Annotated in this window: 56 protein-coding genes and 2 other annotated features (2 of these 58 running past the window's edge); of the genes, 11 read left to right on the top strand and 45 right to left on the bottom strand. The window is 37.7% G+C overall.

The genetic code is table 11. The features are described from left to right. The 3 genes from pheT to BLE01S_RS02545 form a co-directional block, all read right to left on the bottom strand. Positions 1 to 349, bottom strand: partial view of a phenylalanine--tRNA ligase subunit beta gene (gene pheT / locus BLE01S_RS02555; RefSeq protein ID WP_066136991.1) — the beginning only. The gene continues 2066 nt to the left of window position 1, outside the view; 349 of the gene's 2415 nt are visible here — the first part of the coding sequence; the start codon lies at positions 347 to 349; the stop codon falls past the left edge of the window. An 18-nt stretch (positions 350 to 367) separates the two neighbouring features. Continuing rightward, complete coding sequence (gene pheS / locus BLE01S_RS02550; protein ID WP_066140783.1) at positions 368 to 1405, bottom strand: phenylalanine--tRNA ligase subunit alpha; 1038 nt, start codon at positions 1403 to 1405, stop codon at positions 368 to 370. 49 nt (positions 1406 to 1454) lie between these two features. Further along, positions 1455 to 1674 (bottom strand) — a binding site (T-box leader). Positions 1675 to 1724: 50 nt separating this feature from the next. Next, positions 1725 to 2516 (bottom strand): TrmH family RNA methyltransferase, encoded by a 792-nt coding sequence (locus BLE01S_RS02545; RefSeq protein ID WP_174521713.1) that lies wholly within the window; start codon positions 2514 to 2516, stop codon positions 1725 to 1727. A 60-nt stretch (positions 2517 to 2576) separates the two neighbouring features. On the opposite strand from BLE01S_RS02545, the gene sspI reads away from it, so the two are divergent. After that, entirely contained in the window at positions 2577 to 2783 is a 207-nt protein-coding gene (gene sspI / locus BLE01S_RS02540; protein WP_066136987.1) for a small acid-soluble spore protein SspI, read from the top strand. Between the two features lie 58 nt (positions 2784 to 2841). Here the strand turns inward: sspI and BLE01S_RS02535 are convergent, their stop codons facing one another. Together BLE01S_RS02535 and BLE01S_RS02530 are read right to left on the bottom strand one after the other, a co-directional pair. Further along, positions 2842 to 3297, bottom strand: a complete 456-nt coding sequence (locus BLE01S_RS02535; protein ID WP_066136985.1) for a small multi-drug export protein — start codon at positions 3295 to 3297, stop codon at positions 2842 to 2844. A 132-nt stretch (positions 3298 to 3429) separates the two neighbouring features. Continuing rightward, on the bottom strand, positions 3430 to 4515 hold the full coding sequence (locus BLE01S_RS02530; RefSeq protein WP_066136983.1) for a M42 family metallopeptidase: 1086 nt from the start codon (positions 4513 to 4515) through the stop codon (positions 3430 to 3432). 189 nt (positions 4516 to 4704) lie between these two features. On the opposite strand from BLE01S_RS02530, the gene BLE01S_RS02525 reads away from it, so the two are divergent. Beyond that, positions 4705 to 5538, top strand: a complete 834-nt coding sequence (locus tag BLE01S_RS02525; protein ID WP_066136981.1) for an AraC family transcriptional regulator — start codon at positions 4705 to 4707, stop codon at positions 5536 to 5538. Between the two features lie 53 nt (positions 5539 to 5591). Here the strand turns inward: BLE01S_RS02525 and BLE01S_RS02520 are convergent, their stop codons facing one another. Continuing rightward, complete coding sequence (locus tag BLE01S_RS02520) at positions 5592 to 6989, bottom strand: HEAT repeat domain-containing protein (RefSeq protein WP_066136979.1); 1398 nt, start codon at positions 6987 to 6989, stop codon at positions 5592 to 5594. Positions 6990 to 7212: 223 nt separating this feature from the next. Beyond that, positions 7213 to 7704 carry a dUTP diphosphatase gene (locus BLE01S_RS02515; protein WP_066136977.1) on the bottom strand — a complete coding sequence of 164 codons (492 nt, stop codon included), beginning with the start codon at positions 7702 to 7704 and terminating at the stop codon, positions 7213 to 7215. A 101-nt stretch (positions 7705 to 7805) separates the two neighbouring features. Between BLE01S_RS02515 and BLE01S_RS02510 the strand changes: the two genes are divergently transcribed. Both BLE01S_RS02510 and BLE01S_RS02505 read left to right on the top strand, forming a co-directional pair. Continuing rightward, entirely contained in the window at positions 7806 to 8195 is a 390-nt protein-coding gene (locus BLE01S_RS02510; RefSeq protein WP_066136975.1) for a sigma-w pathway protein ysdB, read from the top strand. A 176-nt stretch (positions 8196 to 8371) separates the two neighbouring features. Continuing rightward, a complete protein-coding gene (locus tag BLE01S_RS02505) occupies positions 8372 to 9943 on the top strand; it encodes a catalase (protein WP_082788659.1) in 1572 nt (523 codons plus the stop codon). A gap of 313 nt (positions 9944 to 10256) precedes the next feature. Here BLE01S_RS02505 and BLE01S_RS02500 read toward each other — a convergent pair whose 3' ends face one another. From BLE01S_RS02500 to infC, 5 genes are all read right to left on the bottom strand, one after another. Beyond that, positions 10257 to 10850, bottom strand: coding sequence for a TVP38/TMEM64 family protein (locus tag BLE01S_RS02500; RefSeq protein WP_066136971.1), 594 nt, complete (start codon positions 10848 to 10850; stop codon positions 10257 to 10259). A gap of 105 nt (positions 10851 to 10955) precedes the next feature. Continuing rightward, on the bottom strand, positions 10956 to 11231 hold the full coding sequence (locus tag BLE01S_RS02495) for a DUF1294 domain-containing protein (protein WP_111703611.1): 276 nt from the start codon (positions 11229 to 11231) through the stop codon (positions 10956 to 10958). A gap of 442 nt (positions 11232 to 11673) precedes the next feature. Beyond that, the gene (gene rplT, locus BLE01S_RS02490) at positions 11674 to 12027 is read right to left on the bottom strand and encodes a 50S ribosomal protein L20 (protein ID WP_066136969.1); all 354 of its coding nucleotides are present in this window, start codon (positions 12025 to 12027) and stop codon (positions 11674 to 11676) included. Between the two features lie 33 nt (positions 12028 to 12060). After that, a complete protein-coding gene (gene rpmI, locus BLE01S_RS02485) occupies positions 12061 to 12261 on the bottom strand; it encodes a 50S ribosomal protein L35 (RefSeq protein WP_066136967.1) in 201 nt (66 codons plus the stop codon). A 21-nt stretch (positions 12262 to 12282) separates the two neighbouring features. After that, positions 12283 to 12786, bottom strand: coding sequence for a translation initiation factor IF-3 (gene infC, locus BLE01S_RS02480; RefSeq protein ID WP_066136965.1), 504 nt, complete (start codon positions 12784 to 12786; stop codon positions 12283 to 12285). A 422-nt stretch (positions 12787 to 13208) separates the two neighbouring features. On the opposite strand from infC, the gene BLE01S_RS02475 reads away from it, so the two are divergent. Then, the gene (locus tag BLE01S_RS02475) at positions 13209 to 13745 is read left to right on the top strand and encodes a YusW family protein (protein ID WP_066136964.1); all 537 of its coding nucleotides are present in this window, start codon (positions 13209 to 13211) and stop codon (positions 13743 to 13745) included. A gap of 43 nt (positions 13746 to 13788) precedes the next feature. Here the strand turns inward: BLE01S_RS02475 and thrS are convergent, their stop codons facing one another. From thrS to BLE01S_RS02395, 16 genes are all read right to left on the bottom strand, one after another. Further along, entirely contained in the window at positions 13789 to 15720 is a 1932-nt protein-coding gene (gene thrS, locus BLE01S_RS02470) for a threonine--tRNA ligase (protein ID WP_066136962.1), read from the bottom strand. Between the two features lie 48 nt (positions 15721 to 15768). Further along, positions 15769 to 15998, bottom strand: a binding site (T-box leader). 46 nt (positions 15999 to 16044) lie between these two features. Beyond that, complete coding sequence (locus BLE01S_RS02465) at positions 16045 to 16881, bottom strand: putative sporulation protein YtxC (RefSeq protein WP_066136960.1); 837 nt, start codon at positions 16879 to 16881, stop codon at positions 16045 to 16047. A gap of 567 nt (positions 16882 to 17448) precedes the next feature. Continuing rightward, positions 17449 to 18384, bottom strand: a complete 936-nt coding sequence (gene dnaI / locus BLE01S_RS02460) for a primosomal protein DnaI (RefSeq protein WP_066136959.1) — start codon at positions 18382 to 18384, stop codon at positions 17449 to 17451. Beyond that, positions 18371 to 19786: a replication initiation and membrane attachment family protein gene (locus BLE01S_RS02455; RefSeq protein WP_066136957.1), complete on the bottom strand. Its 1416-nt coding sequence runs from the start codon at positions 19784 to 19786 to the stop codon at positions 18371 to 18373. Before BLE01S_RS02455 ends, dnaI begins: the two co-directional genes overlap by 14 nt. 18 nt (positions 19787 to 19804) lie before the next feature. Next, a complete protein-coding gene (gene nrdR / locus BLE01S_RS02450) occupies positions 19805 to 20260 on the bottom strand; it encodes a transcriptional regulator NrdR (protein ID WP_066136955.1) in 456 nt (151 codons plus the stop codon). Positions 20261 to 20418: 158 nt separating this feature from the next. Beyond that, positions 20419 to 21021 carry a dephospho-CoA kinase gene (coaE, locus tag BLE01S_RS02445; protein ID WP_066136954.1) on the bottom strand — a complete coding sequence of 201 codons (603 nt, stop codon included), beginning with the start codon at positions 21019 to 21021 and terminating at the stop codon, positions 20419 to 20421. Positions 21022 to 21040: 19 nt separating this feature from the next. Continuing rightward, positions 21041 to 21673 carry a sporulation membrane protein YtaF gene (gene ytaF / locus BLE01S_RS02440; RefSeq protein WP_066136952.1) on the bottom strand — a complete coding sequence of 211 codons (633 nt, stop codon included), beginning with the start codon at positions 21671 to 21673 and terminating at the stop codon, positions 21041 to 21043. Between the two features lie 138 nt (positions 21674 to 21811). Next, on the bottom strand, positions 21812 to 22636 hold the full coding sequence (mutM, locus tag BLE01S_RS02435; RefSeq protein ID WP_066136950.1) for a DNA-formamidopyrimidine glycosylase: 825 nt from the start codon (positions 22634 to 22636) through the stop codon (positions 21812 to 21814). A gap of 39 nt (positions 22637 to 22675) precedes the next feature. Next, positions 22676 to 25309, bottom strand: coding sequence for a DNA polymerase I (polA, locus tag BLE01S_RS02430; protein ID WP_066136948.1), 2634 nt, complete (start codon positions 25307 to 25309; stop codon positions 22676 to 22678). A gap of 169 nt (positions 25310 to 25478) precedes the next feature. Then, positions 25479 to 26411, bottom strand: coding sequence for a protease modulator HflC (gene hflC, locus BLE01S_RS02425; RefSeq protein WP_174521701.1), 933 nt, complete (start codon positions 26409 to 26411; stop codon positions 25479 to 25481). Beyond that, positions 26411 to 27382 carry an FtsH protease activity modulator HflK gene (gene hflK, locus BLE01S_RS02420; RefSeq protein ID WP_066136945.1) on the bottom strand — a complete coding sequence of 324 codons (972 nt, stop codon included), beginning with the start codon at positions 27380 to 27382 and terminating at the stop codon, positions 26411 to 26413. Before hflK ends, hflC begins: the two co-directional genes overlap by 1 nt. Before the next feature lie 163 nt (positions 27383 to 27545). Beyond that, entirely contained in the window at positions 27546 to 27989 is a 444-nt protein-coding gene (locus tag BLE01S_RS02415) for a MaoC/PaaZ C-terminal domain-containing protein (RefSeq protein ID WP_066136942.1), read from the bottom strand. A 249-nt stretch (positions 27990 to 28238) separates the two neighbouring features. Further along, positions 28239 to 29177, bottom strand: coding sequence for a malate dehydrogenase (mdh, locus tag BLE01S_RS02410; protein ID WP_066136940.1), 939 nt, complete (start codon positions 29175 to 29177; stop codon positions 28239 to 28241). A 121-nt stretch (positions 29178 to 29298) separates the two neighbouring features. After that, on the bottom strand, positions 29299 to 30567 hold the full coding sequence (gene icd / locus BLE01S_RS02405; RefSeq protein ID WP_066136938.1) for an NADP-dependent isocitrate dehydrogenase: 1269 nt from the start codon (positions 30565 to 30567) through the stop codon (positions 29299 to 29301). A 73-nt stretch (positions 30568 to 30640) separates the two neighbouring features. Next, entirely contained in the window at positions 30641 to 31756 is a 1116-nt protein-coding gene (gene citZ, locus BLE01S_RS02400; RefSeq protein WP_066136936.1) for a citrate synthase, read from the bottom strand. Positions 31757 to 32023: 267 nt separating this feature from the next. Next, on the bottom strand, positions 32024 to 32503 hold the full coding sequence (locus tag BLE01S_RS02395; protein ID WP_066136934.1) for a DUF441 domain-containing protein: 480 nt from the start codon (positions 32501 to 32503) through the stop codon (positions 32024 to 32026). 82 nt (positions 32504 to 32585) lie between these two features. Between BLE01S_RS02395 and ytvI the strand changes: the two genes are divergently transcribed. After that, complete coding sequence (gene ytvI / locus BLE01S_RS02390) at positions 32586 to 33695, top strand: sporulation integral membrane protein YtvI (protein WP_066136931.1); 1110 nt, start codon at positions 32586 to 32588, stop codon at positions 33693 to 33695. Between the two features lie 150 nt (positions 33696 to 33845). On the opposite strand, the gene BLE01S_RS02385 is transcribed toward ytvI, so the two are convergent. From BLE01S_RS02385 to dnaE, 7 genes are all read right to left on the bottom strand, one after another. Further along, entirely contained in the window at positions 33846 to 34244 is a 399-nt protein-coding gene (locus BLE01S_RS02385) for an FxsA family protein (RefSeq protein WP_338034364.1), read from the bottom strand. Between the two features lie 287 nt (positions 34245 to 34531). Then, positions 34532 to 36292, bottom strand: a complete 1761-nt coding sequence (gene pyk, locus BLE01S_RS02380) for a pyruvate kinase (RefSeq protein ID WP_066136927.1) — start codon at positions 36290 to 36292, stop codon at positions 34532 to 34534. A 30-nt stretch (positions 36293 to 36322) separates the two neighbouring features. After that, positions 36323 to 37282 carry a 6-phosphofructokinase gene (gene pfkA / locus BLE01S_RS02375; RefSeq protein ID WP_066136925.1) on the bottom strand — a complete coding sequence of 320 codons (960 nt, stop codon included), beginning with the start codon at positions 37280 to 37282 and terminating at the stop codon, positions 36323 to 36325. Between the two features lie 452 nt (positions 37283 to 37734). Beyond that, positions 37735 to 38715, bottom strand: a complete 981-nt coding sequence (gene accA / locus BLE01S_RS02370; RefSeq protein ID WP_066136923.1) for an acetyl-CoA carboxylase carboxyl transferase subunit alpha — start codon at positions 38713 to 38715, stop codon at positions 37735 to 37737. Next, positions 38709 to 39578 (bottom strand): acetyl-CoA carboxylase, carboxyltransferase subunit beta, encoded by an 870-nt coding sequence (gene accD, locus BLE01S_RS02365; RefSeq protein WP_066136920.1) that lies wholly within the window; start codon positions 39576 to 39578, stop codon positions 38709 to 38711. Before accD ends, accA begins: the two co-directional genes overlap by 7 nt. 42 nt (positions 39579 to 39620) lie before the next feature. Beyond that, positions 39621 to 40859 (bottom strand): NADP-dependent malic enzyme, encoded by a 1239-nt coding sequence (gene ystJ, locus BLE01S_RS02360; protein WP_066136917.1) that lies wholly within the window; start codon positions 40857 to 40859, stop codon positions 39621 to 39623. A gap of 108 nt (positions 40860 to 40967) precedes the next feature. Beyond that, the gene (gene dnaE, locus BLE01S_RS02355) at positions 40968 to 44339 is read right to left on the bottom strand and encodes a DNA polymerase III subunit alpha (RefSeq protein WP_231955903.1); all 3372 of its coding nucleotides are present in this window, start codon (positions 44337 to 44339) and stop codon (positions 40968 to 40970) included. 196 nt (positions 44340 to 44535) lie between these two features. Between dnaE and ytrH the strand changes: the two genes are divergently transcribed. Both ytrH and ytrI read left to right on the top strand, forming a co-directional pair. Further along, positions 44536 to 44868 (top strand): sporulation membrane protein YtrH, encoded by a 333-nt coding sequence (ytrH, locus tag BLE01S_RS02350; protein WP_066136915.1) that lies wholly within the window; start codon positions 44536 to 44538, stop codon positions 44866 to 44868. Next, positions 44865 to 45371, top strand: a complete 507-nt coding sequence (gene ytrI / locus BLE01S_RS02345) for a sporulation membrane protein YtrI (protein ID WP_066136913.1) — start codon at positions 44865 to 44867, stop codon at positions 45369 to 45371. Before ytrH ends, ytrI begins: the two co-directional genes overlap by 4 nt. A gap of 107 nt (positions 45372 to 45478) precedes the next feature. Here the strand turns inward: ytrI and BLE01S_RS02340 are convergent, their stop codons facing one another. Beyond that, positions 45479 to 46411: a DHH family phosphoesterase gene (locus BLE01S_RS02340; protein ID WP_066136911.1), complete on the bottom strand. Its 933-nt coding sequence runs from the start codon at positions 46409 to 46411 to the stop codon at positions 45479 to 45481. 169 nt (positions 46412 to 46580) lie between these two features. Here BLE01S_RS02340 and BLE01S_RS02335 point away from each other — a divergent pair, with 169 nt between their 5' ends. Beyond that, entirely contained in the window at positions 46581 to 46886 is a 306-nt protein-coding gene (locus BLE01S_RS02335) for a YtpI family protein (protein WP_066136909.1), read from the top strand. 155 nt (positions 46887 to 47041) lie between these two features. Here BLE01S_RS02335 and BLE01S_RS02330 read toward each other — a convergent pair whose 3' ends face one another. From BLE01S_RS02330 to BLE01S_RS02320, 3 genes are all read right to left on the bottom strand, one after another. Beyond that, the gene (locus tag BLE01S_RS02330) at positions 47042 to 48352 is read right to left on the bottom strand and encodes a CBS domain-containing protein (protein ID WP_066136907.1); all 1311 of its coding nucleotides are present in this window, start codon (positions 48350 to 48352) and stop codon (positions 47042 to 47044) included. Between the two features lie 78 nt (positions 48353 to 48430). Beyond that, on the bottom strand, positions 48431 to 48673 hold the full coding sequence (locus BLE01S_RS02325) for a hypothetical protein (protein ID WP_066136905.1): 243 nt from the start codon (positions 48671 to 48673) through the stop codon (positions 48431 to 48433). A 145-nt stretch (positions 48674 to 48818) separates the two neighbouring features. Then, entirely contained in the window at positions 48819 to 49502 is a 684-nt protein-coding gene (locus tag BLE01S_RS02320; RefSeq protein ID WP_066136904.1) for a metal-dependent hydrolase, read from the bottom strand. A 134-nt stretch (positions 49503 to 49636) separates the two neighbouring features. Here BLE01S_RS02320 and BLE01S_RS02315 point away from each other — a divergent pair, with 134 nt between their 5' ends. Next, positions 49637 to 50731 carry a M24 family metallopeptidase gene (locus BLE01S_RS02315; protein ID WP_066136902.1) on the top strand — a complete coding sequence of 365 codons (1095 nt, stop codon included), beginning with the start codon at positions 49637 to 49639 and terminating at the stop codon, positions 50729 to 50731. Positions 50732 to 50947: 216 nt separating this feature from the next. Here BLE01S_RS02315 and ald read toward each other — a convergent pair whose 3' ends face one another. Both ald and BLE01S_RS20670 read right to left on the bottom strand, forming a co-directional pair. Next, positions 50948 to 52063, bottom strand: coding sequence for an alanine dehydrogenase (ald, locus tag BLE01S_RS02310; RefSeq protein ID WP_066136900.1), 1116 nt, complete (start codon positions 52061 to 52063; stop codon positions 50948 to 50950). Positions 52064 to 52205: 142 nt separating this feature from the next. Further along, positions 52206 to 52358 (bottom strand): hypothetical protein, encoded by a 153-nt coding sequence (locus BLE01S_RS20670; protein ID WP_157419479.1) that lies wholly within the window; start codon positions 52356 to 52358, stop codon positions 52206 to 52208. 97 nt (positions 52359 to 52455) lie between these two features. Here BLE01S_RS20670 and BLE01S_RS02305 point away from each other — a divergent pair, with 97 nt between their 5' ends. After that, positions 52456 to 52908, top strand: coding sequence for a universal stress protein (locus BLE01S_RS02305; RefSeq protein WP_066136898.1), 453 nt, complete (start codon positions 52456 to 52458; stop codon positions 52906 to 52908). 283 nt (positions 52909 to 53191) lie between these two features. Here the strand turns inward: BLE01S_RS02305 and argH are convergent, their stop codons facing one another. The 4 genes from argH to BLE01S_RS02285 all read right to left on the bottom strand — a co-directional run. Beyond that, positions 53192 to 54562: an argininosuccinate lyase gene (gene argH / locus BLE01S_RS02300; protein WP_066136896.1), complete on the bottom strand. Its 1371-nt coding sequence runs from the start codon at positions 54560 to 54562 to the stop codon at positions 53192 to 53194. Continuing rightward, a complete protein-coding gene (locus BLE01S_RS02295) occupies positions 54559 to 55764 on the bottom strand; it encodes an argininosuccinate synthase (protein ID WP_066136895.1) in 1206 nt (401 codons plus the stop codon). The genes argH and BLE01S_RS02295 overlap by 4 nt, the downstream gene beginning before the upstream one ends. Before the next feature lie 659 nt (positions 55765 to 56423). Further along, positions 56424 to 57266, bottom strand: a complete 843-nt coding sequence (locus tag BLE01S_RS02290; protein ID WP_066136893.1) for an EcsC family protein — start codon at positions 57264 to 57266, stop codon at positions 56424 to 56426. Between the two features lie 51 nt (positions 57267 to 57317). Next, positions 57318 to 57671, bottom strand: the 3' portion of a protein-coding gene (locus BLE01S_RS02285) for an acetate kinase (RefSeq protein WP_066136891.1). Its footprint extends 840 nt past the window's final position; only the last 354 of its 1194 coding nucleotides appear in the window; the start codon falls outside the window, past its right edge; the stop codon is at positions 57318 to 57320.

Below are 57671 nucleotides of genomic sequence, written 5' to 3'. Positions count from 1 at the left end.
TAGATTCCTCACCTCGCAGCTTCGCCTTTTTAATTTTAAAATTGCCAGGCAGCACAGCTCCAACTGTGGCAACGGCTACTTTTTGTCCTTGTGCAACGTTTGGCGCTCCGCAAATGATTTGCACAGGTTCTTCCGCACCGATATCAACAAGACATTTGTTCAACTTATCTGCCTCAGGATGTTTTTCACATTCCAATACATGACCAACAACAATGCCTTTAATATCTTTACTGAGTTGTTCAACACCATCGACTTCAATACCGCTTCTCGTAATTTTTTCTGCTAATTCTCTAGCCGTCACGCCAGTTAAATCGACGTAATCTTGTAGCCATTTATATGAAACAAGCATGTATGTTACCTCCCTTAATTATTCTTGAACCGCAAATTGTTGTAAGAATCGTAAATCATTCGTGTAGAAATGACGGATGTCATCGACCCCATATTTCAACATCGTAATTCGCTCAGGTCCCATTCCAAACGCAAAACCAGTATATTTCTGCGGGTCAAATCCTGACATCTCAAGTACACGTGGATGTACCATACCCGCACCTAGAATCTCAATCCAACCTGTTTGCTTACAAACACGGCAACCATCGCCACCACATATTTTACAAGAAATATCCATCTCTACAGATGGTTCTGTAAATGGGAAGAAGCTAGGGCGGAGGCGGATTTCGCGATCTTCGCCAAACATTTTTTTGGCAAACACATCTAGTGTTCCTTTCAAATCACCCATTGTAATATTTTCATCAATCACAAGTCCTTCGATCTGTGTAAACTGATGGGAATGCGTTGCATCATCATTATCACGACGATACACTTTTCCAGGGCAAATAATTTTTACAGGCCCCTTCCCTTCATGCTTTTCCATTGTCCGTGCTTGAACCGGCGATGTTTGTGTACGCAATAAAAGTTCTTCGGTGATATAGAATGTGTCTTGCATATCGCGTGCCGGATGACCTTTTGGCAAGTTCAGTGCTTCAAAATTATAATAATCTTGTTCTACTTCCGGGCCTTCGGCTACTTTATAACCCATCCCGATAAACAAGTCTTCAATTTCTTCGATTACTTTTGTTAATGGATGACGGCTTCCCGTTTTCACTGGGCGACCTGGGAGTGTAACATCAATCGTTTCAGATGCAAGTTGTTCATTAACCGCTTCCTCTTCCAAATCGTGATGCTTATTTTCGATTGCCTTCGTGATCGTTTCTCTAATTACATTAACAAGTGCTCCCATTTTTGGTCGCTCTTCAGCTGATAATTTCCCCATTCCACGTAATACTTCTGTGATCGGTCCTTTTTTTCCAAGATACGCAACCCGAACGTCATTTAGCGTTTTTAAATCAGTGGCATCATTGATTTTTGTTATAGCTTCTATTTCTAATTGCTTCAGTTTTTGTTCCACTATGTCTATTCCTCCTTCGTTTTTTTCAAACAAAAAAAGCCTGCCCCCAAAAAGGGACGAGGCTTTGGTCGTGGTACCACCCTTATAAACATTTGCATGTTCACTTCATTGTCATAACGGCATATGCCGGAGCATCTTTACGTTTTAAAACGGTCCCGATGCCGACTCAGGAGGTGAACTTCACCTAGATTCTGCTGAAAATGCTCACAGTCAAGGCATTTTCTTCCTGAAAACTTTCTCCGGTTACTTTTCTCCATCATAGTCATTTGCTTTATTCAGATAGTTATTATTATAGCCGTTTGCTTTCATGATTTCAAATTTATTTTCGTAAATAGTACAGAAGGATTCCAGCCGCAATTGCTACATTTAACGATTCACTCTTCCCATAGATTGGAATATAGAGGTTCTTATCTGTCTTTTCTAAGATTTCTTGACTAATCCCGGAACCTTCATTACCGACGATTAATGCGAATGATTTTACAGGATCAACCGCTTCGTATGACACTCCATTTTCAAGCGCTGTACCAAACACAGGGAGGTTAGCAGCTTTCAACTTATCGATCCATTCATGTAAATTACCAGATTCAACATGGATATGAAAATGACTACCTTGTGCAGAACGAATTACTTTAGAGTTATACAAATCACCGGAGCCTTCTCCTAGTATTACAGCATCCATACCAGCAGCTTCTGCCGTTCTAATCATCGTGCCTATATTACCTGGGTCTTGGACTCGATCGAGCAGAAGTAAGCGAGGATGACTGGATATATCTATCTCCAATTGTTTTTTATGGCAAACTGCAAATATCCCTTGAGTCGTTTCAGTCTCAGAGATCGTTTTACTTACTTCCGAAGTGATCGTGTTGATTCGAATGTTTTCTATTATTAGGTCGTCAGGTAGCTCACGATCTTCTTCGATCATGATTTCCTTGACCGCTTGATTTTTTAACGCTTCTTCCACAAGATGAAAACCTTCTATTATGTATAGGTCTGATTTGTCACGACCTTTTTTGGAAAATAACTTTTTCCATTCTTTCACTCGCGCATTTTTTGTTGATTGAATATGTTCCACACCATTCCATTCCTTTCCTATACATTCTTGTTTCATTATACATATTTCAGACGTTTTGCGAAAAGCTATCATAGAAACATTTGGAAAGGGGTTATTATGATGAATTTAAATTTAAGAAACGCAATCATTCACAACGTTTCAGGAAATAACCAATCGCAGTTGAAAGATACAATCGTCGATGCAATCGAACGTGGTGAAGAAAAAATGTTACCTGGTTTAGGCGTTCTTTTTGAAGTAATATGGCAGCATGCGGATGATCAGGAAAAAACCATGATGTTAGAAACTCTTGAAGATGGTTTAAAGTAGAAAAAGCGGCTAAGCCGCTTTTTTTGTATTTAACACCACTTTGTAATCAAACTAACGATTATCCCATTATTGTTTTTAAGGTTCCAATCCCATAAAAAGAACCTATTCCAAAAACAGTAGACCAAAACACAAGGCTAATGGTCATCCATAATAATGTCCATCTTTTTGTAGCCCCAAGGGACATACCTATAAATGCAGCAATATGTGTTCCAATTAAGATTGGTCCCAACATTGCCAAGCCTGGCAAACCATATTTATTCCATATTTTCTTAGCACGCTCTTGACGTTTACTATTTTCTTTTATGGCGCCTTTCTTCTTGACTAAGAACGCTTTAATTTTCTCAAATAAATATACAACTAGAATAATGGTTGATAAATTACCGATAAAAGCAAGGATAACAACCAATAATGGATGAAGATTACGCAATATTCCAAGCGGAATAACTGCGGCAATTTCAAACCATGGTGTAGCCGCAAGTAAAAAGACAACAATATACTCCCATAAAATCCCCATATGAGTCTCCCTTTAAAATAGTCTTCTTTGACAATACAGGAATTTGCCCCGGAAGAAAAGAATAAAACCGAAATTCAGTTGAATTTCGGTTTTATTCTATGTTAAACGGACATTAACATTTACATTTTCGTTTTATTCAAATGTAATTTTATTTACTGTATCTCTATCTAGACGTTTTACTACTTCTGTAATTAATTTAACAGCATTTTCATAATCGTCACGGTGAAGTATACCAGCATGTGTATGAATATAGCGCGTCGCAATTGTAATGGCAAGTGAAGGCACGCCTTCCCCAGTTAAATGAAGGGACCCGGCATCTGTTCCTCCACCTGGAATTGCTTCAAACTGATAAGGAATCCCTAATTCGTCAGCTGTGCTAGTGACGAGATCACGTAATCCTTTATGGGATACCATGGATGCATCGTATAAAATTATTTGTGGACCATCCCCCATTTTCCCTTGTGCTTCTTTATCGGAAACTCCAGGTGTGTCTCCAGCAATTCCCACATCTACCGCAATTGAAATATCTGGTTGTACTTTATTGGCAGCAGTCTTTGCTCCACGGAGCCCTACTTCCTCTTGGACAGTCCCGACACCATACACCACATTTGGATGTGCTTCATTTTTCAAGTTTTTCAATACATCAATAGCAATAGCACAGCCAATACGGTTATCCCATGCTTTTGCAAGTAACAACTTTTCATTATTCATAATCGTAAAGTCAAAGTATGGAACGACCATATCTCCGGGTCGCACTCCCCATTCTTTTACTTCTTCTCGACTGGATGCACCGATATCGATAAACATATCCTTTATATCAACAGGCTTCTTGCGTGCTTCAGGTGACAATATATGAGGTGGTTTCGAGCCAATCACACCTGTCACATCCCCTTTATCTGTAACAATCGTAACTCGTTGCGCTAGCATTACTTGTGACCACCAGCCACCAACAGTTTGAAAGCGTAAAAATCCTTTATCATCAATTTGGGTAATCATGAATCCCACTTCATCTAAATGCCCAGCAATCATTACTTTTGGACCGTTTGCTTCACCCGTTTTTTGAGCAATCAAACTACCAAGATTATCCGTATTTACTTCATCTGCAAATGGTGTTATGTATTTTTTCATTACTTCTCGAGGCCCAGATTCATTACCTGGAATTCCTTTTGCGTCCGTTAAATCCTTCAGCATCGTCAGTGTTTCATCAAGCTTTGTCATTTTATATCCTCCCATACGATTAAGATTTCATCATCTTACATTATAAAGATAATCTAAGGTGAAATACAAAGATAAGCAGGTTACGCAAGTTTATAATTATATTTTTCTAAAAAGAAAAGGGATTAACTAATATGTCACGAATGTTACTATACTTATATTATTTTTTAAAAAGACAGGATGAAGTAATAAATGAAAAAGACTGAAACCTTATTTTGGAGAAATTATATTGCTAACATACAGCTGCATGTATCGATTGCTCAAAGTACAAAAGTGCCGAATTCTTGGAAGGCAACGGATTATACTCCAGATTTCAACAAGTTTTACTTTATTCAATCCGGTACTGGATTTGTAAAAATGGAAGACAAAGTGTATTTTCCAAAGCCTGGTGATCTTTACTTACTTCCTGCCGATACAACACAATCATATGGTACGACGAGCAATGACACATTTAATAAGTATTGGTGCCATTTTACTGCTAAAGTAGGAGATTCTCCTCTATTTAACTTAATTGATGCCCCTCTTTTTATCAAAGTAAACGATCAAAAAAAGGTAAAAGAGCAATTTGAACAGCTTATTCATTTTTCTCAAGAAGACTCCCTATCTTCATTGTTTCATATGAATGCTATTCTGTTACAATTGATTGCTTCTATGTTAGATAAGAGTGGCAAAATGAAATCAAAGCCTTTTTCAAATCCTTCCTTTGAAAAAATGGATTATATTATTAATTATGTAGAGACACATTTATCCGAAAGTTTTTCGGTTGAGAAAATGGCTGCTATTGCTGGCTTTCATCCTAATTATTTTATTCAGTTATTCAAACAGTTTACCGGTACATCTCCAATTCGATTCTTGAATCAACGCCGGATGGAAAAAGCAAGACATCTCCTTGCTACTACAGATCAAAATATATGTGATATCGCAGACAGTGTAGGGATGGAAGTTTCCTACTTTTCACGAATGTTTCGCGAACAAATAGGCTTTTCACCTTCACAATTTCGTGAAGTGATATTAAATAGAACTTAATAAAAGTTCAAGCACCCTGCTTATTATGCATGGCAAGGTGCTCATTTTAATTATTAAAAAGTACTAGCCGGAGTAGTAGATGGACACCATCTTGATGCAAGGAGATAGTCAATTAGTATATCTTTTGCCGTATCTGTATGAATGTAATTTAATGCTTCCGCGGCGTGTCCCCTTACATATCGATCTTCATCTTTCAATGCTTTTGCAAGATGTGGTACTGCAGCATTTGCTTCTGCACCAAAACGGCAAAGTGCAAGTCCAGCCGTAAACCTTGTTTGTACATCATCATTCTTTAATGCAAGAACCAAACCTGCTATCACTTCTTCTGTAGGTTTTTGAATCATGCTAAGTGTATCAACAACCGTGTTACGTATATACGGAGAAGAGTGACCCACTAATTTAACTAGTTTCGGAACAGTAGACGAAGCTAGTTGACGCAGTTCTCCGAGAGCAAATATAGCATGTGCTACTGTATGATCTTGCTCGCTATCCAATGCTTTTTCCAATATCGGAATTGCCTTTTCACCAGCAACTGACAACCCATATGCAGCTAGCCGTGAATTTTTTAACTGTGTATCGTATAACGACTTTGCTAATACATTCAATCCATTATCTCCAGATGCCGCTAATTGATAAGCAGCATTGATTGCCTCCGGCTCATTGTCGCCAATTAATTTTTCCGAAAGTTGATCTATTCTCCTTTCTTTTCGCGTTTCTGCTATGCTCCCAACCTTTCCAGTCAGCCAGTTCCAAGTTTCTTCCCACATTTCTTCATGCTGGCAGAAAAGTTCACTTGCTGATGCAGGGGTTTTCCATTTTAGATTTTCGTTATTCCAGCTTGGAGATGTTGGCGCTTCTGTACGCATAAATTCAAATTTCAACATATAACGCGGCTGTCCAAGTGTATTGGCAGTTGCCCTATGCCAAATATCATAATGTATTAGAATGAAAGTTCCTGCTTCACCACTTGCAAGTGCCTCCTCCTTCCTATCATCCTCTTGAAAAATACGTGATTCATAATTTTGTGTGCCAGGCATGACACCTGTCGGCCCCAACTCAACTGGGGTATCTTGAGGAAAATACATAATCATTGCCCACCAAGGATGATGATTGCGTAATCTGTTATAACCCCAATAGCTATCTTTATGCCACCCACCAGATTGAGGGGCAGCATTAAAATGTCCATGACGATGTGTATGCATCAAATAATTTGGACCAATTACACTTTGCAATGCTCCATCAACAGATGGATGATTGAAAACTTGCTGTAATTCCGGCACTCTTGGTAATAAATTATTGCCTGGATTTCCTTCTTCTTTATACACATGGTCTAATTTCCGCATCAATGCTTCATGAAATTCCCGAGGGAAATCTGTTTTCAACACAAGATATCCTTTTGTAATAAATTCACTCATTTGTTCATCTGATAACAATTTCGGTGCTTGATTCATAAACTTCCATCTCCCTTGTGTAATCATTCATATCTACAGCTAATTATATTTTCTTCGAAGAAAAATAACATAGACAAAGCTAATGAATGTTAGCACAATACTAAGAATCAAGGAGACGCTTTGATAAGCAAGAAAAACGTTAGCAAGGTAACCACGGAAATGAAGCTTCTAAAAAAAATAAACTGACCGTAATGCCTACGGTCAGTGAAGTTGTACAGAAATATTAGTAACCTTCCTGTTGTCTCTTATAGTTTACTTCATTTTTCTTTTTGTATGCTGTTTGTACATCGTTAATGGAAAAACCTAATGATTGACCAAGAATAAAATACTGACGCATTAATTCTTCAAAACTTTCTCCTGTCCTATTTTGCCTTAACTTATCTATGAGTTGATAAATTTTTAAAAAGCTTTGAACCAGATCTTCATTCGCTTCAGATGATACGATTGGAATATCGCGATCCGAAAATCCTAATTCATTACCAATAGATAAAATAAAGTGGACACCATCAACAAATTCTTCCAAAACAATTGCTTGATCTGAAGCAGGCTTTTTGCTCCAAAATTTAAAGCACCTTGTTTCATTTGCAAGCTCTCCAATTTCAACCAATAACGCAAGGATTTTTCTTTCAACTAAATTTGTATTTTGTAGCCCATGTTCCTCTTCAATATACTTATCTAATTCATCTTGCATCGAAAACCATTCTTGTAATGTCATGATTTTTTTCACTCCTTCCAATAAATTATAACAAATAATGAAACCTTTTGACGCCTTGTCCGTATACTGAAGTAAATGAATGGACTGGGGGCTTTTTAATAATGATTATTTTGTTAAGAATCATGATTTTTGCGCTTATCCTATATTTTATATATAAAATAGTGATGTTTATTTTAGATCCTAAACGTAAGTTGGAATCTGCTCATGAGCAAAAAAAGTTTTTCTTCTATGATGTTTCGGATAATATACGCAAAAATTTTCTCATTACACATAAAGGCACTATGTTTGAAGGAGAAAAGTATTTAGGTTCGACAGAGCATGCCTTTGACGTCGTCTCTATTTTTATCTGGCCTCATAATCAAGATTTATTACAAGGCTTCTCTTATGATGACTTCATGATGATGGAAAATGAAATTAAGCTTAGATACCCAAATGCAGCTATTGACTGGAAAAGTCCAATTAAAGAATTAATAGCAAAAAATAAACAATAAGTTCGAGTCGAAAATTTTCGGCTCTTTTTTTATATTATTTATGATATTGGCTCATCCTATGATAGATACTTCTTTTTCTGTTTAAGGCTATATGAATATGGGAAGTAGCGTAATAACTTCAGTTACATATAAGGGAGGCAATCTAAGTGAACAAACACGATGATGTTGAAAAAAAGATGAAGATGGATGAAAACGATGATATGTTAACAACAAGGCAAGGCCAGCCTATCACAAACAATCAAAACATAAGAACTATTGGCAATAGAGGGCCAGCGACACTCGAAAATTATGATTTCATTGAAAAGATTTCCCATTTTGATCGTGAACGAGTCCCTGAACGGGTCGTGCATGCGAGAGGTGCGGGTGCACATGGTTACTTTGAAACATATGGAAAAGCTGGAGATAAGGATGTTTCTCATTACACTCGAGCAAAGGTATTCCAAGGAGCTGGAAAACAAACACCTGTATTCGTTCGATTTTCCACGGTTATTGGTGGAATGGAATCGCCTGAAACTGCGCGTGACCCGCGGGGATTTGCAGTTAAGTTTTATACAGAAGACGGAAACTGGGATTTAGTAGGAAACAATCTAAAAATATTTTTCATTCGCGATGCTATTAAATTTCCAGATATGATTCACTCCTTTAAACCTGATCCAGTTACAAATTTACCAGATCCAGAAAGAATGTTTGATTTTGTCTCTCAATCTCCCGAAGCATTACACATGATCACCTTTGTTTTTTCTCCATGGGGGATTCCAGCTAATTATCGGCAAATGCAAGGATCTGGGGTCAATACGTACAAGTGGGTAAACGAGCAAGGCGAGGCAGTTTTAATAAAATATCATTGGGAACCACTTAATAATGAAATTAAGAATCTAACCCAAAAAGAAGCAGAAGAAATTCAAGCGAAAACTGTCAGTCATGCGACACAGGATTTGTATGAAGCAATCGAAAATGGAGAATATCCAGAATGGGAATTAAATGTGCAAATTATGAGTGATGATGAACACCCGGAACTTGATTTCGATCCTCTTGATGATACGAAGTTATGGCCGCAAGAACAATTCCCATTCATTCCAGTTGGAAAAATGGTATTGAATAAAAACCCAGAAAACTATTTTGACGAGGTAGAACAAGCGGCATTTGGGACAGGCGTACTTGTAGATGGTCTTGATTTTTCCGATGATAAAATGCTACAAGGGAGAACCTTTTCTTATTCAGACACACAAAGACATCGCGTTGGCACAAATTATTTACAACTGCCAATTAATGCCCCGAAAAAACATGTAGGCTCCAATCAGCATGGAGGGCAAATGAGTTATCGAACCGAATATACAAAAGGGAAGAACCCTCATATAAATTATGAGCCTTCCTCTTTAGGTGGATTTAAGGAAGCACATCAATCAGGGAAAGACCATGAGCCGCATTATAATGCAAGTTTGAAAAGAGAAAGCATTGATCGAGAAAACAATTATGGACAAACTGGTGACACATACCGTAGTTTTGAAGAGTGGGAAAAAGATGAATTAATTTCCAACCTAACCGATGCTTTAAGCATCTGCCAACCCCATATCCAAAACCAAATGATTGAACATTTTTCAAAAGCAGACGAAGAATACGGCCGAAGATTAAAAGAAAGCTTAGACCAAACAAAGAAGGCGACAAAAAACGAACATACAAGCACACTAGAAGCAGACAAAGCTGTTTCTGAATCCCAGCACAAAGGCAAAGAAGCAGATCCTTACTAAGAAAAGCTGAAGCGTTCGCTAAGCGGCGAACAAACTGGAGGGATTCTGACGAGATAAAGGAAACACGGTAAGCCTAAAAGGCGCACCGATGTTGACTTATCGTAGGAAGAATTCTGAAGTTTGCAAGTCGCTGGACGCTGGAGCTAGACAATAAGAAAAGCTGAAGCGCCTTGAATAACCCCGACAAGCACAAGGCAAATTGCGAGGAGGCAGTTCTCCAGCCACCACAGCAATTTGACTCGTGACCTCAAGGGGCTTGGCGTTCTAGAAAAGCAAAAGGCACTTAATAAAAAAAGAACAATCCAAATCCCTACTAGCAAGGGTTTTTAGATTGTTCTTTTTGATGTGAAAAGAACTCTTCCCATGTAACAATCACTATTTTTTCTCTTAATAAATAAAACAATAAACAAAGTGAGAGAATAATAATAGTCGCCATCCCTGGCGTAAAATGAGTAATAAATTCCCCAAATACGGTATAAAAAAAAGCAAGTGGCAGATTAGTGGCGAAGGCTCCCTTCATGAATCCCTTAAAATCAGGCCTTCTTTCAAGCAGGCAGATGTTTAATAATTGATAATGAAAAAATGGTATAAGACGCAATACAGCGATTTGACCTACAGTCATTTTCGTATAGCGACCAAACCATTTATATTTAATCTTCATCAATTTGGCATGTGTCCCAGGCATTTTACCAATGCAGAAATAAAAAACGGCTGATAATAATAATAAACCACCCATAGAATATAAGGTTCCTAAAAAACTTCCAAATAATATACCCCCGGCAATACAGACAAGGGCTACAGGGATGAACATAAACTGTCTAATCACATGGAATAGGACAAACATAAAAGGAGCCAGTGTTCCACTACTTTCCATAAATGCAAGCATAATTAATAATTGTTCACTCATGTAGCCACCTGCCTTCTCTGGCTTCTTTTTACGATGCTTTTAACCTACACCCTCTGGAACGCACAATCTTCTCTTTACTAACAGTATACTTTTCTCCCTTGCACGTTATGACACACGTCCAAGCAGAAGATAGAAAATAACAACATCAATAATTAATAACATTGGCAATCCATATTTGAACGTAAAATGCTTTGTTTTATGTCGATAATGTTTCATACCTATTGTCATACCAAGCGCCCCACCAACAAACGCAAGAAGCCAGAGATTACGTTCGCTAATACGTCGTTTCCCCTGTTGTGCACTTCTTTTATCATGACGCATAATCTGGATACCCCATATATTTATCAATATAAAATACCATACTAATACATTTTTAATCATTCCCATCTCCCTTCTTTTAAAATAATACTGTTCTCGCAAACTTTGTTGCTTTATACCAAGTAGTGCGGATAGGTTACTTTCTGCAAGAGTCTCGCACCTTTTCACCAATCAACTTCATTAGTTTTATTCTAAAAGCAATGCTCTCTTGGATAAGAGGCTAAAATAAAAGTACAAACGCCCGTTAAGCGGCATACAAACTGCTCCTGAGGTTATAGTATCACTGACGATTCCATACGAAAGAGTAAGTCCAGGATCTTTTTGTCATTTTCTTAGTCAATAACAAAACGAGGCCATCCCAAAGTCCAAGGATTTAACACTTGGGGGATAGCCTCGTTGTTTATAGATTAATATATCTCATCTGTTTTAACACTTAATTTTTATGGAGAGGAAGACCATACTGCCTGTCCATATTAGCAAGCGCTGAAATCAAGATGTCTTTGTTTTATAGAGCTGCTTTAGCTTTATTTGCAAGTTCAGCAAATGCTTTTTCATCAGAAATTGCAAGTTCTGCTAGCATTTTGCGGTTTACTTCAATTCCAGCTTCTTTCAAGCCAAACATTAAACGGCTATATGAAAGACCGTTGATGCGAGCTGCTGCATTGATACGTGTAATCCATAGTTTACGGAAATCGCGTTTTTTGTTACGACGATCACGATATGCGTAGTTATAAGATTTCATTACTTGTTGTTTAGCTACTTTAAATAATCTATGTTTGGAACCATAATAACCTTTTGCTAATTTTAAAACTTTATTACGACGTCTGCGGGTTACTGTACCGCCTTTTACACGTGGCATATTATTTCCCTCCTAAGTTGGATCTCGATTAAATTACTTCATATTGTCAAGCATATGGCGGATACGGCGGAAATCACCTTTTGACACCATTGCTGATTTACGTAGTTTACGTTTTTGTTTCGTTGATTTATTGGCAAATAAGTGACTCGTATAAGCTTGTGAGCGTTTCAGCTTACCAGAACCTGTTCTTTTGAAGCGTTTTGCTGCGCCACGATGTGTCTTCATTTTTGGCATAGAGTTTTCCTCCTCAAAACATTACTTTTCAATTTTTGGTGCTAATACTAAAAACATACTTCTTCCGTCCATTTTTGGTCTGGACTCAATAGTCGCTACATCATTACATTCTTCAGCAAAGCGATTTAATACACGTTGACCAATTTCTTTATGAGTAATGGCACGTCCTTTAAAACGAATAGAAGCTTTCACTTTATCGCCTTTTTCAAGGAATTTTCGACCATTTCGAAGTTTCGTATTGAAATCATGCTCATCGATCGTAGGACTTAGACGAACTTCCTTCAGATTAATCACTTTTTGGTTTTTACGCGCTTCTTTTTCTTTCTTCTGCTGTTCAAAACGATGTTTTCCATAGTCCATGATTCGGGCTACAGGGGGTTTTGCGTTAGGTGCAACAAGAACTAGATCTAGATTTACACGTGCAGCAATTTCAAGTGCTTCATGGCGGGATTTCACTCCCAGCTGCTCTCCATTATGATCAACAAGACGAAGTTCACGGGCACGGATGCCTTCATTTACCATCATATCTTTGCTAATAGTTAGCCACCTCCAAGATTTTTAAGGAATACATAGTTTGAGTAATAATCATGCTGCGCTTTTTTAGTTTCGTATTTCAACCATAAAAAAAGTGCGAGGCATGTAGCAACCCGCACCAAACTCATTCACGCACAAATAGTCAAAAATGGCAATGAAATCAATAACCTGTTAACAACATAATTGCGTCAATCAGGCGAGAAGCGGGAGCCTCTTCTTCCACAAACGAGTATTCAATTAACTCTTAACAATATATCATAGGCAGATGACCCTGTCAATTAACGTGTTCTATTTGCAACGTCTTTTATCATAACAAATGCTAATTCAGAAAGCAACATTTTTATTAAAATGTTTAAATTCGTCGTAAAAGGTAAAACTTTGCTATAAGAAGACAATCTTGGGAGGTAATATTTATGAAAATAAGAAATATCTCTTACTCCATCGTGGGACTTGCTTTAGCGCTCGGACTTTCAGCTTGCTCCGATGACCCATCTATTGATGATAATCCAAAGGAACGGATAGATGTGCCAGAGGATGCAATGACACCTGATGAAAACCATAAAGATACAAGTGGTGCAAAGACCGATGGAATTGTGGATGATTCAGATGCAGCGGAACAAATAGCGGAAATTCCTTACACAAAATTTAATCTTGAGGTTGATTACGGTCCAAACAAAAAATATGATGTTGACTATGAGCTAGAAGACGAAAATGGTAAATATAAAGCTGAGATTGAAGATTATATCAATGATAAAAAACTAAAAGGTATGGAAGCTTTTCAAGCCTTGCATAATTTATTAAAGGATAACGAATTGAACAAAAATATGTCAAAAGAAGATACGATTCAACATACCTTGAGAATCTTTCAATTAGATGACAGTTATTCAGAGTTTGATTTAGAATATATATTAAAAGATGGATCGAAAGTCGATATAGAAGATAAAAAATAAGAAATGCCAATGGGTTCACAAAATCCATTGGCATTTCTTATTACTATTTACGGTTATCAACTTCTGTTTTAAGTAATTCTACGAACTCCTTAAAGGAAATTGTTTCCGATTTTTTCTCTCCATATTTCCTTACGTTGACAGCTTCTTCTTCAATTTCGTTGTCACCTACAACGAGCATATATGGTATCTTTTGCATTTGCGCTTCTCGGATTTTATAACCAATTTTTTCATCACGACTATCAAGTTCAACCCTAAATCCTAGTGATTTTAATTTACTTTTCACTTGTTTTGCATAGTCAAAATGCACATCTGGAGAAACAGGAATGACTTGAACTTGAACAGGTGCAAGCCAAGTTGGGAACGCTCCTTTGTATTCTTCAATCAAAAAGGCTACAAACCGTTCCATTGTCGACACAACACCACGGTGAATAACGACAGGACGATGTTGTTTTCCATCTTCCCCTACATAAGTTAGATCGAACTTTTCAGGTAAAAGAAAATCAAGCTGCACAGTAGAAAGTGTTTCTTCTTTTCCTAACGCTGTTTTTACTTGAACATCTAATTTTGGGCCGTAGAAAGCTGCTTCCCCTTCTGCTTCCACATAGTCAATACCAAACCCATCCATCGCTTCTTTGATCATCGCTTGCGCTTTATTCCACATTTCATCATCATCAAAATATTTTTCCTTGTCCTCTGGATCACGATAAGATAGACGGAAAGAATAATCTTCGATGTTAAAATCCTTATACACTTCTGTAACAAGTTCTACAACGCGTATGAACTCATCTTTGATTTGATCTGGTCGAACGAATATATGTGCATCATTTAATGTCATGCCACGGACACGTTGAAGACCCGAAAGCGCACCGGACATTTCATAGCGGTGCTGTGTACCAAGTTCCGCAATTCGAATCGGCAATTCACGATAGCTATGGATATCATTTTTATACACCATCATATGATGCGGGCAATTCATCGGACGCAAAACAAGTTGTTCATTGTCCATATCCATGACTGGGAACATGTCTTCTTGATAGTGATCCCAGTGACCACTCGTTTTATACAGCTCAACACTTCCCATAACTGGAGTGTATACATGGTCATAACCTAGTTCCACTTCTTTATCCACGATATAACGCTCAATAATTCGACGGATTGTAGCACCTTTTGGCAACCAAAGCGGTAAGCCTTGTCCCACTTTTTGTGAGTTGGTAAACAAGCTTAATTCTTTACCAAGCTTACGATGATCACGCTCTTTAGCTTCTTCGAGCATTTTCAAATGTTTTGCAAGGTCTTCCTTTTTGAAAAAGGCTGTTCCATATATGCGCTGAAGCATTTTATTTTTGCTGTCTCCTCGCCAATATGCGCCTGCAATGTTAAGTAATTTAAACTCTCTAATTTTCCCTGTAGATGGGACATGAACACCACGGCATAGATCTGAAAACTCACCTTGTGTATAGATAGTCACTTTTTCATCTACCGGAATTGCATCAATCAGTTCCTGCTTATATTCATCTGCAGAAAAAATTTCTTTCGCTTCATCGCGTGAAACCTCTTTGCGGACGATTTCCATATTTTCATTAATAATTTTTTTCATTTCTTTTTCAATGACAGGTAAATCTTCCGGTGTAATGGAATGTTCCAAATCCATATCATAATAAAATCCACCTTCAATGACGGGACCAACACCAAATTTAGCTTCTGGATACAAACGCTTCACAGCTTGTGCCATTAAGTGAGCTGAGCTATGACGCATCACTTCAAGCGCCTCTTCACTATCAGGCATGATAATTTCGATTGCTCCATTTTGTTGGATAGGCGTTTTTAAATCAATCAGCTCACCACTTAATTTCCCGGCAAGTGCTTTTTTTCTTAATCCGGGACTGATAGAAGCCGCAATCTCTTCTGTTGTAATCCCTTGTGAAAATTCCTTTACAGAACCGTCTGGAAAAGTAATTTGAATTTGATCTGACATCATGTTCCACTCCTTCGTTAAATAAAAATACAAAAAACCCGTCTCCTGGAAAGGGACGAGTTTATATACACGTGGTTCCACCCTAGTTTTCAATATGCGAAAAAAACATATTGACTTGGATTCATCATAACGGATTTAATCCGCCAACCATTACTTTACTGTTTCATGATTGGAGTTCAAAGGTGGTAAGTATCTAGCTCGTGTTAGGAAGCTCACAGCTTTCGCTTCCCTCTCTGTAAACCGTAACAAAATACTCTTGTCCTTATCGCGACTGATTGCTTGATTGATTATGTAAGCTATTATACCCGAGTCGCCGTAATAAAATCAAGGTTTATTCGTATAAGCTTCTTTAAGTACTTTAAAATGAGCAGGCGTCGCAATAGAAATTCGTTCTTCAAATATATTACATAGTGTTCGAACAAGTGCTTGATCATCATCAAAAGTGTATAAATATATTTTCTCGGGAGCTATTGATAGTAGAGGAGCAATAACAGCTGAATCAACATAGATTGGGTGATTAGCAAGCAGGCGCTGATCTATCATTTCTTTAAGATCTTGGCTGGCAATCTCTTGGACATTTTCATCAAAAAAGCGTATCGAATTTTCTATATTGAGATGAATAGTGTTTTTACGCGTATTGCGATTACTCAAGTAATCTCTCAGCGTATGAACAAACATTTGATATTCTTGTTCCATTTTATATTCATCAATGGCAACTTCTAAATATTTTCCCACTTGCTCATAATAAGGCTTTAGTCGAAACCTAGAAAAAGAATGGAATGAAACAGTTCCCTCGAAGTTTAGTAAGTCTCTCACTGCTTGGTCTAATAAAAGGTCTTCGTTTTCCTTTTCAACAAGGTCTGTTAAATCAGAACGTACTCCACTAAACATTTGCGATGCAATGTCAATAATTTGGCTTCTTTCATCTTCATTTTCATAATGATATGTCTGAAGCAACGTATTATTTAACCACTCATTTCTTTTAACCTCTTTAATAAAATGGATTAATGACTTTACATACCGATCTTTTTTTTCAGAATGAACATCAAATGTATAATTAAACTGTCCCTGGCTTTCATTTAATTTTTCCTTTATGCCATTTGCAGATAAATATATTTTCAGACGGATCGCGTCCTTTATAGATGTAAATATCAACTCCAAGCCCGTCCCCCCTTTTACTCCTTTGTAACATGTATATGAGAGCTCGGACGGACTAGACCAAAGAATTATTCGAATCATACAATTGGCTAAAAAAACACTCTATAAGAGTGTTTCAGACTGTCGACATTAGGCATCAGGAAGGATTGGATTTGTACTGGAGATAACCCTTTTTCGTTTATAGGGTAAAACCTCTCCTTGTGGACATATATAGCAGCTAAATATTCATCATATATTTATTCATTTTCGCAAGTATCCTTCCTTCGTTTTCGGACGTGTATAAGGTAAGGAGGTGTGATAACTTTCAACAATTGGCAGCATCCATGAATTGGGTTTCCTTTCACCATCTTCCATTAAATCGTGGTTAGTCTTACGTACCATTATAAAAATGAAAGAGTACTTAGTATAGTTATATGTAGTACTTTTTTGTTTTGGAGAAGCGTCCGCTCGCCCCGCGGAAAGCGAGTGTAAAGCTTCGGAAAACCAGCCCTATTCCCATATAAAAAAGACTGTAAACAACTCGTTTTTTTGGAGTTTGTCTACAGTCTGAAGCACCCTATAAGAATGTTTTTAATCATGCCTTCGATTTGGGCCATCCAACTTTATCGGTGTCGATAAATATTTGATGCGTTCCATAATTCTGGCCGCTTTCATCTTTTCTTCCTCACCACGTTGTGTATAAGTTAAATGATGTTGTAACCCACTGAAGTCAAAATTGGAAGTGAAAAAGGTTGGTAACTGTTCATGCATTCTAAATTGTAGAATAGAACCTAAAATTTCATCTCTCGTCCAACTCGACATTGCCTCCGCTCCGATATCATCGAGCATCAAAATTTTGGCATTTTTCACTGCTTCTAGCTTGGAATTAAGCGTTTGGTCACCTAAAGATTGTTTCATTTCTCTTAAAAATTCGGGAACGTATACAATCAAAGAAGAAATTTCTTTTTCAGCTAGCTGGTTAGCAATTGCTCCAAGCAAGTAGGATTTACCAACACCAAATTCTCCATATAAATACAGTCCTTTCACAGAGCTCCCTGGTTCATACGTAGATACAAATTGATCTGCATGTTCAAAAGCAAGAGCCCTTCCAGGACTTTCATAGGAGAAGTCTCCGAATGATGCCTGCAAAATATCTTTCGGTACATAAATACTTTTAATCAGTTTTTCATTCTTTCTTCGCTCATCATGAGTAATTTTTGTCGGGCATGGACGATAATGCACTTCAACCATCTCTTTATTTAGGACGAGCACAGGTTCATATCCTTGCATCATATTCACACAGCCATTAAGATTCGGACAGTCCGCGCATTTTTTTGTTTGGGTTGTATATTCATATAGCTTCATCATATTTTTTTCAATAATGCTATTTGTAATCTCTTCTTGATTTTCCTTAATAAAAGCTTGCACCTCAAGATTCGATAATACTTCTGATTTCAATCGTTCATAGTTTTGTCTAAATGTAGATGAGCCCGATAGTTTGTTTAGTGTTTTATTAATTCGCTCCACCTTTATCACCTCCATTTTTCAGATATTTTTTTTGAATTGCATCTAACCTGCGTTTTCTTTCTTTAAATTCTTTAGTATTTTCTTTTTTGGCGGGCTGTTTAGTCTGTTCCTCTGATGTAAACCAATCAGGTAATTTCTCCCTACGAATAACTTTACTTTTTCTTTGGTTTGTTCCTGTATTTCCCGCCGCCCATTCTTGGTATTGACGATGTTCACTTTTAGCGAGCTCCATCGCTGATTGAACAGTAGCGATCTTTTTTCGTGCCCAATGAGAAGCGATTTTTTCTAAATAATTTTTGGATAACTTCATATCAGTTTTTAGCATGACGTAGTGAATCAGTACATTAGTAACCCCTACTGTCAATTTTTGTTTAAACATAGTGTCTTCCACCGCATGCAGATCGGATTTAGCAGGTGTCGCTCCATCTGATAGGTCAATGAGCAACTGTCTCGGTGAAACAGTCTCTAAATAATAAATGAGTTTGCTTTCAGGAGTGTCTCCAGGAGAAATACTTTCCCGTTGATGAAGCGGTTGGTGGCGATCTACAAGCTGTGGTAATGTATCATCATTTTCCAGTTGATACCAATCACGTGCCGCTTTTCTTAATTCTTCTATATCAATATTGTGATCTGAAGTCACACTTCCCAATACAATATTTTGCATTTCTATCGCATTAATACCATATATAAAAGATAACTTAGCAATAGCATCTTTTACAGTTGCTGTGAAAAACTTTCTAGGCACCATCATATCTGTCAGCCCAGCAAGTAATAGATCAAAATCAAATTCTTTCCCATCTATATGGATCGGGCCAGCTTCCTCTCTACTAAAGAAACCTTGCCCTTGTTGTGGATCACTAGCTTCATGCCCGTCCATATTCTGAAGTGAGCCTGTACCCAATGAAGTGAACACATCTTGAAATGAACGTGTTATCTCTTGATATGCTTCTGTATCCACTTGTTTATCCATAAACGATTTTTTCAGTTTAAGAAAATGCGATTGACCAAGTTTTTGGTATAAGTAAATATTAAGCATACCATCTGTAAAAAATTGTTCAGCTGAAAGGGGCGCCTGTAATTCATAGACAAACGAACGAGTATTTGCTTCGTTTTTTATGTGAGTTTTTAATAAACCGATCCCCTCAAGTTTCAGCCTTGCATGATAAATTTCTTGTAAATTTAAACCAAGTAAATTCATTAAATGATAATGCGACCATTCTTCAGACCATAATCTATTTTCTTCGACCTTATGCCAAAGTGTGGAATAAAAACTTATGCATACGGGCCCGATCAGCGGCTGATATAAAAAGGTAATAACCTTATGGTCATATTGGTGCAATATTCCGTTCATCGTAACTGAAAATGAGTCGACAGGCTGAACTTCATTCCAATGTTGCTTCATGTCAATCACACTTCCATTTTAGTCTTTTTTTATTAAATCTTTCAGCTCATCTAAAAAAACGTTCAAATCTTTAAATTGACGATAAACAGAAGCAAATCTTACATAGGCTACTTCATCCATTTTTGCTAGTTTATCCATCACCATTTCTCCAATTTTCTCTGAATTCACTTCCGCTTGTCCATGATTGCGCAAATCACGTTCTATATCATGGGTGATTTTTTCAAGTTGTTCTAATGCAATTGGCCTTTTTTCACATGCTCGAATTAAACCACGTAAAATCTTTTCACGGCTGAATTCTTCGCGAACCCCTTCCTTTTTCACAACAATAAGAGGCGTTTCCTCGACTCTTTCAAAAGTTGTAAATCGATAGGAACATTCCTCGCATTCACGTCTTCTTCTAATTGATCTAATTTCGTCTGCCGGTCTGGAATCCACGACACGAGTGCCATTGTGATGACAAGAAGGACATTTCATCGTAATCAGCTCCGTTCATCAAGTACTTTTACACATTATACCTTACTTTGAGAAGAAAAAACAAAAGCGGAGGCATCTAGCAAATAGATAGGAAATAGGAGTGAAGGTTTCTTCACTCCTAAATGAAAAATGTCACCTATCATTTTATTCACGCCATTTCATGGTTCCATACTCCATTTCTCAATTAACTGTTCCAGTTGTAGCCTACTACTTACCAATGAATCATTATTATCAATCACTGCATCTGCAAGCTTTACTTTTTCTTGCAAAGGTAACTGTGATGCGATACGAGCTTTTGCATCCACTTCTGTCAAATTATTTCTAGCCATTAACCTTTCAAGTTGAATAGCTTCATCCACATATATGAGAATTACTTTACTCACCAAATGGGTCAATTTACTTTCGTAAAGTAGTGGAACATCATAAATAATCGTATGCTTACCTTCTGCTATTGCCATTTCCTTCCACTCACTCATTTTTTCTCGAATAGCAGGATGAACAATGCTATTTAATAATTCTCGTTTTCCATCATCATGGAAAATAATAGATCCGAGTTTTTCTCTATTGATTTTTCCATCATGTAAAAGCAAGCCTTTTCCGAAAGCATCTATTGTTCGTGTGTATGCTTGCTCTCCAGGTTCCATTACAGCCCTTGCAGCGATATCAGCATCAACAATCGTAAACCCCAGATTACCTAACATGTTTGAAATAGTACTTTTTCCGCTTGCAATACCGCCAGTTAGTCCAATAATTTGTGCCATGGTTAATGCCTCTTTCATTTTACATTTTTAATAATCCAATAAACATAAGTAGCAACCCAGGAAGAAATGCTAACTTTTGAAACCAACTAGATCGCGAAAATATTTTCCCTATTTGCAAACCACTTGCTAAAAATATACTACTCATTAAAGCTGCACAACTAGCCAATATGATAGGTGAAAACCCGAGCATTGCTGCACCGATGCCGGCTCCAAATGCATCAAGTGATAATGCCACTCCCAGAATTAAAGCTTCTAATCCTGTTACTGTGCCAGAACTATCAAAGTCTGCGCGTGTTGGTTTTTTCAAAATATGAATAACGACACCTAGTGTCTTTATTTCCCAATTAAAAACTATTTTCTCGTTTATATCTACAGGATCCTTATCTTTTTTAAAAAATTGATATATAACTAAAGCACCGATCAGCATTAAAATACTCCCACCTAAACGACTAGCAAATTCAACACTAAGCAACCGTTGAATTAATTGACCAGCTAGCATGGCAATGCCTAAGGATAATGCTGTACACATCGCGATAATTAATATCGATTTTAAAGGTATTCTCATATTCCTAAGCCCATACGCGAGTCCCGTGCTAAAACTGTCCAGACTGATTGCCACGGCAAGCAGCAATAATGATAATGAAAAACCCATTTCCAAGCCCCTTCCCCTACTAAAATCAAAGTCGATAACTCATTGTATGAGGAAGATTTGATTCTGGTTAACGGAAAAGCGGGAGCTGCTTGCCAATAATGAATTAGTTAAATAATGTATAGCTGCATGGATTTCTTATTATTTTTGACATTCAGGACAAAAATGTGTTCCTCTACCAGCTACTTTTATTTTTTGAAGTGGGATGCCACATTTTTTACACCCTTCTCCTTTTTTTCCATATACTAAAAGGCGTTCTTGATACGTTCCACTTTCACCACGGGAATTCATATATGTGTTCACTGAACTACCGCCAGCTTGGATAGATTCTTCTAATGTTGCCGCAGCCTGTTCGCGCAATAGAGCAACTTCTTCATCACTAAGTGTTTTTGCTATACGCTCAGGATGAATGCTTGATCTAAATAGCACTTCATCAACATATATATTTCCAAGACCTGTTACAATCGTTTGATCAAGTAGAACAGCCTTGATCATTCTTTCTGTTTTCATTAATTTTTCTTTTAAATAATTTTGTGTAAACTCTGCAGCGAATGGTTCAGGGCCCAATTTCGCCAGTGGTAACTCCGTATGTTCCATTCCTTTTGTAAATAAATGCATCGTTCCAAATTTACGTACATCGCGATATCGCAATTCTGTGCCATCAACAAATTTAAATACAATATGTGTATGCTTTTCTTCAGGATCATCGTGACTCCTTACACTATAATTACCTTCCATACGTAAATGGGAAACAAGGGCATAATCATCTAATACAAAAATTAAAAACTTACCCCTTCGATTAATATCGAGAATTGTTTGACCTTGTAAAGCATCTTGAAACTGTTCGATTTCTAATGGTTTCTTTATAATTTTAGGCCAACCAACAAAGACATCTTTAATTGTTTTCCCTACAACAAGTTCCACCAAAGACTTGCGGACGGCTTCCACCTCCGGTAATTCTGGCATCACCGTCACCTCCTGCTCAATTTTCTAATTATGTTTATGCTATTTCGCATCGTACCATGAAGCACCATAAGAATATTCTACTTTAAGCGGAACATTGAGCTTGAGTGCGTGTTCCATTACATCTGGAACAATTTCCTTAAGAATGTCAATCTCATCTTTTGGTGCTTCAAATATTAATTCATCGTGTACCTGAAGTAGTAGACGTGTCTGTAACCCTTCTTTTTCAAGTCTGGCAGCCATATCGATCATTGCCTTCTTGATGATATCTGCCGCACTTCCTTGAATCGGTGTATTCATCGCCGTTCTTTCTGCAAAACTCCGTAAGTTGAAATTCCGACTCGTTATTTCTGGAATATAACGTCTTCTATGCAAAAGGGTCTCCACAAATCCTTTTTCTCTTGCATCCGCAATAATATCATCCATATAATCTTTTACCCCAGGAAAGCTTTCCAAATAACGATTAATAAATTGGCCCGCTTCTTTTCGTGTGATACCTAGACTTTGCGATAACCCATAATCGCTGATGCCATAAACGATACCAAAGTTAACTGCTTTTGCTTGTCTACGCATATTTGATGTCACTTCATCCGGGGCAACATGAAATACATCCATCGCTGTTTTTGTGTGAATGTCCATATTATTTGTAAATGCTTCGATTAATTTTTCATCCTTGGCGATATCTGCGAGGACACGTAGCTCAATTTGCGAGTAATCCGCCGCAAATAACACCCAATCTTCTTGTGACGGAATGAAAGCTTGACGAATTTTCCTTCCCTCCTCTAAGCGAATCGGGATATTCTGTAAATTCGGGTCAATGGAGCTAAGTCTACCCGTAGATGTCAAAGCTTGGTTAAAGCGGGTATGCACTTTGTCTGTCTCTTGATGAACCACCTTTAGCAAGCCTTCAATATATGTAGACTGCAATTTTCCAAGCTGACGATAATCAAGTATTTCTTTAATAATTTCGTGTTCCGGTTCCAATTTTTCTAACACATCTGCGGCGGTTGAATAGCCGGTCTTTGTTTTTTTAATTACCGGCAACCCCAGATTTTCGAACAAAATAACCCCTAGCTGCTTAGGTGAATTAATATTGAATGTTTCACCAGCAAGGCGATAGATTTTTGCTTCAATTTCAGCTAGACGATCCCCTATTTCTTTTTTCATTTCTTTCAGTCTTTGTACATCTACTTTAATCCCAGTGTATTCCATCTTCGCCAAAATCAGTGCCAATGGTAGCTCTAATTCATAAAACAATTCTGTTTGTTCATTTTGCTCTAACTCCTGCAAACAAGGATCATATAATGAAGCAATTCCGACTGCTTTACGCGCCAAATGTTCAGCAAGTATGTCACCTTCCGCGACCTTCTTCTTCGCACCTTTACCATATACAGCTTCATCTGTCTCTACATCTGTATAATTATGCCGTTTTGCCACCCCAGCAAAATCATCGGTAGATTCAGATGGATTAAGCAGATATGATACAAGCAATAAATCAAAATCGATTCCTTGAAGATTTATTTCATGTCTTTTTAAAGCTACAACTGATCGTTTAGCATCATATACCCACTTCTTCTTCGTTTCATCTTCCGCCCATTTTTTAAAAGCAGCAGATTGAAGTACTAAGTCTGTTGGCAAATAAAAATTACCGTGTTCATTTGACAATCCAAAACCAGCAATTTCTGCAGTAAAATAATTATCCTCTAATATTTCAATGTACAATGAATTCTCTATCGCAAATAAATCATCAGTGATAGACTCCACTGTTTGAAAAGGAACATCAAGCATTGCTTCTGTAGCAGTTTCTGTTCCTTCTCCATCTAATTTTGCAAGTAATGAGTTAAAACCAAGCTCTTTAAAAACAGCAGTTAATTTTTCTGTATCATAGCCCTCAAATAATAGCTTATCAATAGCTACCTCGATAGGCGCTTCTGTTGTAATCGTTGCAAGCTCCTTACTCATCACTGCTTGTTCCTTAAATTCAGTCAAATTTTCTTTTAACTTTTTACCGCCAACCTGATCAATGTTCTCAAGTAATTCTTCTAGTGTGGGAAATTGTTTTAAAAGCTTTATTGCCGTTTTCTCCCCTACTCCAGGTACACCTGGAATATTATCAGACTGATCTCCCATTAAACCTTTCATATCAATGATTTGCTCAGGAGTAAGACCATACTTTTCCATGATATGAGCGGGCGTGTACACTTCAATGTCCGTGATACCTTTTCTCGTGATTCCCACTGTTACTTCCTTTGTCGCTAATTGCGTTAAATCCTTGTCCCCTGAAATAACTTTTACTTCGAAACCTTCTTCTGCAGCTTTCACAGCAAGTGTGCCAATAATATCATCGGCCTCATAGTTTTCAAGTTCATAGCGTTCAATTCCATAAGCATCTAGTAATTCTCTTATGAATGGAAATTGTTCTGACAGTTCTGGTGGAGTTTTTTGGCGTCCACCTTTATATTCCGCAAATGTTTTATGGCGAAAAGTTGTTTTCCCAGCGTCAAATGCAACTAGAACGTGGGTTGGCTTTTCATCTTCAAGCACCTTCATCAGCATCGTTGTAAATCCGTACACCGCGTTTGTATGTATTCCTTTATCATTATTCAAAAGCGGCAAGGCAAAGAATGCTCGGTAAGCAATACTATTTCCATCAATTAACATTAATTTTTTATTCATTTAAATACCTCCCAAGTGGAGCTTATTCGTTCATCCGTTTGTTATCCCCATTTTATCATGTGGGTTGCAGAAAGTGAAAATATTGGGGCGTGATTGTTATTTCTGAAAAGTAGTTAAACTACAAATAAAATACCGCAGTGTTCAATAGGAACCTCTGCGGCATACGTTTTCATTCTGTATATCCCATTAATAAGCGAGCATACGGTGAATCTGACGGAATGACAATTACTGTTTCTTCACCAATTGTTTTCTTATATGTTTCAAGTGTTCTGAACAAGTGATAGAATTCACGATCTTTTGAAAAGGAATCATTATATATTTTTGCCGCTTCCCCCTCACCTTCCGATCGAATAACATCCGCATCAGCTTCAGCTTTCGATATCGTTTCACGCACTTTACTATCTGTCTCAGCAGTTATTTTATTTTTCTTTGCATCACCTATTGATAAATACTCCTGTGCTTTTGACTCCCGTTCAGAAATCATTCTTCTATATACGGAGTTTTCATTCTCCTGCGGTAAATCTGTTCGTTTCGTTCGCACATCGGTGACAATAATACCATACTCATCTTTGGAGAGTAGTTCATTTACTTTATCTGTTATTCTGTCATTTAAACTTCCTCTCGAAGACTTTTCATCGTTAATAACTTTATCATATTCCAATTGTCCAAACTCTGCTCGAACGACTGAATATACGAACTCCTCCATTCGAGATTCAGCATTCGCTACAGTTCTTGCATTAGTGATCATCTTACGCGGGTTATCAATTTTCCAGACAGCATAATTATCAATAATCATTCGCTTTTTGTCTTTTGTATTAATTTCTGCCTGTGAAACATCATATGTCATTTGATATTTAGGTAGTGTGGAAACAGATTGAATGAATGGGATTTTAAAGGCAAGCCCCGGTTCACTTTTAATGCTCACCACTTCTTGGAATTGGCGAACTACTTTATATTCTCCTTCTTTCACAATAAAAGCACTAGCAAAAATGAGAGCGAACAATACGATTAGAATAATGAAAAATAAACCTAGTTTTACATATTTACGCCATTCTAACTCGATTGATTTTTTGGCGTCTAAATTAATCACCTTTTTATCCATTATTGTTCGCTCCCTTCATCTTTTTCTGTTTCTTTCTCTTTCTCTGTTTCTTTTTCTGTAGTCTCCTTTTCTAGTGGACGAATTGGAAAGTATTTCAATGTATTTCCGTCATCATTCATGATGTAAATTTCTGCTCCAGGCAATACTTGTTCCAATGTTTCTAGCGTTAGGCGTTCGCGTGTGATTTCTGGATTTGTTTTATATTGTTCATATAACTTATTGAAGACAGCGACGTCACCACGGGCCGCTTCTAATCTAGCAGCTTTTTCTCCTTTTGCTTTTGAGTGAATTGCAGCCTTTTCTCCCTCTGCTTCATTTATTCTTTTATTCTCGTATTTTTTCGCTTCATTTATTTTTGTATTCATTGTTTCTCGCGCATCTGTTACAGCTGTAAATGCACTACGAACTTCTTCATTCGGCAGCTCAACGTCTTTAAGGGTCACCGCAAGAATAGAGACACCAATATCATATTTTTTCACCAATGTTGTTAATAGTTCGCGGACATTCGCCTCTATTTCTGCTTTACCTGATGTTAATGCGTCATCGATTTCTGAACTACCAATTATACTTCTTAATGAAGCAGATGTAGCATTATGCAATATTTTTTCTGGATCCTCAGACTGAAACAAGTATTTTTGCGGATCTGTTATTTTCCATTGCACAACGAGATCAGCCAATACAATGTTTTCATCACCGGTTATCATCTTAGTTTCATTGTTACCGTCATCATTTTCATCAAAGCCAAATTCCAACTTTAGCGTTTCACGCGCTAACTTTTCCACACTTTGAATCGGCCATGGTAATTTGAATCGAAGACCTGGATCAGTGACTGTTTCCTCAGCCTTACCGAATGTGAGAATGACTGCTTGGTCTGATTCATCAAGCGTGTACCAAGAAGTAAATAATATAATTACAAGTGCAATAATTGTAATGGCAAGACCAGTAACTGTATAAACTCTCTTTAAACTCATCTTTTCACTTTCCTTTCTTTATTCTCTTCACCTATATACGAAATAATTTTCATAAGGTTTCATATTATATGAATCTTTCACTTTAATTATTTCTTTTCACATTAATAGAGCCAAGTTCAATGGAACTTGGCTTTCTTACATTAGTAAGTATAATGATATATTTTTAAATAATTTGCGGCGGCGATACGAGTACATTTGCAAGTAACACTCTCTCTTCTATCTCATCAAACGCTTCTACATAGATTGTCACTGTTTGATCATCATTATTAATTTCTGTTACCTCAAATAAAAATTGTATAGTAGCATAATGATAAACAGGTTTTAAAAAATTAATTTCCTGCTTCATTATATATGAACCAGGTCCGGGTAAATATTTCGATACAGCCGTCGTTATGATTCCTGTAAGCATTATAGAAGGCACAATCGGTTTTTTATATACTGTTTGCGAGGCATAATCATGCTGGATATAAAGCGGGTTAGCATCGTTAGTTAATCCAAGATATAGTAATAAGTCTCTATCTTCTATTCTTTCTGTTAAGGACAACTTTTCACCAACGGATATCTCTTCTAGTTTTCTACCGAGCTTATGTGTTTTCCCCAATAACAATAATTGCACCCCCAAATAGTTTAAAAGCGGTTTCAACTATATAATACCACAAGAAATTTGAAAGCGTCTGATTATTAACGCACAAATTGATCCTTAAAGGGGTAATCGATGTTGACTTATCCTAAAGAGGAACACTGAGTTTGCTTGTCGATAGAAGCTAGAGCTGGACAATAAAAAAATCGGTCCAAATCATAAAATGATCTGTCCGATTTTTAATTAAAATTAAAAAAGTGAGATGCCTATGTCTTTTTAAGTTAGAACTTTCATTACTTCTTGAACGGAATCAACAGACTTTTGCAATGCTGCTTTTTCATCTGCCGTTAATTCTAATTCAATGATTTGTTCAATGCCATCCTTACCTAGGATTGTCGGGACCCCTAAGTAAATACCGCTATATCCATATTCCCCTTCTAGATAAGCAATGGATGGGAGGACACGACGTTGATCTTTTACAATCGCTTCAACCATCTCTACTAGCGAAGCTGCAGGTGCATAATATGCACTTCCATTCCCTAGTAGATTGACAATCTCGCCGCCACCTTTACGTGTGCGTTCCACAATAGCATCTAGACGTTCTTTCGGAATAAGTGTTTCGAGCGGAATACCACCTGCATAAGAATAACGCACAAGAGGAACCATGTCATCACCATGTCCACCAAGTACAAAACCGGTTACATCTTTTACAGACAAGTTTAATTCCTGCGCTACGAAAGTCCGGAAGCGCGCGGTATCAAGAACACCTGATTGTCCTATTACACGACTTTTCGGGAAACCAGATTCTTTAAATACTGTATATGTCATCGCATCTACTGGATTTGTTAAAACAATGATATGGCAGTTTGGAGAATACTTAACAATCTCCTTTGTGACACTTTTCATAACCTTTTGGTTTGTCTGAACTAAATCGTCACGACTCATACCAGGCTTACGTGCAATTCCTGCTGTAATAACAACCACATCTGAATCTTTCGTATCTTCATAATCAGATGTTCCTATAATGTTCGCATCAAAACCTTGAACAGGACCTGCCTCAAGCATATCTAATGCTTTTCCCTTAGTAGGATTTTCCATTTGAGGAATATCAACAAGCACAACATCCCCAAGTTCTTTTTGTGCTACTAAAAATGCTGTTGTAGCACCAGTAAAGCCACCGCCGATTACTGAAATCTTTTTCCGATTCATTCTCATAGGTACTTTCCCTTCCTTCTTAAGGATAAAAATATGTAAGATCGCGTGCAGCCACTGAAGATGCGGCTTACACACACGATCTATACCTACTTAATAACCACAGGCGCTTTCGCTTTTCTATTTACATGTTTTCAATTAAAGCTGTTGCGAATTCGGATGTTTTTACTTCTGTTGCACCTTCCATTAAACGTGCAAAGTCGTAAGTAACTACTTTTGATTCAATTGTTTTTTCAACAGATTTAATAATTAGCTCAGCTGCTTCGTTCCAACCGAGGTGTTCAAGCATAAGTACGCCTGATAGAAGAACTGAAGAAGGGTTTACCTTATCAAGCCCTGCATATTTTGGAGCCGTTCCATGAGTTGCTTCAAAAATAGCATGTCCAGTTTCATAGTTAATGTTTGCACCAGGAGCAATACCAATTCCACCTACTTGTGCTGCAAGTGCATCAGACACATAGTCACCGTTCAAGTTCATTGTTGCAACAACATCAAACTCTTTCGGGCGTGTAAGAATTTGTTGTAAGAAAATATCAGCGATCGCATCTTTAATGATAATTTTTCCAGCAGCTTCTGCATCAGATTGTGCTTTGTTAGCCGCATCTGTTCCTTGCTCTTCTTTAATCTTGTCATATTGATTCCATGTGAATACTTTATCACCAAATTCTTCTTCAGCAAGCTCATAACCCCAGTTTTTGAACGCACCTTCTGTAAATTTCATAATGTTACCTTTATGAACAAGAGTAACAGATTTGCGTCCTTCAGTAATTGCATAGTTAATTGCTGCACGTACAAGGCGCTTTGTTCCTTCTGAAGATATTGGCTTGATACCAATTCCTGATGTTTCAGGGAAACGGATTTTATCAGCACCCATTTCGTTTTGCAGGAATTCAATTAACTTTTTCACTTCAGCAGAGCCTTCTTGATATTCGATTCCAGCATAAATATCTTCTGTGTTTTCACGGAAGATAACCATATCTGTATCTTCAGGACGTTTAATTGGTGAAGGTACCCCTTCGAAATAACGTACTGGACGCAAACATACGAACAAATCAAGTTCTTGACGAAGAGCAACGTTCAATGAACGGAATCCTCCACCAATTGGCGTTGTAAGCGGCCCTTTAATTGCGATAAAATATTCACGAATTGTTTCTAGTGTTGCTTCAGGTAGCCATTCTCCAGTTTTATCAAATGCTTTTTCTCCTGCGTATACTTCTTTCCACGCTATTTTCTTTTCCCCTGAATAAGCCTTTTCAACAGCAGCGTCCAATACTCTTTGTGCTGCAGCCCAAATATCAGGACCAATTCCATCTCCTTCGATAAAAGGAATAATTGGGTTATTCGGTGTATTCAATACACCATTTTCTACTGTAATTTTTTCACCTTGTGACATTACTTTCCCTCCAGTTTCATTCTCATCTACTTATATTATCAAAAGAAAACAAATTTTTCTAATGAATTAACTATTATCTCTCTTCTACTGGCACATATTGGCGCATGCCCGGACCTGTGTACTCTGCACGTGGGCGTATGAGACGATTGTTTTCATACTGCTCAAGAATATGTGCCAACCACCCTGATACACGGCTTACAGCAAAAATTGGTGTGAAGAGATCATGATCAATACCGAGGCTATGGTACACAGATGCTGAATAAAAATCAACATTTGGCGGCAATGGTTTTTGGGAAGTGAATACTTCCTGTACTTTTACAGAAATATTATACCATTCAGGCTCACCAGTAATTTCTGTGAGTTTTTTCGACATTGCACGTAGATGTTTCGCACGTGGATCTCCTTTACGATAAACACGGTGGCCGAAGCCCATAATCTTTTCTTTATTTTTCAATTTATTTAAAATATATTGTTCAGCCTTATCTTCCGTACCTATTTCACTAAGCATTTTCATCACTTGTTCATTAGCTCCACCATGTAATGGACCTTTTAAAGCACCAATCGCAGCTGTTACACCAGAATATACGTCCGAAAGTGTTGCTACACATACACGTGCAGTAAAGGTAGATGCATTTAGCTCATGGTCAGCATGAAGAACTAACGCCTTGTCCATTGCTTCAATTTCGATTGGTTCCGGTTGTTCTCCTTTCAACATGTAAAGGAAATTTTCCGCAAAGCCCATATCTTTTCTAGGAGCAACAGGTTCCAAACCTTTACGCACACGTGAAAATGCTGCAACAATCGCTGGCATTTTAGCTTGCAAACGAATTGCCTTACGATAATTTGCCTCTTTCTCCATTATATCGGCTTCTTCATCATAAAGACCGAGCGCTGAAACAGCTGTACGTAAAGCTGCCATTGGATGAACTTTATTAATCGGATAAGATTTGAAGCTATCAATCACTTCTTTAGGAAGCTCCATATTCTCAGCTAACTGCTGTTTGAGCTCCTTTAATTGTTCTTTATTTGGCAACTCGAGATGCCATAATAAATAAATGATTTCTTCAAAACTTGCATTTTCAGTTAAATCATCAATATTATAACCAACGTATGTAAGTGTATCGTCGATGATTGAACTGACGGAAGATGTAGTTGCTACTATTCCTTCCAGTCCCCGTGTTGCTGTCATAGTCGAATCTCTCCTTTATCTTTCTTTTTCCATTCCTGTGCATGATTGCATGACATTGATAGATTCCTATACATGCAAACCATTCAACAAACAAGCATTTACTTAAAAATAACTTATAGTACATTTTGTCGTGGTTTGTTGTTATAGATATTGCAAAAAGGATGTTCTATTTTTTTAACAACCACAAAATGCTTCCCTTGCCATTATAACCAACAATATACCTTTTGGGAATGGAAACGCTTAGAAAGGGATAAATATTGTCAAATTTTATCCTGCACCAGGACCAGATCGGAACAATTCAAATATCCTCATCGCCATGTATGCAATCCCCGCTCCTATTAAAGGACCTACTGCAACACCTTTAAATACCGCAACTGCAAAGATAGTCCCGATTACGAGGGCAGTAGTAATATGTGGATCTGCAGAAAGAAGGGTGATTCCATATTTAGCAATGATAGCAACAGCCATTCCAGCCCCAAGCGCAATCCAGGCATAGGGAGATTTAACCGCAGAACCGAGCTCTTTAAATCCGATATAGCCGCTCGCAATCGGGGCTAAAACTGCAATCGTAATAATGGTTACACCCCAATTTATGCCTTTCGTTTGCAAAGCAGTAAAGACTTTTTCATCCGCACCGATTAATTTAAGAACAATTAATACTGCCACTGCAATAATAAGCGATTGATTTTTCGCAAAAAAAGCAATGCCGAGTAATAATACTAGAAATAGAAATGCTTGATTAAACAAATTGTTCATCCTTCCCATTTTTCTAACTGTTTATAAGTAATCATGTTATTATATACAAAAAGCGTGAATAGGTGGGAATTTGATGAAACGAGAAAATGTAGCCAAAGTATTTCGTTTTTTAATAGTGGTTAGTATCATACTAACTTCCTCCATTCTCTTATTTTATATTTGGAAAGTAACATATCCCTTTATTATTGCAATTGTTTTTGCCTTAATTATGAACCCGCTTGTTACGTTTCTTGAAAAGAAGTGGAAATTTCCACGTAGCCTCGCAGTAATAACGACCTTGTTTCTCTTAATTTCCGTTTTCGCAGCTTTGATTACACTTCTAATTGCTGAGATAGTAGACGGTACAGCATATTTATCTAAAGTTGTTCCAGAACAAGTTGGAATATTAATTACTTATTTAGAAAATGTATTTGCAGGTCAAGTAATACCATTTTACAATAAATTAGCAAGTATCGTGAATGGCTTGGATGGTGCTAGACAAGAAACAATCATGAATAGTATTACATCTACAGGAAATAAAATTACAGAAAGCGCGACAAAATTTTTACAAAACTTTTTCATTAAGCTGCCTGCGCTTATTTCCTGGATTCCAAATGCAGCAACAGTGATTATCTTTGCTTTATTAGCGACTTTTTTTATCAGTAAAGATTGGGATAAACTCTCTCATCTTTTCACTAACTTTTTACCAGAAAAGGCGAAAGTCAGTAGTCGGAAGGTTTTTATTGATCTGAAAAAAGCGCTTGTTGGATTTGTTAAAGCTCAACTCACTTTAATTTCTATCACATTAGTTATCGTTTTGGTTGGTTTGTTAATATTACAAGTCAATTATGCAATAACAATTGCATTAATTACTGGACTTGTGGATTTGATGCCATACCTAGGGACAGGGCTAATATTCATTCCTTGGATAATTTATGAATTAGTTATTGGTAATTTTGGCTTAGCATTAGGTTTGAGCATATTATATACGGTAGTGGTAGTTCAACGGCAAGTAATGGAACCAAAAATTCTATCCTCAAATATAGGACTTAATCCATTGTCGACACTCGTAGCATTATTTGTTGGTTTTAAGTTAATTGGTTTTCTCGGTCTTATTGTTGGCCCAGTTACACTCGTACTTATTACAACATTACATAAAGCAAATGTGTTTCGTGATTTGTGGAGTTATATTAAGGGAGCATGAGAAATAAGATTTAATACTCTAGAGCGAAAGGAATAACTTAATATATTTCCCAAGTAAAAAAGAGCCCTTAGGCTCTTTTTTTAAAATAATTGAAGGGATTTTATCCATGTCTATCTAGCGAACAGTTCACACTCGGAACTCACGCTTTTCTTAACGATATATATAAAATTGATTTTTTCGCAAAAATTGTTTTTTTAATAGCTTTATTAATATTGGTCTCAGAGCGTTTTTGGTTATCGGAAGTAATAATAATAAACCGACTATGTCAGTAATAAAACCTGGTGCTAATAATAATATTCCTCCAGCAAACACGCAAAATGCATCAAGCATAGCATTGCCTGGCGGCTGACCCGAACGCCATTGTTCTTGTACCTTTCTCAACGCTTCCAAGCCTTGACGTTTCGCAAAGTACGCACCGATCAAACCAGTTAATACAATCAATAAAACTGTTAAAATTGCCCCTATAGTTTTTCCAGCAAGGATAAACAAACCGATCTCCATTGCAGGAACAATAATAAAAACGAGTAATAAAAATCTCAAACGGACCACTTCCCGCCTTTTTTTATAATTATAACACAGAAAAGCGGAAGGCGCTCGTTCAGCGACGTGGTGACCGAGATAAAGGTAACGCGCCACGAAACGTAAGACACTTGGTCAATGGTGACAAGCAAAAGGCAGGTATTGTCCCTCACCTCGTCATTGCTTTGTTTTACTTTTAAAAAAGGATCATTCTAACCGCGCTTTTGCACCTAGAATGATCCTTACTTTTTAGTTTGCTAAGAAAATTTTGAAATCGAATCGTTTCTTTTTTTCACGCAAACTTTCAGAGCATATACTTATAGCACACTTGCATGTCCATTATAAATAATGCCTCTGATCGCATCAACAGTGATTTCCTGGCCATCTTTAATCATGGACGTTGCACCTTCAACTCCAACGATCACAGGTATACCTAAATTGATTCCCACAACAGCAGCATGACTCGTTAGGCCGCCTTCTTCTGTTATTAGAGCAGAACACTTCTCTAAAGCTGACACCATGTCTCTGTCTGTTCCAATCGCTACCATAACAGAGCCCGGCTCCACTTTTTCATTCGCTTCTTGCACATTGTTTACAATCATTGCTTTTCCAAATGCAGTTTTTCTGCCAATACCTTGGCCTTTGGCTAATACATCTCCAACCACATGTATCTTCATAAGATTCGTTGTTCCTTTTTCCCCGACTGGAACGCCACCAGTAATAATGACAAGATCTCCATGCTTAACAAGACCAGTATTTAAGCCTTCAGTCACTGCCTCTTCTAGCATTTCGTCTGTGGATTCAACAGTTTGTCCAAGTTGCGGATAAACACCCCAAACCAATGATAATCTACGAACAACATGTTCATTTGCAGTAACAGCTACAATCGGAGCTTTAGGGCGGTATTTAGAAACCATTCTTGCAGTATGTCCGCTTTCAGTAGGCGTAACAATCGCGCTTACCTCTAAATTAATGGCAGTATGAGCAACAGACTGACAAATCGCATCCGTCATATTATGATCACTATTTTTACTTAAACCAGATAAAATATCTTTATGATTCAAAGCCTGTTCTGCAGTCAATGCAATGTTATGCATTGTTTGTACGGCCTCAACAGGATAATCGCCGGCTGCTGTTTCTCCAGACAACATAACAGCGTCTGATCCGTCAAATATCGCATTAGCGACATCACTAGCCTCTGCTCTTGTCGGACGAGGATTTCTTTGCATAGAATCTAACATTTGTGTAGCTGTAATAACAGGCTTTCCAGCTTCATTACATTTTTGGATCAATTGTTTCTGAACAAGCGGCACTGCTTCTGTCGGAATTTCTACTCCTAGATCTCCACGTGCGACCATTACTCCATCAGAAACTTCTAAGATTTCGTCAATATTATCGACGCCTTCTTGGTTCTCAATTTTAGGAATGATGTTAATATGTGATCCGTCATTTTTTTCAAGCAATTCTCTAATTTCTAGTACGTCGCTTGCTCTTCTAACAAATGAAGCAGCGATAAAGTCTACTCCTTGTTCAATTCCGAACAAAATATCTTTTGCATCTTTTTCAGTCATGCCTGGAAGATTAACAGAGACTCCAGGTACGTTCACGCCTTTTTTATTCTTCAATGTACCAGTGTTCAGTACTTTTGTTACGATTTCATTTTTGTCCCTTAATGTATCAATTACCTCTAATGCGATTAGTCCATCATCTAATAAAATTGTGGAACCAGTATGAATATCATTAATAAGGCCTGGATAAGACACCGAAATCTTTTCAACTGTCCCTAATACTTCTTTCATGGATACGATTAGTTCAGTTCCAGCCTCTAAATTAAGGGAACCGCCTTCCATTTCATGGGTTCTTATCTCCGGACCTTTTGTGTCTAATAAAATTCCAACATTTTTCCCGATCTTTTTTGCTGTTTCTCTAATATTAACAATTCGAGAGCGATGTTCCTCATGGTCTCCATGCGAAAAATTCAAGCGAGCCACGTTCATTCCCGATTCAATTAATTGATGTAATATTTCTGGATTTTCACTTGCCGGCCCAATCGTACAAACTATTTTTGTTTTCTTCATTAAATTACCCTCCTAAAGTCTACCAACACATTAAATCGACAATTCTTTTGATAACTTATACATATCAGATTGAAAATTATGCGGTTGCTCCAACACAGTTAGAATATCGTCATTTACAAGCTTGTCTTTTACAACTCCAACTGCACGGCCACCCTTACCTTCCATTAGAAGTTCGACAGCATATGCTCCAAGTCTACTCGCTAATACACGATCAAAACCAGTAGGATTTCCGCCTCTTTGTATATGGCCAAGAACAGAAACTCTTGTTTCAATATTCGTCTTAGCAAATATCTCTTCCGCAAACTTCGGACCGCTAGATACGCCTTCAGCCACAATGATAATACTATGTTTCTTGCCACGCCTTTGACCACTTTTCAGTCTTTCAGCAATATCATCTAGATCATAATCCTCTTCCGGAACTAGAATCGTTTCAGCACCACCGGCAAGCCCAGACCAAAGAGCGATATCCCCTGCATCACGCCCCATTACCTCAACAATAAAGGTCCGTTCATGGGAAGTAGCAGTATCACGAATTCTATCGATCGCATCAAGAACTGTGTTTAATGCCGTATCAAAACCAATTGTAAACTGCGTTCCCGGAATATCATTATCAATCGTAGCCGGAACACCAATACAAGGAAATCCTTGTTCTGTTAAAGCTTTAGCTCCCAAGTAAGAACCATTGCCACCAATAACAACAAGTCCATCAAGCCCCATTTTCCGCAATTGTTCGATCCCTTTTTGCTGACCTTCTTTTGTCTCGAATTCTTTACAGCGTGCAGAGCGTAACATTGTTCCACCTCGATGGATAATGTCTCCAACTGAGCCAAGTTCGAATTTGCTAATATTACCTGCCATTAAGCCACTGTAGCCTTGGTATACACCATATGCTTCAATACCATGATAAATAGATTTCCTGACAACTGCTCGAATGGCCGCATTCATGCCAGGAGAATCTCCACCACTAGTCAAAACACCAATTTTCTTCATTTTATTCACCCCAACTGTCATTATTCACCAATATTATTTTAAACCCAGTGTCGTTTCTTATCGACTTTAGCGACTATAGGTAATTTAAAAATACCATTTAATCGCTATCTTCTCAAATATTGAACATCATAATAATATTTCAGAATTATTAATTATAAGTAAAAGCGGAAGCAGCCGCTTAGCGTCATATACACTGCACACACAATATAACGGGATTTAGTTGAATCTTAATACTACGAGGTAAAGGAAACGTAAACCTACAGTGTCCGGAGGCTAACCCATCGTATGAACCTGAAGTTCGCTAAGCTTCAGCTAGTAGCAAAATTGAAAAGAATCAAAGGGTATAACCTTTAAATTTATGTAAGAAGCGGCTAATAAGCTAGTCCCAAACAGAATATCTCGCAACTCTCTGTGTCAACCCAAACGTAGGCATCACCCAATTGGGTAATGCCTTAGGTAGGGCTATTTTCATATTCCTTTTGTTCTGTATATTTCCCCATCTTTTTATACTTCAAATAGCGATCCTTTATTAACTTTTCTGGTGTAATTTGTAATAGTTGTTTTAATGTTTCTTGCAACACCCAGTCAATATTTTTCGCTTGGCCTTCGACATCCTTGTGTGCTCCACCTTTAATTTCCGGAATAATTTCATCAATAATGCCTAATTCTAATAAATCTGGAGCAGTAATTTTCATCGCTTCTGCTGCTTGTTTTGCTAGTGTTGCATCTTTCCACAAGATGGTTGCAGCTCCTTCCGGTGTAATTACCGAATACGTAGAGTTCTCTAGCATATACATCTTGTCCCCTACTCCGAGTGCAAGAGCTCCGCCGCTTCCACCCTCTCCTGTTACAATACAGATAATAGGAACTTTAATCCCAGCCATTTCGAATAAGTTCCGTGCGATTGCTTCACTTTGTCCCCGCTCTTCTGCAGCCTTGCCAGGGTACGCACCTTTTGTATCAATGAAACAAATAATTGGTCTATTAAACTTTTCAGCTTGCTTCATAAGACGTAGAGCTTTTCGATAGCCTTCTGGATGAGGCATCCCAAAATTACGGCGGATATTTTCTTTTGTATCCCGTCCCCGTTGATGGCCAATAACTGTGACAGGCAAGCCTTTATACTTCGCTATACCTCCGACAATCGCTGCATCGTCACCGAATAATCTGTCCCCATGAAGCTCTATAAAGTCCGTAAATAATTCCCCAATATAATCAAGTGTGGTTGGTCTACTCGAATGACGTGCTACTTGAACTCGGTCCCACGGGGACATATTTTCATACACATCTTTTTCTAATTTTTCAAGACGTGATTCCAAGCGATCAATTTCCTCAGATAAATCAACATCAGAACCTTTTGTAAATTCACGTAATTCCCTGATTTTATTTCGAAGTTCTAATACTGGCTTTTCGAATTCAAGTCCATTTACCATGCTATTTCACCTTCTTGCTGATGGATTTCAAGCACTGTTGCTATTTTTTCTTTCATCTCGAGACGATGGATAACCGAGTCTAGCTGACCGTGGTTTAATAAAAACTCAGCCGTTTGAAAATCATCTGGTAAATCCTCGCGTATTGTTTGCTCGATCACTCGCCGTCCAGCAAATCCAATTAATGCACCCGGTTCAGCGAAATTGAAATCCCCTAGTGATGCAAAACTCGCTGATACTCCACCTGTAGTTGGGTGAGTCATGACAGATATAATCAAGCCGCCCTGATCACTAAACATTTTTAAGCCTGCGCTTGTTTTTGCCATCTGCATTAAAGATAAAACGCCTTCTTGCATCCTTGCGCCTCCAGAAGCAGTAAAAATAATAAATGGTACTTGTAGCTCATTTGCTTTTTCAATCGCTCTCGCTATCTTTTCTCCAACGACAGATCCCATACTTCCCATACGAAAATGCGAATCCATTATGGCAGCAACAACTTGGATGCCTTTTATTTCTCCAGAACCAGTGAGGACAGCTTCGTCAAGTTTCGATTTTTTACGGTCACCTTCTAGTTTTTCTAAATAGCCCGGAAAACCTAAAGGGTTTTCAGATGTAATGCCTTCATCAAATGCCTGGAATGTTTCGGCATCAAACAAACTATCTACTCGCTCAAACGCAGTCATTGGATGATGGTATCCACATTGCAGACAGACTTTCAGATTCTTCTGCAAGTCTTTCGTATACATAATTTTTTTGCAACCTACACATTTGGTCATAATACCTTCGGGAACATCTTGCTTAGCTGCCTCTGACGGTATTGCTGCATATTTCCTTTTCTTCGGTTTTGAAAATAGATCTTTAAGCAAGCTTTTCCCCCCTTGATAGTTATCTATATATATATACTGATATCACTCGTCTTTTCCAATCACCGCGAGTTGTATTGTGTTTTTCCGCACATCTTCTGGGTCCACTTTTTTCCGCGCAACTCCCGTTTCCATTGCAGCTTTTGCAACAGCAGCCGCTACATGTGGAGCAACTCTTGGGTCAAATGGACCTGGGATAACATAATCAGCCGCTAACTCTTCATCCGTGATTAATTCTGCAATTGCAGCGACTGCAGCTTGTTTCATTTTTTCATTGATATGCGTAGCACGTACATCTAGTGCTCCTCTAAATATTCCTGGAAAAGCAAGTACATTATTAACTTGATTAGGAAAATCCGAACGGCCTGTCCCAACTACTTTTGCTCCAGCTTCATGTGCAATATCCGGCATAATCTCCGGCTCTGGATTCGCCATAGCAAAAATAATAGGATCAGCATTCATAGACTGAACCATTTCTTTCGTTAATGCTCCTGCTACGGAAACACCTATAAATACATCTGCACCTTGGATGACGTCTTTAAGCTTACCTGACTGTTTGGTCCGATTTGTGTATCGGGCAACGGCGGCTTTCACTTCATTCATGCCTTCAGGACGTTCTTCGTAGATCGCTCCTTTGGAATCACACATAACTATATCTCGAACACCATAGCTGTAGAGAAGTTTAATAATAGCAATTCCAGCAGCCCCTGCACCATTTGCTATTACTTTAATTTCCTGCATATTCCGCCCCGTAATCTTCAGTGCATTAACAAGGCCTGCAACAGTTACAATTGCTGTTCCATGTTGATCATCATGAAACACTGGAATATTAACTTCTTTCTTCAAGCGTTCTTCAATGACAAAACAATTTGGAGCAGCGATATCTTCAAGATTCACGCCTCCAAATGTTGGTTCTAGTAATTTAACTGTCTCCACTATTTTATCTACATCAGTTGAATTCAAACAGATTGGAAAAGCATCCACCCCAGCAAAACTTTTAAAAAGCACTGCTTTCCCTTCCATAACAGGCAGTGCTGCTTCGGGGCCAATATTGCCTAATCCTAAAACTGCTGTACCATCTGTAACAACAGCAACCATATTACCTTTCATTGTGTAATCATAGACAGTTTCAGGTTTTTCATAAATTTCTTTACAAGGTTCTGCTACACCGGGTGAATAAGCAAGGCTGAGATCTTTCGCATTCTTTACTTCGATTTTTGATTTCGACTCTAACTTACCTTTATGCATTTTATGCATATGTAATGCTTCTTCTCGTAAAGTCAAAGAGATTCACTCCTTCAATTTACCCGCTAAGTTTATTCTTGTATTTATAAGTGTCTGGTTACGCAAGCTTCTAAAATAATATATCATATATTTTACAGTTTGAAAAAGTTATTTTAAGATTACACAATTCCCGCCCAGAAGTTTGCGTAAATCTTCTAGGCATGCTTCGGATGCATTGACCCAATCATGGCTAGAAAGTCTTATCGTTTGCTTTGTAGCTTCATAATGAAGTACTACAGCAACACTCCCTCGATGGGTAGTTAGTACATCACGTAATATATTTAATTTTTCCAGAAAATGTAGCTCCGTAGGTACTTTTAAATATAAAGTCGAAGTAGATTTTTTATTTTCTACCCGCAATTCCTCTGGTTTTTGCAATTTTTGTATGATAAATTGTCTTTTTCCCGCTCTATTTTCCACATTTCCAGTAATGAGAATTGTTTCTCCTACTTTACATATAGAATTATGCCCACGATAAATATCTGGAAACACAACCCCATCCAATTCTCCCGTAGCATCACTCATGCGAATAAATGCCATTACTTCGCCTTTTTTCGTTCTAATTGTTTTTACATAAGTAATATAAACCCCTACCGATACATTTCTTTGGCCTGGCTTTAGTTCGTGCAAAGACTGCGAGCTAACAGATTGAAAAAAGTTGGCATAAGCACTTACCGGATGTGCTGAAATATAAACTCCTGTTGCTTCTTTCTCGTAAAATAGCTTATCCGCAAGCTCTAATGGTTCAACCTCAACGTATTTAGGCTTCAATTGAAACATCTCTTCTTCTTCAAACAGATCTGTTCCAGAGTCCGATGGCTTCATTAATTCTGCGTGATCCAATGCAACGTCAAGTGTAGCTAAAAGCACAGCCCTATCCTTGCCAAATTCATCGAAACTGCCGGAATATACAAGTGCTTCCAAAGCTTTGCGATTAATAATTTTATGTGAAACTCGTAAACAAAAATCAAATAAATCTAGGTAAGATTTTGTCTTTCTCATCTGTATAATCTCTTTTAAAGCTGTAGCACCTATGCCTTTTATCGCCGCAATACTATACCTAATTCCTTTCTTTTCTACTTTAAATGGATAATGACTTTTGTTAATAGAAGGTGGTAGTATGCGCAACCCCATTTGCTTCGCTTCCGCCATATACTTTGTTATTTTATCTTCATTTCCGATAGCAGATGTTAACAATGCAGCCATAAAGTATTCAGGATATTGCGCCTTTAAATATGCAAGCTGCCAGGCAATCATACTATAGGCAACAGCATGACTCCTGTTAAATCCATAATTGGCAAATCGAACGACTAAATCATATGTTTCATTTGCTGTATTTTCTCCATATCCCTTTTCTATTGACCCCTTAACGAAATGTTCACGTTCACGATCGAGTACTTCTTTGTTTTTCTTGCTAACTGCTTTGCGTAATAAATCGGCTTCACCAAGAGAATAACCTGCCATTTTCGCGGCAATTTTCATAATTTGCTCTTGGTAGACCACGACACCATAAGTTACCTCTAGAATGGATTGTAGATCAGGGTGGGGATATTCCACAGCTTTTCTACCGTGTTTCCTCGCAATATAATCAGGGATATTTTCCATTGGACCCGGTCTATACAAGGCATTTACAGCCACTATATCTTCGAATTCAGTCGGCTGTAATTCTCGAAGCACCTTTCTCATACCATCTGACTCAAGCTGAAAGATGCCTGTAGTTTCTCCTTTTCGTAGCAGTTCAAACGTTTTTTCATCTGAAAAGGGAAGTGCCTTTACATTCAGTTTCTCCCCTGTACTAATTTCAATACTTTTGGTGATACGTTCTAATAATGTTAGATTTCTTAAACCTAAGAAATCCATTTTCAGCAAGCCTATTTCTTCCAAATCCTCCATTGGAAATTGCGTTAAATAGCTGCTTGCATGTCCACCTTGTAGCGGAATAAGATGAACAAGTGGCTGTTCGGACATAACTACTCCTGCAGCATGTGTAGATGTATGCCTCGGTAAACCTTCTAATTTTAAAGCAGTTTCATATAATTTTTTATTATGTTCCGATGCAGCAATAAAAGTTCGAAAACCTTCCGATTCTTTATATGCCCCTGCCAAGGTGATCCCTAGTTTCGAAGGTATCAATCTAGAGATTTGTTCCATTTCTTTAGGGGTAAAACCAAAAACACGCGCTGTATCACGCATGGCCGCCTTCGCGGCTAAAGTTCCAAATGTAATAATTTGTGCCACTTTATCTTTCCCATACTTATTAACAACATATTCAATTACCTCATCGCGACGGTTGTCAGGAAAGTCGATATCAATGTCAGGCATAGATATCCTTTCGGGGTTCAAAAAACGTTCGAATAGTAACTGATATTCAATTGGATCGACATCTGTAATTCCAAGCATATATGCAACAAGAGAGCCAGCTGCTGAACCCCGCCCAGGCCCAGTTAAAATACCCTGATCACGTGCATACTTCATAAAATCCCAAACAATTAAAAAATAATCATTAAAACCCATTTTATTAATTACATCTAATTCATAATCCAATCGTTCCAGATAATGAGTTTTATTGTCGAAACACCGCTCTTTCATTTCTTTCAGGCATAAATCCTTTAACATTTGTTCAGAAGTTTTTTCTTCAGGAAGCGGATATTTCGGTAAAAGTTGCTGATTCGTTTCTACCATTACATTACAATATTCTACAATTTTTATGGTATTTTCTAATGCTCGCGGTGCATCTGCAAATAGACCAGACATCTCTTCTTGGCTTTTTAAAAAGTATTCTGGCTGATCATATGTCTCTTGTTCCCTTTCGGCAAGTTTTACTCCATCTCTGATTGCCGTTAAACACTTATAAGCAAATGCATCTGCTTTCTCTATGTATCGAACATCATTTGTAGCAATCATGGGAATATTAAGTTCTTTAGAGATTATTTTAATTTGATCTAGCATATTTACATCTGTATCGTCTCCATGATTTTGTACCGACAGATAAAATGATTCTCCGAATACTTCTTTGAACTTGTTTGCGGCAACGACTGCTTTTTCCCTATTATTCTCTAGAAGATGTTGTTCAATTTCTCCTTGTCGCCCCGGCGTTATAGCAATCAATCCATTGCTATAAGCGCGCAACCACTTCCAGGAGATCATTTCTTTTGATTGGGTTTTAATTGCGCTAGAAATTTTCAACAAATTTTTATAACCTTCATTATCTTTCGCAAGTAAAATGACTGGGTGATAATTTTCTTCATCTGATTCTACATCAGCCGTCATTCCGATAATTGGTTTAATCTTCGCTTTCATGCATGCCTGATAAAATGGCAGCACTCCGTATAATGTATTTCGATCCGTAATGGCCAAGGCGGTGTAATTTAATTTTTTCGCCTGCTCCACCAGCTCTGGAATAGAGATGGTGCTCGATAATAAGCTAAAAGCAGTTGAAATTTGCAAATGGGCAAAAATCACATCACCCACCCCTTTCATCTTTATTTAGTTCCTTCTACTTTTGTATGGAATATAGCATTTTTATACAAGAATTTCCGTTTCCAAACCACTTCTTCTTTCTCTCTATTATGGACTATGATCTAGAAAAAGAAAACACGTATGTTCGCTTTCATATATTTGAACTTTGTCCCATATATATAACTATAGGAATTCAGATTAAATGGAGATGGTACACATGAATGAAGCTTTTTTTCCCACTTTTTTCAACAGTTATTTTATCGCTTTTGGTGTCATGCTAGGTGGTTCCCTGATTGGAGGCCTCGCGGCTTTTATTACAGGCGAGCCCTTGTTAACGGAAATTGCTAAAATAGCAAGCCGCGTTCGAATTTGGGCTATCATTGCAGCTATCGGTGGTACATTCGATACGGTTTATAGTTTCGAAAGAGGCTTTTTAGATGGTGGTACACGAGATATATTCAAACAATTTTTATTAATTTTATCTGCGATGGGTGGTGCCAAAACAGCCTCACTTATCATTGATTGGCTAACTCTGGAGCATATATCATGAGAATTCCCCCTCTATACCGAAAGCCCACATGGCAACGTTTTTTTGCTGGAGCAGCCGTTGGTGGCTGTATAAGTTGGGTGATCTTTTTGTTTATGTTCGGAACCCTACAGGAAAAACACAGCATGCTCATAGATAACCAAGCCGCCTTAATTAAAGAACTACAAGCAAAAATTAAAATATGGCAGGATGATTATCAAGACTTGAACGAGCAGAACTTGGAAATGCTTACCATCCAGGAGATACAGGTCAAACTTACTCATTATGAAAAGTATAATATTAATGATAAACAAAGTATTAGTAGTATCGAAGAGGCGGTGAAGGAAGATTTACAACCCTTACTTGCCAAAGAATTAGACTCTGTTTATAAAAATAGAGATATTATCAAAAAAACGATTGAAAACAAAACAATGAATATCAACGGAAAACGCTATAAACTGCTTGTAACTGGAATTCATTACTTTACAACGATTAGTATCGAAGTAGAATTAAAACTTGCTGATTGAAGAAAAATCTTAGAGCCTAGTATTGATATGTATAGGGCAGAAAGAATGATAATAAAAGGCGCCTTAGTCATGAATGTAGGCGCCTAATTAGAACATAGCATATTTGTTTATTTACATACCTTTTCTAGGTCCTTTTTCACGTCTTCTGCTTCCTCCCAAGTATGAACAGAAGTTCCAGCAGCAAGTGGATGGCCACCCCCGCCATGTTTCATGGCAATAGTATTTATGATTGGACCTTTAGAGCGTAAGCGCACCCTGATCTGATCTTCCTCTTCAATAAAAAAGCACCATGCCTTTATTCCTTTTATATTACCGAGGGAACTAACCAAAATGGATGCTTCTGAAGGGGTAGTTTCACAAGCTGCCAATATTTCCTTATTAAGAGCAATAGTCGCTGCTCCATCTTCGTTCATTTGAAATTTCTCCAAAACATAACCTTGTAACTTTATAACATTTGGTTCAAGTTCATACATATGATTGAATAATTCAGTACGACTAAATGAATATCCTATTAGTTCGCCTGCATACTTAAATGTTTTTTGCGAAGTACTCGGATAAAGAAATCTCCCCGTATCACCGACAATTCCGGAAAACAACAGCCGTGCTCCCTCATCAGTCATTATTAGCCCTTGATCTTTCCCAAATAAATAAAATTCATATATCATTTCGCTAGTAGAAGATGCAGCCGTATCGACCCATAAAATATCACCGTACGCATCATTATTAGGATGATGATCTATTTTAATAAGCATCTCCCCTGATGTATATCTAGAATCGCTTACTCTCTCTTGGTTCGCCGTATCACAAACAATTACAAGTGCTCCACTATATGTTTCGTCAGAAATCTCATCAGGGATACGCAAGAAATCAAGCCCGAAGTCCCGCTCTCCTACAGTGTAAATATTTTTATCTGGGTAGGAGGCTTGTAAAATCTCTGCAAGCCCACCTTGTGATCCATATGCATCAGGATCCGGTCGTACATGACGATGGATAATTATCGTATTAAAACGTTTAATTGCCTCAAGTATTTCCTGTTTCATTTGTTTACTCCCTTCCCTCGACCTGCGGAGATAGGCGAGGTTTCCTTATCTTTTTTTGCATTCCTTTTCAAAGTTCAAGTATTTTTCATTTATCTTCTGTAGTAATCCTTCATTTTTACGTTACAATAAGAGAGTAACTAGCTTTCTTGAAACGGAGGATACTTTTCTTATGAAAATTCTAGTAATATTGATTGTATTATCATTATCTTTCTATGTATATTATAAAATCAAATATGTGCGAAGCAAACGGCCAATGGAAAGAAAATTATTAAACGGAAAATCCGGTATGGCCCTTGGTTTATTTGTAGCTTTGTTTGGTCTAAATCAATTATTTCTTTATGACACAACAACTACATATATCGTAGCAATTATCTTTATTCTCCTAGGAGGACTTAACGCGTGGGTAGGATTTAAAACATACCTACACCATATTCCTTATGCGGTTAGAGAAGCGGAAGAAATAGCTAGACAATAACCAAAAGCAGAAGGCGACAAACACAAGTCGAGAATCACATAGTTTCCCCCATAATACAAGCCGCTTTCAATTGGAAGCGGCTATTTTACACCGTAGAGTCCTTTAACGCCAGGTGATAAAAGCTGTAAGCATAATGTGGCACATGCACTTTCTTATTATCTATCAATAAGCCTGCACATCATTAGGGCTTTTCCCACGATTTCATTTCCGTTGTACACCTCAACATCGACCTTTCCAAACTTTCTCCCTGCTTCTAACACCATTGGCTGTATCTGGAGCACACTATCTATTTGTACAGGTTTCAAAAAATAAATCGTCATGCTTTCAACGGCTACTTCGCCTTTCTTTTGCTGTCTAAATACGCGGTTGGTCGCTTCAGCTACAATCGTTGTAAAAACACCGTAAGAGATTGTCCCTAATTGATTAGTCATCTGTGGTGTAACTTCAAAAGTAAAAGATCCGTCATCCTTTTGTTGATTGGATGACAATTGATTAGAAACGGTATCATCGATTGTTTCCCCTACTTGCGGCTGACGTTGGGCCATTTGAAGAGCCTTAAGCACATCTTGTCTACTAATAATCCCCTCAAATCGCTGCTGGTCATCCACTACAGGCAACACTTCGATCCCTTCCCATATCATGGCATGCGCCACAGATGCAACACTCGTTTTTCTTCCTACAGTTAGTGGGTTTTTTGTCATCACCTTATCTATAGACAAAGAATAATCTTGCCCTATCACATCTTTCCCAGTTACCATACCCTGTACTTTCATACGTGCATCAAGCACTGGAAAACGACTATGATCTGTTTCTTTTTTCATATTGTACCAATCTTCAACGGTCGATTTCATTTCCATACTTGCCGCCTCTTCGACAGGTGTAAGTATATCTTCCACCAAGATAATTTCTTTCTTTATCAATTGGTCATAAATAGCACGGTTAATCATCGTAGCAACTGTAAAGCTATCATAGCTAGTAGTAAGTATCGGTAGCTCTAACTCATCAGCCAAACGCTTTACATGCTCTTCTGTATCAAATCCTCCTGTAATGAGCACCGCTGCTCCTGCCCTTAATGCATTTTCATGGGCTTTGGTACGATTTCCGACAATTAGTAAGTTTCCTGCGCCCGTATATCTCATCATTGCGTCGAGAGTCATGGCACCAATGACAAATTTAGTTAATGTTTTGTGTAACCCATCTTTTCCGCCCAGTACTTGCCCATCAATAATATTCACAATTTCTGCAAATGTAAGTTTCTCAATGTTCTCTTTTTTCTTTCGCTCTATTCGAATAGTACCGACCCGTTCGATCGTGCTCACATATCCTTTATTTTCAGCATCTTTAATTGCCCTGTAGGCTGTGCCGTCACTCACATTCAATGTTCTCGCAATTTGTCGCACTGAAATTTTCTCACCAACTGGCAAGCCATCAATATAGCGAATAATTTGTTCATGCTTAGTTGCCAAGCTTTTCACCCTTCTCTCTAACCTAGCTATTACTTCTAGTATATCGAGAAAAGCTTCTATCTTCAATTTTCAGACTGCTTAGCGAGCGCGAATTCTTTTCATCTTTTTTATATCTGCTCGATTATCCACTTTGTTACTTTGTTGTCTTTTAGGTGAAAACAAAAGAGCAGATAGATTACCTGCAATCACAAGCAGGACAAACGCGATCCATGTAATGGAGAATAAGCCTTTCATTCCTTCAGCTTTTAACTCTATTGCTGGTAACGCTAAGTAAAGCATGACAGCACATAATAGTAAACAGATTAAATAACGATTACGCATATATTAGCCCCCCTTATACTCTTTTAATTAGTCTATGCAAGTATTGGCTAGGACTTGCTTAGGATCTGTTCACTTCTGCTTCATTGTTCACAGGTTTTAGCAAAAATAAAAGACCACTAAGATTAGTGGCCTTTTCAAATAACTTTTATATTTCAATCGTCTCCCCTGCTATCATTACTTTTCCGTGTATATCACTTTCAAGTAAATCAATAAATACTTGCGGGTCCTGTTTGATCGGCGGGAAAGTATTATAATGGATTGGAACAACCGTTTTCGCTCCGAGGAATTTAGCAGCCAACGCTGCATCTTCAGGTCCCATCGTAAAATTATCTCCAATTGGCAAAAAGGCTATATCAATCGGATGACGTTCACCTATCAATTTCATATCTGAAAATAAAGCCGTATCTCCAGCATGATAGATGGTTTTACCTTCAGCCATAAATAAAACGCCAGCAGGCATTCCTAAATATATAATTTCTTTATCCTCAGTAAAGATCGCGGATCCATGAAACGCTGGTGTCAATTTCACTTTCCCAAAATCGAAAGTATATGCACCCCCTATATGCATTGGATGTGTACGTAATCCTTGCCATTCTAGATACGTTGCTAACTCATTAGGAGCGATTACAAGCGCATTAGAACGTTGAGCAATCGATTCTGTATCTCCTACGTGGTCACTATGGCCGTGCGTTAAAATAATGACATCGGGATTTTCATTTTCTGCGCTTAAGTCTGTCAATTCATTTCCAGTAATAAAAGGATCAATAATAATCTGCTTTCCATTTGTTTCTATTTTAATAACTGAATGTCCGTGATAAGAGATTTTCATTATTTAAACACTCCTTCTGCTACTTTTTTCTCTATTATACCAGTCCAAGCAAATATTTTTTAACAGCTTTCTTTTTTTTTACCCTCAAAACTGATACCCTTAACATGGAATTAATTTTTAGGAGATGAACGAAGATGAATCAAAGATTAAATAAATTGATTGATTGGATGAAAGAAGAAGATATTGATGCTGCTTTTATTACCTCACCCGATAATGTTTTTTACTTAACCGGTTTTCGAAGTGAGCCTCACGAAAGATTATTAGGATTAGCCGTTTTTCAAGAGGCCGAACCATTTCTCATCTGTCCTGGAATGGAGACACTAGACGCAAAGAACGCTGGCTGGGAATACGAAATTTTAGGCTATAGTGATACGGACGACACATGGGGACTCGTTGAAAAATCGATAAAACGCCGCGTTGATAAAATACGAAAATGGGCAGTTGAAAAAGAGCACTTAAATTTGGAACGATATGAAGAGCTAGCCAATCGTTTTACAGGTGCAAATTTCGTAAGAGCTGAAGCTGTTCTTAACGAGCTTAGAATGATTAAAGATGATAAAGAAATTTCTTTGCTAAAAAAAGCGTGTGAACTTGCTGATTTTGCTGTTCAAGTCGGCATGAATGAAATTGCAGCGGGGAAAACGGAACTTGATTTGATTGCTACTATTGAATATGAAGTAAAGAAAAAAGGTGTTTCGGGTATGTCATTTGACACGATGGTACTGACTGGCGCAAACGCTGCGCTTCCACATGGAACACCTGGACTTACAAAAATTCAAAAAGGTGATCTTGTTCTGTTCGACCTCGGAGTCATTTTCGAAGGATACTGCTCTGATATTACTAGAACGATTGCCTATGGAGATATTTCTGATAAGCAAGCTCATATTTACCAAACTGTTTTACAAGCAGAAGAAGTTGCTTTGAACGCTGTAAAACCTGGTGTGAAAGCTTCGGAACTTGATTTGACAGCTAGGCAGATTATCCAAGATGCTGGATATGGTGACTATTTTCCACATCGTCTAGGACATGGCCTTGGGATTAGCGTTCATGAGTATCCATCTATGACAGCTACTAATGAGTTAGAAATAAAACCTGGAATGGTATTTACGATCGAACCTGGAATATACGTTCCCGAAGTTGCCGGCGTGCGCATTGAAGACGATGTCTACCTATCCGAAAACGGTGTAGAAACGCTTACGAAGTTTCCTAAATCACTACAAATCGTTTAATTTTCATAAAAACAATATTATTTTAAAACAGATGGATGTCCCCTAACATTCATCTGTTTTTTCGTCTAAAAGGTAAGCATATAAAAGGTTAATCATCCAAGCTTACTAGCGATCGTTCCTCTCTTACTGGCTGTCATCCTTTGGCATCTTTAACTGATGGGGAAAGCACCTCCTTAAAAAACAACCACCTATAATTCAGGTGGTTGTTTTGCTTTATTATTGTAATAATTGTTTTACCTCTTGATATGGAAGTTCTAGCGCCTCAGCAACCGCTCGGTAAGTGACGTGGCCATTAAACGTATTTACGCCCTTTAACAAAGCTTCATCTTCTAAAATCGCTTGTTTAAATCCTTTGTTCGCTATCCGTAACGCATATGGTACAGTTGCATTCGTTAACGCAAATGTTGAAGTTCTAGGAACTGCACCTGGCATATTCGCAACTGCATAATGCACAACACCGTGCTTCACATATGTTGGTTCTGCATGAGTGGTTACTCGATCAGACGTTTCAAAAATACCACCTTGATCAATAGCAATATCAATTACTACAGAACCTGGCTTCATTGTTTTAATCATATTCGTTGTAACTAGTTTTGGTGCTTTTGCACCTGGAATTAATACTGTTCCAATCACCAGATCGGAAGCACGTACAGCCTCGGCTATATTATAAGGATTTGATATTAATGTGCTCACATTATTACCGAAAACTTCATCCAGTTGTCTTAAACGCGCTGGATTTAAATCGATTATATTTACTTGTGCACCAAACCCGACAGCCATTTTCGCGGCATTTAATCCTGCAACTCCGCCACCAATAATAGTAACTACCCCTCGTTGTACACCAGGTACACCCGACAATAAAATTCCTTGTCCACCATAATTTTTCTCAAGAAACTGTGCTCCTACTTGTACTGCCATCCTACCGGCAACTTCACTCATCGGAGTTAATAGTGGTAAACCACCATTAGGGTGTTGAACTGTTTCATACGCAATCCCCGTTACTTTATTTGCCACCAAAGCTTCGGTCAATTCTGATTCAGCAGCAAGGTGCAAATAGGTAAATAATATCAGATCTTCATGAAAGAACCGATATTCTTCGCGTGATGGTTCTTTTACTTTCATTACCATTTCAAATGACCAAGCTTTTTCAGCGCTATTTACGATTTTCGCGCCCGCTTCTACATAATCTTCATCAGTGAATCCCGAAACGAGTCCGGCTCCAGTTTCAATATAAACTTCATGGCCGGCTGCTGTTAGTGTCATTGCTCCAGCAGGGGTCATCGCAACCCGATTTTCATTGTTTTTTGTCTCTTTCGGTATTCCGATCTGCATTCCTTCGTCCTCCTGTTCGATGATTCTACATTACCAATATAACATTTTCGACAATTGATAACAGCTTTTTTCCATCGAAAGCAAGAGAATGTTAGAAAATTCATAATGAAAAGTGTATACATTGTATATTTTTCACTGAAAGCTACTCGTCTAAAAAAGCTTGCTCTTTTTGATTAGCCCATTCATCCAATTCTTCTACTACACCAGTAGCATACATCTCATTAATTTGTTTAATTGTTTGATCATTACTCTTTTCATCCTTGGAAATAAATGAGTTTTGGTCGCTTTTTTCCACTTTTATCAACTCCTTCATTACTTTTTTTATTATTTGATATCCGAGAACAGATATACTAGTCGAAACATGTTAAAATAAATTAAGGAGGCGATTGCAAATGGAATTAGCTTATCAAAACATCTTAGTTGCGGTTGATGGTTCTAAATCTGCTGAATGTGCATTTAAAAAAGCAGTGCAAATTGCAATACGAAACAATGCAAAACTCACCTTAGTTCATGTAATTGATACCAGATCATATGTTTCGATAGAGTCATATGACGGAACAATGGCTGAACGAGCTGTAAACTATGCAGAAAACCTTCTAGACGAATATCAAAAAGAAGCAAAGGCTCGTGGCCTTAAGACTTTGGAAACGATTATTGAACGTGGTTCACCGAAAAGTGTGATCCCTAAACAAACTGCCAAACAAATAAATGCCGATCTTATTATATGTGGGGCAACCGGCTTAAATGCTGTTGAGCGATTACTCATTGGTAGTGTTTCCGAACAAATTACTCGTGCCGCTGCCTGTGATGTGCTCGTAGTACGAACTGAAATTGATGATAATTAAATTCATGTAAGACAATGTCATTGAGCAATAAGCCATTCCCATTTACAGGAGTGGCTTATCGTTTTATTATTCCTATATAAATAAAAAGCATGCCTCATTATGTAGGCATGCTTTTTATTCATTCTCTAATGTCAACGCTTATCTATGACCGCTTCCTAAGATGAGTCAGCATCATTGAAGAAGCTGCTGTTACTTAGGCAAGACATAACGGAGTTTTCACATGAAGTAATAACCTTATCCGTTGTTTCATTACGGTTTAATTCCATACGCTAGTGGCATGATTTCACAGCAATTGTTGCGCTTTGTCTAATTGTTTTTTCACTTGTTCAAAACCTGTTCCACCGTAAGAATTTCTTCTTTTTACAGCTTCGACAGGAGATAAGATTGTAAACACATCTTCTTCGATTTCAGCACAAGCTTCTTTCAGTTCAGGTAATCTCAAATCGAGTAAATAGCAATTTTTATTTATACAAGAAAGTACTAATTTTCCAACAATTTCATGTGCTTCTCTAAATGGTATTCCTTTTGCTGCTAAATAATCCGCTAGCTCAGTCGCATTAGAAAAGTCCTGGTGCACTGCTGATTCCATTGAATCAGTTTTCACTGACATCGTAGCAATCATACCTGTAAAGATCTTTAAGGAGCCAATGATTGTATGCACAGTATCAAACATTCCTTCTTTATCTTCTTGCATATCTTTATTATAAGTTAGTGGTAGACCTTTCAAAACAGTGAGCATTGACATCAAATTTCCGATGACTCTTCCACTTTTACCGCGAATCAATTCAGCCATATCAGGATTTTTCTTTTGTGGCATGATACTACTTCCAGTCGCATATGTATCATCGAGCTCAATATAATTGAACTCTTTGCTCGACCATAGAATGAATTCTTCTGCCAGTCTCGACAAGTGAGTAATTGTCAAAGCTGCATTACTTAGAAATTCAACAATAAAATCTCGATCACTCACCGCATCCATACTATTTTCGTATACGCTAGAAAAACCTAATAACTCTGCTGCATAATGGCGATCAATTGGAAAAGTGGTACCTGCTAACGCACTTGCTCCTAATGGAGAAATATCAATACGTTTTAAACTCTCTGTAAAGCGTTCCTTATCACGCTCAAGCATCCAAAAGTATGCGAGTAAATGATGTGCAAATGATACAGGTTGTGCACGTTGTAAATGAGTATATCCTGGAAAAACAGTCTCGACATTTTTATTTGCCTGATCAACTAGAGCAGTTTGAAGTTCATTGATATGCGCAATAATTATTTCAACTTGCTTTTTTAGATAGAGATGCATATCTGTTGCTACTTGGTCATTACGACTTCTGCCAGTATGAAGTTTTCCTCCAACTGCTCCAATTTCCTTGATCAGCATTTTTTCCAAGTTTAAATGAATATCTTCTTCAGAGGCAGAATATTCAAGCTTCCCGTCTTCTGCCTTCGCTTTTAGTTTCTCAAGACCATCTGCAATTTTTTCACTTTCGACAAGTGGGATAATATTCGTCTTCCCAAGCATTTTCACATGAGCAATACTGCCTTCAATGTCTTCAAAAACAAGCTCTTTGTCAAAAGAGATAGAGGCACCGAATTCTTCGATCCATTGCTCCGGCGATTTCGAAAAACGTCCTCCCCATGCTTTTTTCATGCTTTAACCCCGTCCTTTTTGTGAATCATGCTGTGAACTTCTGTTGGCAGCCCCCAAAGTTTAATGAAACCAACAGATGCCGATTGATCAAATTCATCAGCAGAAGTATATGTTGCAAGATTTTCGTCATATAAAGAATTAGGTGATTTTCTACCTTCTACAATCGCATGACCTTTAAATAATTTCACTCTGACTGTGCCATTTACGTATTGTTGCGTTTCTTCTAAAAATGCTGTCAGCGCCGGTTTTAATGCCGAGAACCAAAGTCCATCATAGATTAATTCCGTTAATTTCTTTTCGATCACTGGCTTGAAATGGGCTAATTCTTTCACCAATGTTAAATCTTCCAATTCTTTATGAGCCGTTAATAGTGTCATAGCACCAGGGCATTCATAAATTTCACGAGATTTGATACCAACCAATCTGTTTTCTACATGGTCAATACGTCCGACACCATGTTTTCCAGCGATTGTATTCAGTTCTAGAATTAATTCACTTAAAGAATATTTTTTTCCATCTATTGATACAGGAACCCCTTTTACAAAATCAATTTCGATTACATCAGGTGTATCTGGCGTGTTCTCTAGTGCAACTGTTAGATCATATGCATCCTCTGGCGGTGCAACCCATGGATCTTCTAAAATCCCACACTCATTGGCTCTACCCCACAAGTTTTGGTCAACGGAATACGGGCTATCCAAATCAATCGGAATGGGAATCCCTTTTTCTTTTGCATATGCAATCTCCTCCTCACGTGACCAGCTCCATTCACGTACAGGTGCCAACACTTCCAGATTTGGATTTAACGCTTTAATAGAAACTTCAAAGCGGACTTGGTCATTACCTTTTCCAGTACAGCCATGTGCAACAGCATCCGCATTTTCTTGTTCGGCCACTTCAACTAATTTTTTAGAAATCAATGGTCTTGATAACGCAGAAACAAGCGGGTATTTTCCTTCATACATCGTGTGTGCTTGAAGTGATAATAACGCATATTCATTAGCAAACTCTTCTTTTGCATCAATGATATGGCTTTTTGAAGCTCCCATTTCCAATGCTTTTGATTGAATAAACGCTAAATCTTTTCCTTCCCCAACATCAAGACAACATGCAATGACGTCATATCCTTCATCAAGGAACCATTTTATTGCTACTGAAGTATCTAAACCACCGGAATATGCAAGAACAACTTTCTTTTTCATGAATACAACCTCCTATTTATAATTGTATAGTTATACATAATTGTTTATTTTTAATCATTTATTATATAGGATACTATCATATTACATTTTATTTTTCAATACTTATTCATAAAATTGTATAAATAAAAGAATAAAAGACAAAAAGATTCCCTAGAATCTTTTTGCCTTTTATTTTTTTACCTCTTTTACAATATGGACAAGCTCTTTATGAATAAGCTTTTTCATAGCAATCTTCACTGCACCTAAAGAACATAGGATAATAAAAGTCACTTTATTTTTATACATTCCGGCAATTGCCCCCGACAACATTGTTGCTGAACTAAACTAATATTCTCTGTACAACCAAGCATCCTTAATAATTCACCGAAACAATTATTCCTTTTCAAATAGGTCTAACACAGATTCAATCGTCACGTATCTTTTAGCAATCCCTGTGCACCATCGACTCTACCTTCAAAACTAATTGCTTCTACAACCGGGTGAATGATGAATGATCATCTCTACAACTTGACAGCTTTGAACATCATGTCCAGCTATTAAGAGAAGTCGCTCTATTAGTTTTCCACTTTTGTTAGTCGATTCAGTTCTCATATCACTCTCAGAGACAATACACATGATATCTGATTAGGCACTCCCGATTTAACATGAGCTTCAACCACTCATGTTAAATCGCCATTTTTTTCGAGCATATGCTTGTACTGATAATATTTCACCGCAAATTGTGTCACTTGCCTTGTTGTATTGTAATTTACTCCAGCTCCTATTGCCATCGAAAGCAGTGGCACGCCTGATACCTTTTTCCTTGAAAACATCAAAATTAAACTAATTTTAAGCATTTGTTTTAAAGGCTCATCTAACCATGTTTGATCAATGATTCTTTCATGGATATCAAAGTAAAATGCTTCATCACTTTTTTGCAGATCATCCATTAAATCTTCCCATCCAAACATCTTCAATCGATCCGGCATTGTTGCTGTGTTATATACCTTGACTGTTTCTAACAGACCAGCAGGTGACTGGACATCGTAACCATACGACATGGCAATAACTTGAACTGCCCGTAAATTGATCACAATAGTCGAGAGAAAATCACTCCCAATTAATATTGGTTGTCCAGATCCTGCTGCCCCACCTTGTATTAATGAGTAAAGTCGATGTTTTGCCGCCTGTTGTTCAGCTAAAAATGTTAGCTGATCCACTGGAAGCTGTCTCATATCATCTAAAGTCGCAATTTCACTACTCATAGATCTCGCCGCATTCAAAATTCTAGTTCTTATTTCATTTTGAAATTGTGTTCCTCGTATCAATGAATTCACTTGAAAAAACCAATTATCCATTTTCTCGAAAAATTGTGCTTGTAATGTGAGGGGCAGGAGTGTGAATATTTGGTCCATCCATTTATCATATGCATTTTCAAAATCAGTAGCTTCATACTCAAAAAATGATTGACGCCAGTCCTGCAATTCCTCCCAAAGCTTTTCGTCTCTTTTTGTCAAGTTCATTGAAACCACTCCTTTAGGGCTATGAGTTATTCCTTTGAATAATATCTAACTTTACTGTATTTTAGCTAATCTAACAACATCCCTTGCAATCATTATTTCCTCATCAGTCGGAATTACGAGTACTTTTACTGGAGAATGTGGGTAGCTTAAGAACGTTTCTTTCCCACGAACCTTATTTAACTCAGGATCCCAATAAACACCCATAAACTCAAGACCATGTAATACTTTCGCACGGATAACATCACTGTTTTCTCCAATACCTGCTGTAAATATAATCGCGTCTACACCAGACATACGTGCTGCATAAGATCCAATATATTTATGAATTCTGTCTGCAAAAATATCTAACGCTAATTCTGCACGGTGATTTCCTGCTGTTGCTTCATTATGAATATCGCGCAAATC

Origin of the sequence: Lederbergia lenta NBRC 16444, from assembly GCF_001591545.1 — a bacterium.
In the GTDB taxonomy this organism is placed as follows: Bacteria; Bacillota; Bacilli; order Bacillales; family Bacillaceae_C; genus Lederbergia; species Lederbergia lenta.
This window is presented reverse-complemented; position numbering and strand designations above follow the sequence as displayed.

What these genes read in the sequence shown, in the direction of transcription:
- argH (WP_066136896.1), bottom strand. Translation starts at nt 54,562, where the DNA reads ATGAAAAAAGCATGGGGAGGACGTTTTTCGAAATCGCCGGAGCAATGG.
- BLE01S_RS02515 (WP_066136977.1), bottom strand. Translation starts at nt 7,704, where the DNA reads ATGACATTACAAGAATGGTTTTCGATGCAAGATGAATTAGATAAGTAT.
- ald (WP_066136900.1), bottom strand. Translation starts at nt 52,063, where the DNA reads ATGCAGATCGGAATACCGAAAGAGACAAAAAACAATGAAAATCGGGTT.
- BLE01S_RS02305 (WP_066136898.1), top strand. Translation starts at nt 52,456, where the DNA reads ATGGAATTAGCTTATCAAAACATCTTAGTTGCGGTTGATGGTTCTAAA.
- BLE01S_RS02505 (WP_082788659.1), top strand. Translation starts at nt 8,372, where the DNA reads ATGAAGATGGATGAAAACGATGATATGTTAACAACAAGGCAAGGCCAG.
- dnaE (WP_231955903.1), bottom strand. Translation starts at nt 44,339, where the DNA reads ATGAAAGGGGTGGGTGATGTGATTTTTGCCCATTTGCAAATTTCAACT.
- pfkA (WP_066136925.1), bottom strand. Translation starts at nt 37,282, where the DNA reads ATGAAGAAAATTGGTGTTTTGACTAGTGGTGGAGATTCTCCTGGCATG.
- thrS (WP_066136962.1), bottom strand. Translation starts at nt 15,720, where the DNA reads ATGTCAGATCAAATTCAAATTACTTTTCCAGACGGTTCTGTAAAGGAA.
- accA (WP_066136923.1), bottom strand. Translation starts at nt 38,715, where the DNA reads ATGGTAAATGGACTTGAATTCGAAAAGCCAGTATTAGAACTTCGAAAT.
- rpmI (WP_066136967.1), bottom strand. Translation starts at nt 12,261, where the DNA reads ATGCCAAAAATGAAGACACATCGTGGCGCAGCAAAACGCTTCAAAAGA.
- BLE01S_RS02475 (WP_066136964.1), top strand. Translation starts at nt 13,209, where the DNA reads ATGAAAATAAGAAATATCTCTTACTCCATCGTGGGACTTGCTTTAGCG.
- BLE01S_RS02510 (WP_066136975.1), top strand. Translation starts at nt 7,806, where the DNA reads ATGATTATTTTGTTAAGAATCATGATTTTTGCGCTTATCCTATATTTT.
- hflK (WP_066136945.1), bottom strand. Translation starts at nt 27,382, where the DNA reads ATGAGTTTAAAGAGAGTTTATACAGTTACTGGTCTTGCCATTACAATT.
- infC (WP_066136965.1), bottom strand. Translation starts at nt 12,786, where the DNA reads ATGATGGTAAATGAAGGCATCCGTGCCCGTGAACTTCGTCTTGTTGAT.
- icd (WP_066136938.1), bottom strand. Translation starts at nt 30,567, where the DNA reads ATGTCACAAGGTGAAAAAATTACAGTAGAAAATGGTGTATTGAATACA.
- BLE01S_RS02340 (WP_066136911.1), bottom strand. Translation starts at nt 46,411, where the DNA reads ATGAAACAGGAAATACTTGAGGCAATTAAACGTTTTAATACGATAATT.
- rplT (WP_066136969.1), bottom strand. Translation starts at nt 12,027, where the DNA reads ATGCCACGTGTAAAAGGCGGTACAGTAACCCGCAGACGTCGTAATAAA.
- BLE01S_RS02525 (WP_066136981.1), top strand. Translation starts at nt 4,705, where the DNA reads ATGAAAAAGACTGAAACCTTATTTTGGAGAAATTATATTGCTAACATA.
- BLE01S_RS02455 (WP_066136957.1), bottom strand. Translation starts at nt 19,786, where the DNA reads ATGAAGCAACATTGGAATGAAGTTCAGCCTGTCGACTCATTTTCAGTT.
- BLE01S_RS02290 (WP_066136893.1), bottom strand. Translation starts at nt 57,266, where the DNA reads ATGAACTTGACAAAAAGAGACGAAAAGCTTTGGGAGGAATTGCAGGAC.
- polA (WP_066136948.1), bottom strand. Translation starts at nt 25,309, where the DNA reads ATGAATAAAAAATTAATGTTAATTGATGGAAATAGTATTGCTTACCGA.
- BLE01S_RS02320 (WP_066136904.1), bottom strand. Translation starts at nt 49,502, where the DNA reads ATGAAAATCTCTTATCACGGACATTCAGTTATTAAAATAGAAACAAAT.
- ytvI (WP_066136931.1), top strand. Translation starts at nt 32,586, where the DNA reads ATGAAACGAGAAAATGTAGCCAAAGTATTTCGTTTTTTAATAGTGGTT.
- ytrI (WP_066136913.1), top strand. Translation starts at nt 44,865, where the DNA reads ATGAGAATTCCCCCTCTATACCGAAAGCCCACATGGCAACGTTTTTTT.
- BLE01S_RS02500 (WP_066136971.1), bottom strand. Translation starts at nt 10,850, where the DNA reads ATGAGTGAACAATTATTAATTATGCTTGCATTTATGGAAAGTAGTGGA.
- citZ (WP_066136936.1), bottom strand. Translation starts at nt 31,756, where the DNA reads ATGACAGCAACACGGGGACTGGAAGGAATAGTAGCAACTACATCTTCC.
- sspI (WP_066136987.1), top strand. Translation starts at nt 2,577, where the DNA reads ATGAATTTAAATTTAAGAAACGCAATCATTCACAACGTTTCAGGAAAT.
- BLE01S_RS02295 (WP_066136895.1), bottom strand. Translation starts at nt 55,764, where the DNA reads ATGAAAAAGAAAGTTGTTCTTGCATATTCCGGTGGTTTAGATACTTCA.
- pyk (WP_066136927.1), bottom strand. Translation starts at nt 36,292, where the DNA reads ATGAAGAAAACAAAAATAGTTTGTACGATTGGGCCGGCAAGTGAAAAT.
- hflC (WP_174521701.1), bottom strand. Translation starts at nt 26,411, where the DNA reads ATGGATAAAAAGGTGATTAATTTAGACGCCAAAAAATCAATCGAGTTA.
- nrdR (WP_066136955.1), bottom strand. Translation starts at nt 20,260, where the DNA reads ATGAAATGTCCTTCTTGTCATCACAATGGCACTCGTGTCGTGGATTCC.
- BLE01S_RS02315 (WP_066136902.1), top strand. Translation starts at nt 49,637, where the DNA reads ATGAATCAAAGATTAAATAAATTGATTGATTGGATGAAAGAAGAAGAT.
- BLE01S_RS02520 (WP_066136979.1), bottom strand. Translation starts at nt 6,989, where the DNA reads ATGAATCAAGCACCGAAATTGTTATCAGATGAACAAATGAGTGAATTT.
- BLE01S_RS02495 (WP_111703611.1), bottom strand. Translation starts at nt 11,231, where the DNA reads ATGATTAAAAATGTATTAGTATGGTATTTTATATTGATAAATATATGG.
- mutM (WP_066136950.1), bottom strand. Translation starts at nt 22,636, where the DNA reads ATGCCAGAATTACCGGAGGTGGAAGCCGTCCGCAAGTCTTTGGTGGAA.
- BLE01S_RS02530 (WP_066136983.1), bottom strand. Translation starts at nt 4,515, where the DNA reads ATGACAAAGCTTGATGAAACACTGACGATGCTGAAGGATTTAACGGAC.
- ytaF (WP_066136952.1), bottom strand. Translation starts at nt 21,673, where the DNA reads ATGGGTTTTTCATTATCATTATTGCTGCTTGCCGTGGCAATCAGTCTG.
- mdh (WP_066136940.1), bottom strand. Translation starts at nt 29,177, where the DNA reads ATGAGAATGAATCGGAAAAAGATTTCAGTAATCGGCGGTGGCTTTACT.
- BLE01S_RS02325 (WP_066136905.1), bottom strand. Translation starts at nt 48,673, where the DNA reads ATGCGTAATCGTTATTTAATCTGTTTACTATTATGTGCTGTCATGCTT.
- BLE01S_RS02535 (WP_066136985.1), bottom strand. Translation starts at nt 3,297, where the DNA reads ATGGGGATTTTATGGGAGTATATTGTTGTCTTTTTACTTGCGGCTACA.
- ytrH (WP_066136915.1), top strand. Translation starts at nt 44,536, where the DNA reads ATGAATGAAGCTTTTTTTCCCACTTTTTTCAACAGTTATTTTATCGCT.
- coaE (WP_066136954.1), bottom strand. Translation starts at nt 21,021, where the DNA reads ATGGCACAAATTATTGGACTAACTGGCGGTATTGCAAGCGGAAAAAGT.
- BLE01S_RS02335 (WP_066136909.1), top strand. Translation starts at nt 46,581, where the DNA reads ATGAAAATTCTAGTAATATTGATTGTATTATCATTATCTTTCTATGTA.